Raw genomic sequence first — 41,601 nt, forward strand, 5'->3', positions numbered from 1 at the left:
ATAAAGGCTATTTGACCCAACGCAAAGCAAAATCGGCTGAACAAGGCGTACAACTCATTACCAAAGTGAGAAGAAATATGAAAAAAGCAAGTTGCATGCAGCATAAAAACACTATCTCAAACAAAGAGGGCTTATAGAAACTGTCTTTGGTTTGCTGTCTTTTCAAGCCGATATTGACCACACGCGGCATCGGTCGCCAATAGGTATGTTCGTCAACCTGTTCAGCGGACTGATTGCTTACACTTATTTTGATACCCTACCCCAAGCTAAAACTTTCCAATCCCTCTCTCAAATAAAACTTTTCAAAGACCTAATTGCATAATTCGCGTTGTTAGGAGCGATTTTCCGCTATGATGATATCATTTGTCCATTCCACTCTTTCTATCGCTTTAACTTTAAAATTTCGTTTTAAAAACTCATTTTGAATTTGATTGAATATTTCCGATTTTATTGTGCTTCTTATCGTATTGTATATTATTTTACCTTTTAACTTCACATGCTTGGTAAGTTGGCTTATAAACTGACTTTGAGTAAATGATTCGGGTATGCTGTTTCCTATAAATATATCCACAATAATTAGGTCAAATATATCGTTTGAGTTTTCAATATATGCTGATGCGTCAGCTTGAATGATTTTTACATTTTTAAATCTTTTTATATTGAAATCGTTTAACGCTATTTGTATTATTTGGGGATCTACATCAATCGCTACTATCAATGCGTCAGATTGAAACGTCTGTCTGATGGTTTGGATGACCGACCCTCCGCCAAGTCCCAAAAGCAATATTTTTCGAATGTTATCGTCAAATTCAATTTCGCGCAGTCCCGCATACAATATTCTTTCAAGCGAACCATAAGAATAATTACTGCATGTGGTATCTAAAACTATTTTGCCATTTACAAGGTTAAGCTCTAACTTTCCATTGATAGGGGAGTCATAAGTCTTCACTCGTATTGGAAAAAAGTAACTTACAAGTTGTTTCATAAAATAGACCTTTTGGTTGCTGATTATCAGTTATTTGTTTTATTTTGCACCAAGATCACACTTAAAGTTAAGTAAAAATGGCAAGTATTTTTCATAAAATGCCTTAGCCGACTGTAAGCACTTTTTTATCAATCAATTCAGAACCGACGTGGAACGAGCGCTTTCAGCAAAGAGAACAGATTCTTGAAAATTTTCAACTAAGTGCAGGCTTATATAATTACAAATTAAAACATTTAAGTGTTTGATTATCAGTATTTTAAACTCCAAAAACCCTATTGTGTACTTGGCGCGAAAGAGGCATCATGGTCAAAAAATGCCACTTGCGGCAGGGACGGAAATTGTTCCTGATACAAGGCAAGCAGGCGCTGAATCAATACGGTTTTGCCAACACCCGGCTCACCGTAGAAGTTCAGGATAACAGGCAAGCGAATTTCTTCACGGCTTGCTTCCGAATCGGTCAGCCGCGTTATACATTCGCTTGCAAATGCTATTTCTTTTGACCTACCAACGAATGCATGCATAATTGATGTCTGTTTTATCAATCATACAATACAAGGTAACCAAAGGCACACACACCTGCAAATTTTCTACGTCTGAATTACGCCTACGTTGTAGCGCTTGCGGATGGGCGCGTGGTTGGCGGCTTCTATGCCCATGCTAATGACTTTGCGGGTTTCCAGCGGGTCTATGATGCCGTCCACCCAGAGGCGTGCAGCGGCGTAGTACGGCGAGAGTTCTTCGTTGTACTTGTCGGTGATTTCTTTGAGCAGTGCGGCTTCCTGTTCGGCGGCGATTGCTTCGCCTTTGGCTTTCAGAGCGGAAACTTTGATTTGCAAAAGCGTTTTGGCTGCCGATGCGCCGCTCATTACTGCCAGTTGCGCCGTTGGCCAGGCGTAAATCAGGCGTGGGTCGTAGGCTTTGCCGCACATAGCGTAGTTGCCTGCCCCGTAAGAGTTGCCCAAAATGATGCTGAACTTCGGCACAACGGAATTGCTCATAGCGTTCACCATTTTTGCGCCGTCTTTGATGATGCCGCCGTGTTCGGCACGGCTGCCCACCATAAAGCCCGAAACATCGTGCAAAAACACCAGCGGGATACGCTTTTGGTTGCAGTTCATAATGAAGCGCGCGGCTTTGTCGGCAGCGTCGGAATAGATAACGCCGCCCATCTGCATTTCGCCCTTTTTGGTTTTGACCATTTTGCGCTGATTGGCGATGATGCCTACCGCCCAGCCGTCTATGCGCGCCAGTCCGCAAATGAGCGTCTGACCGTAGAGTTCCTTGTAAGGGCGGAATTCGGAATTGTCCACCATGCGCAGGATAATGTCCATCATGTCGTAAGGCTTGGTGCGGTCTGCCGGGAACAGTCCGTAGATTTCCTCTTGGGGCAGTTTGGGCAATGCAGGCGTTTTGCGATTGAAACCAGCTTTCGGAAAATCGCCTATTTTGTCAAAAATATCGCGAATAGCTGTCAAACAACTTTTGTCTTCAGGGAATTTATAGTCGGTAACGCCTGAAATTTCGCAATGGGTAGTGGCACCGCCCAATGTTTCGTTATCTACATTTTCACCAATGGCAGCTTTGACCAAGTAAGAGCCTGCCAGAAAAATGCTTCCGGTTTTGTCCACAATCATGGCTTCGTCGCTCATAATGGGCAGGTAAGCGCCGCCGGCTACGCAACTGCCCATGATGGCGGCAATTTGTATGATGCCTTCGGAAGACATGATGGCGTTGTTGCGGAAAATGCGCCCAAAGTGTTCTTTGTCGGGGAAAACTTCGTTTTGCAAGGGCAGGTAAACGCCTGCGCTGTCCACCAGATAAACAATCGGCAAACGGTTTTCTATCGCAATTTCCTGTGCGCGAAGGTTTTTTTTGGCGGTAATCGGAAACCATGCGCCTGCTTTCACGGTGGCATCGTTGGCGACAACAATCGCCTGCTTGCCGCTGATGTAGCCGATGCAAACGACTACGCCGCCCGAAGGACAGCCGCCGTGTTCTTCGTACATGCCCTCGCCTGCAAAAGCGCCAATTTCCAACACAGGCGCGCCTTCGTCCAACAGAAAGGCAATGCGCTCACGGGCGGTTAGTTTGCCTTGCTTGTGTTGCGCTTCTATCTTTTTCGCGCCGCCACCCAGTTTGACCTTGTCGTAGCGGGTTTTGAGCCTGAAAAGTTCCTGTTTGAGCAAATCTTCGTTCTTGTTGAATTCAATATCCATGTGTGTTGAGTGTGTTGCAAAAGGTACAGGCAAAATTGACAGATAATTGCTTAACTGCCAACAGAGCCGGTTGGTTATCAGCCTTGCATCCTCAATCAGACTTATTCAGCTTATCCAACAGAAAAACGGGCAGCATGCCTGCCAGCACAATCAGGCAGGACATGGCGGCGGACTGCTGCAATTTTTCATCGTCCGCATATTCGTAGGCTTTGGTAGCCAGCGTATCAAAATTGAAAGGTCGCAGAATGAGCGTGAGCGGCAGTTCTTTGAGAATATCCACCAGAACTAGCATCAGCGATGCCAGAATTGCGCCGCGCAGCAGTGGCACATGCACCAACAGCAACGTTTGCAGGGGGCTTTTTCCCAGAATGGCTGCTGCGCTGTCCATAGAGGGCGATATTTTCTGTAAACCTGCCTCTAAGGGATTAAAAGCCACGGCCATGAAGCGCACCAGATAGGCATAAGTCAGCGCGATGAGCGAACCAACCAGCGCCACCTGCAATGACTTTCTGACAGCCAGCAATAACGCCAGTACCCCGATGGCTACTACCGCGCCCGGCATGGCATAACCCAGATTGGCCAGCTGAATTGTCAACTGTGTCAGCCGATTTTTGCCTATGCGCCGCAGATAGGCAAGCATAAGCGCCACAGCGACAATTATCAACGCGCTTATCAATGCAACCTGCAAAGTCTGTAGTAAATATTTGCTGAAATCAGCGGTGAGCAAGCCTTGTACCCATCCGTTGTAGGCCCATGAAAGTAGTTGGGCAAAGGGAAACACAAAGCCGCCAAGCGCAGGAATCAGACAGAACAGCATAGCGCCGATTGCCAGCCAGCCGCGCAGCGGTTGGCGCGTCAGCAGGCGCTCACTTTTGCCGACCGTATAGCGCAGGTTGCTTGTCAGCCATTTTTCAGAGAGGTTGAGTACAAAAATGACCGCCAGCAGCAGCCCAGCCAGTTTCATGGCTGTATATACGCTGCCCATCGCAAACCATGCGCGGAAAATACCCGCCGTGAAAGTAGGAACGCCGTAGTACTTGACCGTGCCGTATTCGTTCAAGCATTCCATCAGCACGAGCATGGCGGCGCCGATAATGGCAGGGCGCGCCATAGGCAGAGCAACGGCAAAAAAGCGTCGCAACGGCGAAGCGCCCAATAGTTTAGCTGCCTCTAATGCACCCGCTGCCTGTCGCTGAAAATTAGTGCGCGTAACCAAATAGATATAGGGATATAAAACCAGCGACATTACCGCAATAGCGCCGCCGAGATGCATCACATCGGGGCGGAAGGGCAGGTTTTGCAGCAGGCCGCGCTCAAAAGTATATTTGTAAATATAGGCGTTGATATAGGCAGGAATCGCCAGCGGCAACACCAGCAGCCACGAAAGCAGCCGTCTGCCCGGAAATTCGCAGGCGGCTACCAACCAAGCTGAAGGGATGCCCAGCAGCAGCGTTCCGGCGAGTACGCCTACGGTCAGTCCAAGCGTATTTTTTAAATAGGTGGGCAGCAGGTACTTGTACAGATGCACCCAGTAGCTATCGGCAGGGGAAAACCACTGCCAAACCACATAGAGCGGCGGAACAGCTAACAGGGCTGCTATTGTTGCTAATAAAAGTCCCTTGCCTGTGCGGGAAACAATACTTGAAAAGATGACGCGCATCAATCAACGACTACATAGACGGGAAGAAGGTGTCTAGCTTATTGACCTCGTTTTTGAGGCGCTCCAAGCTAATCGCTCTATTAATAGCATCAATGGTCGTATCTTTCACACGCGACAAACGATCTATCTGTTGGCGCACTTTATTGTTATCGTCGCTCAGGCGGCGCGCCATTGCTTCCTGTAATACCAACACCATTTCGCGGTTATTTTTTTCCAGCAATGAGATATACTGCGAGTACAAGTATTCAAACTCTTTGTAAAGAAAAATTACCTCGCCAATGCGCTTGTTCATCTCTATTAGGTTGCCGCTGCGAATAAGTGTGCCGTAATTAATGATGCCGTTTTCTGTTGCTTCGCGCTCCAATCGGACTAAGTACTCACGTACAGAACTTGAGTTGTAGGTCAGGAAAAGCGTTGTCAGATAATCCGAAGTAGATTTGGCGCGTCGCTCAAGGTTAGGATCTATTGTGCGCCCGCTTGCCTTAATGTTCTGCACTACAAAGTCGCGCAGTTTGTTTTGCAGGTTAGCAGTCTGCACCTGATAGGTGCTAATTCCAATCGCAAAATTGCGATTCAGTTCGTTGAGGCGCGTATAATATTGTGTAAACTGCATCATCTCGTCGCGGAAGCGAGTTACATTCTCTTGCGAAATGTCGGACCGGCTCACAAAAAGCGCACTGGCAAAACTCATCAGCGAGTTGCTTACCCCCAAAATAGGCGCAGCAGGACCGGCTATAGTTTGCATCAGTGGATTCTCCAGCACCAAGCGAGCAGCCTCCATGATGCGCGGACGATCGCGGCGCGCATTGGCTGCTATGTACTGATCCATCAGCCCCAGTACTTTTTTGTTGTATGAAAAGCCCATGTTTTCGTTGGCAGGGTTGTTCAGGTCGGTCAAGATGTTTTGGTATTCTTCCAACTGATTGAGTGCTTCTAAAATATTCAAGCGTTGGTTGAGCATATCGAAGACTTCCACCGAGCTGATCAGATTGCGCTGAATAATTGCGTAGCGGTCGCGGTCGGTAATCCTCATGCGCTGGTCAAACTCTCGCACGCGAATATCCACGCTGCTCACTGCGCTGCTGAAGCTGTTGACCTGCTCTTGCATAGATTTCTGCAATTCAGCGATACGCAAACTATCGTTGCGACGTTGGGCTTGCAGGTTTTTAATCACATTTTGATTGGCATTCAACTGCTGGAACAACATTCTTACAGAGTCGGCTTGCGATTGCTGCGCACATACTTGCGGCAGCAGAAAAATACTTCCGCCTGATAGCAGAAAAATAGCATAGATGCGCCTAATAGCTTTCATATCGAAGGTGAACGGTTGATGAAGGTAAAACACGCTAAGTTACACTTTTTTGTTTTCGTCAAAGCTAAAAACAGCGCCAAATGTATAGGCATTATCGGGTTTCGGATTTGGCTTCGTAAGTTTGTGCATGTTCAATGCCGCCCCAAGAGTTTTTATCACAGGAGCAAGCGGTCTTGTAGGTAGTTATATTACCCGCCGCCTGCTTAGGGAAGGGATGCAGGTGCTTGCGCTGCGCCGTTCCGATAGCGGACTTTTGCCTGAACGGCTGGATAGACTTACATGGGTTGATGGAGATATTACAGATGTACCGCTGCTAGACGAACTGGTCGCTAATGCAGACTGGGTCATCCATGCCGCAGCGCTGGTTTCTTTCAACTCTGCAAAGCGCGACGCATTGTTCAAAATCAATGTAGAAGGTACAGCCAATCTGGTAAATGCTTGTTTACAAGCCAATGTGCAGCGTTTCTGTTTTATCAGTTCGGTAGCTGCACTCGGCGGCAAAGGCGAAGTAATCAACGAGCGCGCACAGTGGGACGATGCATACAACCATTCGGTCTATGCCCTAAGCAAACACTTGGCAGAGCGCGAAGTTTGGCGCGGTATTGCCGAAGGGTTACCTGCTTTCATTGTCAATCCGTCCGTAGTACTGGGAAAAGGTAAGCCTGATAGTCCGCTGGCACAACTCTTCCGCACGGTAGCTAAGTTGCCTTTTTACTCTTCGGGAATGATTAATCTGGTAGATGCTGCCGATGTGGCAGAGGGCATTTTGCGACTCTTACAACATAATACCATAGCAGAGCGTTTCATTTTTAACGCGGCAGGTATGAGCTACCGCGACTTCTCTGTTCAGGTAGCTGCTGCCTCCGGAAAAAGTGCGCCAAAAAGTCTGATTGCAGACCATTGGCTCAAAGCAGTAGGAACAGTAAGCGGGTGGATGGGTGGTGCTTTTAACCGGCAAACAGCTGAGGCAGCCTGCCAAAAGCGGTACTATGATGGCAGTAAACTCGTCCAAAAGGTGGGTTTACAGTATCGCCCCGTAGCAGACAGCATCCGCGAGGCTGTATCTCAAACATTGAACCTCTAACAACACAGGCAGATGTCAGATAGAAGAAAGAAAGAGTCAAAGACAGAAGACGCATTAGTGCAGCGATTCGAGCAAATGCTTGCCGAAGGAATCAGCCTGTTTTTCGACTTACACGAGTTTGAACACATCATTCGTTACTATGCCGTGCGCTTACAATGGCAAAAAGCACTGAAAGCCTACAACGCAGCCTATGCACTGTATCCCTTTTCCTCCGAGTTGGGCATAGAAAAAGTGCGCATCCTGCTTGGGCTGGGCAAATACTGGCAGGCACTCGAACTTTCGGAAAAGATAGCAATTATGCACTCCGACTCGGATGAACTTTTTGTCTTGCAGGCAGGCGCTTTTATGGGGCTTAATATGGTTACACAAGCCATCGAAAGTCTGCTGATTGCGCTGGAAAATACCGACGATAAAGAAGATATCCACTACCGCATCGCTGAGCTGTACTTGCGCTCGGGCAAGTTGCAACAGTCGGTTGAGCATCTGTTTGCCATTCTACAAATCAATCCGGACAACATCAACGCGTTGCTCGATGTAGCCGACTCGCTGGAAGCCCTGCATTGCATTCCGGAGGGGACACAATTCTTCGAAGCACGAATAGACGAAGCACCCGAAGAGTTTCGCCTGTGGCGCAATGCCGCCATCTTTGCCAACGAGACTAACAGTTTTCATAAGGCAGTAGAACTGTTCGACTACGCACTGGCACTCAACGAAGATGACAGCAGCGTTTGGTATCATCTGGGACACGCCCAAATGAACCTACAGCGCTACGAAGAGGCAGAGCAATCGTACCGCAAAGCCATCGAACTCAAAGAACAAGGCGACTTTCCCGAGCCGGAAATGTACTGCTGTCTGGCTGCCACCTACGAAAAGCGCAAAGACTATAACAAAGCTTCGGCGCTATATCGCAAAGCCGTTAGTATGGACGAGCAGTGCGCCGATGGTTGGTACGGCATCGGTATGTGTCTCATCGGCCGCGAGCGGTGGTATGAAGCCATTAATTTCCTCAAAAAATCGGTGCGGATAGACAGCGAGTGCGAAGACTATTGGCTGGCGCTTGCCAAAGCAGAAGCAAAAACGGGAAACCTTGTGTCGGCTGTAGAGGCTTATCAACATGCCAGCCATCTAAACCCCGCCAATCCGCAAACATGGATGGACTGGTCGAGCGTGTATCGCGAACAGGGTGACTACAGCCAAGCTATCAGCTTGCTCAAAAGCGGATTAGAGGAATGCCCCGCCCATGCCGATCTATATTACCGCATGTGCCTTTACTATATAGAATCGGGCCAATACAAGCAATCGTTTAGTTATTTGGAAAATGCGCTAATTTTGGACTTTGACAGGCACACCGTCCTATACGAGTGGATTGAAGATATCAATATCCAAAAAGCACTTTTCAAAATTATCAGCCAATACCAGCGCTGATATTTGTTAAAACAACTGATGGCAAATTATTTCTTGAAAGACGTTCCTGAACGTACGGTAAAACCTCGTGAAAAAGGTCTCACGATGGTGATGGATAAAGGTTTAAGCATTCGCGAAGTAGAAGATATGCTTAGCACTTCGGCAGAATTTATTGACATAGTCAAATTGGGATGGGCAACTTCTTACTGCTTCCCTAATCTTGCCGATAAACTGAAAACCTACCGCGAAGCAGGTATTCCTGTGTATTTTGGCGGTACGCTGTTTGAAGCATTTGTTGTGCGCGGTCAATTCGAAGACTATCTCCGCCTGATGGACAAATACGAACTTCCCTATGCCGAAGTATCGGATGGATCGCTAGAAATGAATCATGATGAAAAGTGTAATTATATCCGCATTTTGTCGCAGCGAGCAACTGTACTGTCGGAAGTAGGTTCAAAAGATGCTGAAAAAATCATCCCCCCCTACAAATGGATTCAGCAAATGCGCCGCGAATTGGATGCAGGTGCATGGAAAGTGATCGGTGAAGCGCGTGAAAGCGGCAACGTAGGTCTGTTCCGTTCCAGCGGCGAGGTGCGTTCAGGTCTGGTAGAGGAAATTCTGACACAAATTCCTTTTGAAAGTATCATCTGGGAAGCGCCAATGAAGTCGCAACAGGTGTGGTTCATCAAATACTTAGGTACGAACGTAAATTTAGGCAATATTGCGCCAAGCGATATTATTCCGTTAGAAACTATTCGCTTAGGTCTGCGCGGCGATACTTTCCACACTTTCCTGAACGGCAGGCAGCCGCTAATCAGTTCATCTGCCCCCGATGTGAATCATTGATAAGTTGGTTTGCGTCATACTACTAAACCCGACGGGTCTCAAAGACCTGTCGGGTTTGTGTATAAAAAAGAAGAAAACACCATGAACGAACAAGACATTCCCATACTTCGCGAGCGAGCGGTTGTAAACCCCTATTTCAAAGCGGCGAATTTAGTATTGAAACGCCTGAGTTGGGATTTAAACCCTGAATCGTGGCGTTCCCGTGCGCGGCTGGCTGCCCTGAAAGACTACTACAAGGGACAAAAGGCGGTCATTCTTTGCAACGGTCCGAGCCTGCTCAAAACCGACTTTGACGCGCTGGCGGCAAGCGGCGTTTACACCTTCGGATTGAATAAAATCAACCTGCTATTTGATAAAACCTCCTTTCGCCCTTCCTGCATTGTAGCGGTGAACCATTTAGTGATTGAACAAAACGCAGATTTTTTCAATACAACTGATATTCCCCTGTTTTTAGACAGCCACGCGCTTAAACATGTGCCGCGCCGCAACAATATTACCTATCTCAAACAAACCTACCACAAAGTCTTTGCCCGCGACGTGCGCATGAGCCTCTACTACGGGCATACCGTAACTTTCGTAGCGATTCAGTTGGCGTTTCACATGGGCTTCCAACAGGTAGCCCTGATCGGTTGCGACCATCATTTCACGCATCCGAAAGGGCTTGCTAATCAGACGGTGGTTTCAGGCAGCCACGACCCTAACCACTTTGATCCGAACTATTTTGCGGGTGGTGTCAAGTGGCAACTGCCCGACCTGTTCCAGAGCGAAGTCGCCTATCAAATGGCGCGCGAGGTATTCGAGGCTTTTGGCAGAGAAATTTACAATTGTACTGAAGGCGGCAAATTGGAAATTTACGAGCGCAAAACGCTCGTTGATTTTTTGGCAGGGGGAGATGATGAATAATTTTACACCTCGTGCTTGCTATTATGCATCACTACTTCTTTTGTCCACTCAACCTTTCTAATAAATGGCGCATTTCTGACCGCGCAATTGGTCAGTGTACAAATCGCGCATGAACTTTTGATACAAGGGTCGGTATGAATGAAAATCTCTACGCGGTTCTCCATTGCCATATTGACAATATCTTCTACCGCTTTAATTTCATCATGTGCCTGTTCGACGTTTAGATACCATGGCAGGGTCAGGTGGCAGTCTATGTGTAATCGCGGGCCGTATTTGATGATGCGCAGGTTATGTACGTCAATCCAGTTGGGGCGGCGCTCTTGCTCCAGCACGGCGATAACTTCTGTCGCCAGCGCCTCATCGGTTTCGTCCATGACTCCCGAAATGGCATGGCGAAATATCTGCCAACCATTGTGGATAATCAATCCGCCAAAAATAATCGCCATTAAACCATCTATCCATTCCCAACCTGTCAATAAAATCAAGAACAGTCCAATAATCAATCCAAGGCTGGTGTACCCGTCGCTCATCAGGTGTTCGCCGTCGGCTTGCAGCGAGGGCGAGTGCATTTTGCGCCCTTGTTGCCGCAGGTAAAAGCCCATCCCATAATTAATGCTGCCTGTAACAATAGTCAAAATGATACCAATGTCCAATGCGCTAATCGAATCGGGTTGCCAGAAGCCGTAAATCGCCTTAACAATAGTTGCGCCGCCCGCCAGCATAATTAGCACCGCCTCAAGACCGGAACTAAGGAATTCTATTTTTCCATGCCCGTAAGGATGTTCCTTGTCGCGTGGTTTGGCAGAAATGGTTACGCTATACAGCGCCACCGCACCTGCCACCACATTCACCAGCGATTCTAGCGCGTCGGTAAAAACAGCATCGGAAGAAGTCAGATAATAGGTAGCGAATTTAACAACAGCCAGCACAGAACCAATAATCAGCGCGGCGGTGAGTAGTTGCTTCTTGGAAAGTTGAGGAAACGGCATGTGCTTATTTGCGGTAAATCCCTATGTAAGGGGCGCTCAAAATTACCTACCTTTGCGCAGCATTTCATCAATTAGCAAAAAAATGCCTTTTCGCGAAACGCCGCTGCCCGGTCTGTGGATTTTTGAACCGCGCGTCTTTGAAGACGAACGCGGTTATTTCTTTGAAAGTTTTAATCAGCGGACTTTTGCCGAGCACCTTGGGCAAAACATCCACTTTGTACAGGATAATCAGTCCAAATCGGGCTATGGCGTCGTGCGTGGGCTGCATTTTCAACGCGGCGACTATGCGCAGGCAAAATTAGTGCGCGCGCTCAACGGGCGCGTCTTAGACGTGGCCTTAGACATTCGCCCCGAGTCGCCCACCTTCGGGCAACACTTTGCGCTGGAACTTTCCGCCGAAAACCGCCTGCAACTTTTCATCCCGCGCGGATTTGCGCATGGTTTTGCCGTATTGAGCCAAACGGCAGAGTTCTTCTACAAATGTGATAATTTTTATGCCCCTCAGCACGAAGGCGGCATTTCATACAACGACCCCCAACTGAATATTGATTGGCAAATACCTGTTCATCAGCAGATTGTTTCCGCCAAAGACAAGGCGCTGCCCTTGTTTTCGTCGCTTTTCAGTCAGGTTTAATTTTTGAAACATGTATCTGAATCAGAAAGTAGTAGTGGTGATGCCGGCTTACAATGCCGAAAAAACACTGGAACGAACCCTCAAAGAAATTCCTTTTGATATTGTGGATGAGTTGGTGCTGGTAGATGACGCAAGCAAAGACAGCACCACCGAACTTGCCCAAAAGTTAGGCATCCGCCACGTGATTCGCCACGAGCGCAACAAAGGCTATGGCGGCAATCAGAAAACCTGCTACAACAAAGCGCTGGAAATTGGCGCCGACATTGTCGTAATGCTGCACCCCGACTACCAATACACCCCCAAACTGATTACGGCGATGGTTTCCATCATCGGTCAGGGGTTATATCCGGTAGTGTTCGGTTCGCGGATTCTGGGCAAGGGCGCGCTCAAAGGCGGTATGCCGATGTACAAATACATTTCCAACCGCTTTCTTACGCTGGCGCAAAACCTGATGATGAATCAGAAACTGTCGGAATACCATACCGGCTACCGCGCCTATTCGCGAAAGGTGCTGGAAACAGTGCCTTACGAACGCAATTCAGATAACTTTATATTTGACAATCAGATGATTGCCCAAATATTTTATCATAACTTTGAAATAGCCGAAGTTACCTGCCCAACTAAGTACTTTGACGAAGCCTCTTCCATCAACTTGCGCAACAGCATTGAGTACGGGCTGGGCGTTTTGGGCGTATCTTTCCGCTACATGCTCGCCAAAATGGGAATTGCCAAGTGGCATATTTTGGGGAACAAGTAGGGATTTGCCCCCAGAGGACGCTGAGGTTATTGCAGAGAGCGCGAAGGTTTTATTCTCTTTGTGTCCTTTAAGCCGTAGTTCGTGTCCACAAGAACTACTATTTTTGACATAAATTAACCGCCTATTGTTGTGCGTGAGGACACGTACAACGGCGAAGTGGTTCAAACCATCTTGAAAAATGAGGGTATGGAAATTAGACAATCTAAGCCGTAGTTCGTGTCCACAAGAACTACTATTTTGACATAAAATAAACACACGTTGTTGTGCGTGAGGACACGCACAACGGCTAAGGAACAACAATAGCCTTAACTACTCATTCACCTATTGCCTATGAACTTGTTCAGCGAATTTCCTGTATTGCCCATCAGCGCCTGGGAAGAGCAAGCCAAGAAAGAACTTAAAGGCGCAGACCTTGCCGAAAAACTCAACTGGAAAACCCCTGATGGTTTTGAAATAGAAGCGTTTTTCAGCAACTTGCCCGCGCCCGCATGGGAAAGCTACCTTTCTGAAAGTCTGGTTGCGGCTACCGATGCCTTCGGCAGAAGCTGGCGCAACCGCCTGCTGATTGAGGTAGCCGACGAGCAAGCTGCCAACGCACTGGCACTGGACATGCTAAACCGCAACGTGAATGAAATCGCTTTTGCAGTGGCAGGAAAAGCCGCGCACGTGAATCTGGAAACGCTGTTGCAGGAAATTATGCTGCCTTTCTGTGCGGTCAGCTGGCAACTCAATGCCGATGAAGCGGCGGAATTTGTGCAGCGTTACTTTGCCTACGCCGCGGCAAAAGGCTATGCCTACGAAAACCTCAGCGGCAGATTAGACATCAACGACGCTTCCGATGAGTTATATTTCACCCTGACAGACGCCATACAGGGAACTTCGCTGCACGTTGCCGTAGCGGCTACCGCAGGTGAAACCATCAGCGCACGTTGGGCAACTGCGCTTGCCGCCGCTTACCGTCTGTTGAATCGCGCGCCACAGGCAGCCGCGCTGTTGCCGCATCTGGCTATCAATCACTCATTAACAAACAGCTACTTTGCCGAAATTGCAGGCATGCGCGCCTTCCGTCTGCTGTTTGCCGAAATGGCTGCCGAATGGTCGCCGGATTACAGCCCTGCCGCTTTGCACATCGCCGCTCGCACAGGTTTTGAGGTAAATGAGCGCAACCAAAAAGACCCTTACTGGAACATGATTTCCAACACCACACAGGCAATGGCGGCTATCATCGGCGGATGCAATACGCTGGAAGTTACCCCACACCAAAAAGGCATTGAACCAGTGGACAGTTTCGGGCAGCGCATCGCCATTAACGTTTCCAATATTTTGGCGGAAGAAGCCTATTTCGGCAAAAACATTGATCCTGCCGCAGGTGCGTACTATATTGAACAACTTACCGAAAAAATGCTGGAAGCCATCTGGCAACGCTTTCGGGAAATGGTGCAGTGATCAGACTATACGGCCTGCCCCTGCAATCCGCTTTGCCATGAACTTCATCAATCGTTTAGCGATTTCTTGACGGTTGGCGCTGTAGAAGCGATACTCTGCTAGCGTCAGTTGCCCTACGACTGTACCTAAAAGCGTATTTTTCAAAGCCTGATCTTTTGTCAGCGCTTGATATACGAAGTCTGTGTACTGATCAGCGGAAAGCGCCTGTAGCTTTACTTTCTGCTGCGTGATGTAGTCAGCAAATATAGCAACGAGCAAATCATGCTGCATTTTCAGCACAGGGCGCAGCGTTTCGGTCTGAAAGCGCTCAAGCTCGTTCATCTCGGCTGTCGTTTCTACAGGTAACTGTGGTCTGATACTTTGTATGCCTTGCTCTCGCGAAGGGAAATGTAAAATATTTTGATTCATAGCTGTATGGGCTGTGCCTGAGGGTTCTAAAACTAATAAGGTGCAATTTTAGTTATGTACTGAGGATTAACCGAAAATTAATGATTATGCCCGACAAACAACAATACATGGTAGATTTCACACTGCCCGCGGAGTTCAGCCCGGAGTTTACGGCATTAATTCCGGAGCAACGTACAGAGGTTAATCGTTTGATGGCAGCAGACAAGATTACGGCTTATTCTCTATCGTTGGATAGTGGCAAGTTGTGGGCGATTGTCAATGCCGATTCAGAACTGGAGGTGCTGATCATGATTAACAACCTGCCGCTGAGTCGCTTCATGGAGTCGCGCATTTCGCTGCTTACATTCCACAATGCCGTAACCAGAATACAAACGTCTTTCTCGTTGAATTAATTTTTCTATTCTTCAAATCTGCTTGCAGTACAGCATACACATCAGGCATATTGTACGGCGAGTAAATCTTGTAAAGCGTTCTCCAATTGGGGATGCTGAAAGGTGAAGCCTGCTTGTTCTATCCTATTACTGCTCACCTTATTACCACCCAGTACGATGCTGCCCATTTCGCCAAACATCAACTTAATGGCAAAGGCAGGTACATTGAGTGGTAGAATAGGGCGATGCAGGATTTTGCCTACTGCCTTTGTAAAGGTTTCATTAGTGGCAGGATTGGGCGCTACGGCATTGTAAACCCCGCTTGCTTGTGGGTTTTCCATCGCCCAGATGAACAGGCGGCAGAGGTCGTCTATGTGAATCCACGACATCCACTGTTTGCCGCTGCCAAGCGGTGCGCCTGCATACAAGCGCACAGGCTGCACTAGTTTTGGCAGTGCGCCGCCTTCGTTGCTGAGCACAATCCCGATGCGGATTTTGACTACGCGGATGCCTATTTTGGCGATTAAGTCGGTTTCAGCTTCCCAAGCCTGCACGACGCGCGCCAAAAAATCCTGTCCGACGGGGGCGTTTTCTGTGAGCAGACGATCGCCTGTATCTAATCCGTAAATTCCGATGGCGCTTGCACCGATAACTGCTTTTACGCGGTGCGGCATTTGGCGCAGGGCTTTAGTCAGCAATGCGGTAGAATGTGTGCGGCTTTCCAGAATTTCCTGCTTGCGTGCGGTTGTCCATGCTTTGTCTGCCACGCCTGCGCCTGCCAGATGAATGATATAGTCTGTTTCGGCGAGGGCTGCCGGGTCTATGTAGCCTTTGCGAACGTCCCAAATGTATTTTCTGATGCGATCGCTTGTGTCGGAGGTACGACTCAGCCAGCAAACGTCATAGCCTTTTTCAATTAGCATGTCAGTCAAGCGACGGCCTACCAGCCCGCTGCCACCGGTAATAAGCACTCGTTGCCTCATAGGATTTATTCGGAGTAAAAAACCTTGCAGAGTTAGCCCTGCAAGGTTTTTAAACGGTTGTACGGAGTTTTTGTTAGGAAAAAGTTGCTACTCTTTTCCACCGTTTGGCGCTGTTCCGTTTTCGCGGCGAGCGCGCTGCATCGGATTTTCAGCGCCTGTGGGCGCGCCGCGACCTGCTTGGCGTTGTTTGAAAATCTCAAAACGGGAAAGTTGAGTTTTTCTTGGGAAAAAGTTGTTTTCCATGTTGATGTCGGCGGTTTCTTGGAACGGGTCGAGATATATTTGCTTGATGCGCTTTTCGGTTTTGAAAACCTTGCTTACTTCTTTGTCGTTTTTGCGCCAGATTTCGGCAGGAATGCGATGCAATTCGCGGCTGCCATCTTCAAACTCAAACTCTACAATGACAGGCATGACCAGTTCGCCGTGATTTTTGAAGTCAATTTGATAAAAGAAGTTCTTACTTTCAATCATTTTCTTCTCATCATCGCCCAAAGTAGCTAAGTAGCGCTGGTAGTTTTCTTTGTCGGTTTTGGTAGCTGCAAACGGGTCGTAGCTGTTGTAGAAGTCATTTAAAGCAGGATTCATTTCGGTTGCCGTTTGTTTTATCTCTGTGCGGTTGCGGATAATGCCGATGTCTTCGCGCTCGCCGCCCATCGCTTTTGCCTTAGCAAAAGGCTTTTCAATCTCTGGATCGCCCGTAGAAGGAATGGCTTCAATCACATTTTCAATGGAAATATCGCAATAGTCGGTGGTATAGAACCAGCCACGTATGAACCAGTCCAAATCAATGCCTGAGGCATCTTCCATCGTGCGGAAGAAATCGGCAGGGGTCGGGTGCTTAAATGCCCAGCGACGTGCATACTCTTTGAAGGCATAATCAAACAACTCGCGCCCCATGATAGTTTCGCGCATAATGTTCAGACCTGTGGCAGCTTTTCCGTAAGCATTAGCGCCAAGGTTTTGCACTGATTCAGAGTTGGTCATGATAGGCTCCAACGTGTTGGGGTCTGCCTTCATATAGTCGGTGATATAGCGGGCAGGACCGCGGCGCGACGGATAGTTGCGTTCCCATTCTTGTTCGGCAAGGTATTGTAAAAAGGTATTCAGCCCTTCGTCCATCCATGTCCATTGGCGCTCGTCGGAGTTGATAATCATTGGGAAGAAGTTATGCCCAACTTCGTGGATAATTACGCTAATCATGCCGTACTTGATGCGCTCGGAATAGGTGCCGTCTTTTTCAGGGCGACCGTAGTTAAAGCAAATCATGGGGTATTCCATACCATTTTCGGCATCTACTGAAATTGCTACCGGGTAAGGATAGTCAATGGTGTATTTGGAATACACGCGCAGCGTGTGCGCTACTACTTCGGTAGAGTATTGTCCCCAAAGTGGATTGCCTTCTTTTGGATAGTAAGACATCGCCATTACGGTACGTCCGCCGATATTTACGCCCATTGCGTCCCAAATGAACTTGCGAGAGCTTGTCCATGCAAAGTCGCGCACGTTTTGCGCATAGTACACCCATGTTTTAGTGCCTGTAGCGCGGCTTTTTTCGTTGGCGGTTGCTTCTTCTTGCGTTACAATTTCAACAGGTTTTTTTGCTGTTTTTGATTGCTCCCAGCGGCGCATTTGTGCAGGAGTCAGTACCTGTGCATAGTTCTGGCATTCGCCCGTAGCGCCTACGATGTGATCGGCAGGAACGGTAATGGCTACCTTGTAGTTGCCAAAAGGCAACGTAAACTCGCCTTGCCCGAGGAACTGTTTGTGTTGCCAGCCGTTGTAATCGTCATAAACAGCCATGCGCGGAAACCACTGTGTAATGGCATAAATCCAGTTGCCGTCTTCGGGAAAGAAATCGGCTCCGCCGCGCGAACCAGCCTGCAAGGCAGGGTTTTTACGGTCGTTGATGTTGTAGTTCCAACCCACGGCGAGCTTAAAGTTTTCACCTTTGCGCAGCGGACGGGGCAGTTCTACGCGCATCATTGTTTTGACGATGGTATAAGTTAGGGTGCGATTGGTTGTCGCATCGCGCACATACTGGATTTTGTGTCCACCGTCAAAACTGCGATCAAACTGCGCGTTGAGTTGGCTGCTGCTCATGCGCTCGTCAATCTTGCCGGTAGCTGTTTTGTAGGTGTCAGATTCTTTGTCCAGAATGTTCTGGTCTAATTGTAGCCACAAATAGGTCAGCGGGTCGGGTGAGTTGTTAAAGTAGGTAATTATTTCATCGCCGCTGATGCGTTGTTTTTCATCGTCTAAGCGCACTTTGATGTCGTAGTCGGCGCGCTGCTGCCAGTAGTTATAGCCGGGCGCGCCCGAAGCTGTGCGAAATGCGTTCGGAGTAGGTAGCTCTGTACCTAATTGGGCGAATTTTTCGGCAGCGCGATTAACATAATTGGCCTTGCGGGGTGTTTGTGCAGAGGCATTCCATGCAACTGCTACCAGACAAACCGTCAGCCCTTTGATAAAGTGTCCAAATAGTCTATTCATAGATGAATGGGGGATTGTTTTTCAAAAAATCCATGTTTTCTGTATCAGTGTGATTGATATGCCTAAAACAATGCCTGACAGGATGAGATTCCAATCGCGCTGTTTCACAGACAGAAAGTTAGTCATTATGCCTGACAAGAGCAAGATAATGAATACAATAAGCAACTGACCTATTTCCAAGCCAATATTAAACGCGAATAAGGGCGCTACAATACTCTCCTCTTTGCCCAGCATACTGCGCAGGAAGTTAGAGAAACCCAGCCCGTGAATCAGCCCGAAAAGTGCTGCAGTTACGTAGCGATAGCCCATCGGCTGCTGCTTGCTATCCCGGCTGTCTGTACCTGAAAAGAAGTTGAAAATACAGGTGATAACAATTGTAATCGGGATGAGGAACTCAATCACTTCGGTCTGAAAAGACACAACTTTCAGCGTTGCTAGCGCCAGCGTAATCGAGTGTCCGATTGTAAAAGCTGTTACCAGAATCAATATTTTTTTCCAGTCTGAAAACTGATAAATCGCGCACAGGGCGGTAATGAACAAAATGTGGTCGTATGCGCCTAAGTCGGAAATGTGCCTAAAACCTTCGATAAGGTAAAGCTGAAAATCGGACATGTACTTGTTTTGGTATTGATAATCAGGGTACTTTTCACAAATGTATATGATATTCGGAATGTAGGCACAATTTATCGGGAAAAATCAGAGGAAATCGCGTATATTTGACTAATTACCGATCGTCATTATGGAAACCGTTACCTACAAATTATCGCCCGAAGAAGAAGCCTATCTTGCTAAGGAAGCGCAGGCGGAACATAAGAGCGAATACCGCGCCGGCGAAATAGTAGCAATGGCAGGTGCGCAAGAGCCGCATAACTTGATTGTGGGCAACTTGATTGGTGAACTGTACTTCTGCCTCAAACACAAGAACTGCCGTATCTACCCCAGCGATATGCTTATCCATGTTCCTGATTACGAGCGCTATCTATACGCTGATGTAACGGTGGTATGCGATACGGTCAAACTTGCCGAAGAGCGCCGCAAAGGAATAGATGTATTGCTGAATCCCAATATTGTGATTGAGGTGCTTTCGCAACGTACTGCCGTTTATGACATGACCGAAAAGTTTGAGTGCTACAAGACCATCCCCGATGTACGCCAGTATGTGCTGGTAGATTCCGAGCGCGTGTCGGTAGATACTTTCACCCGCACACCGGAAGACGACTGGCTGCTCAAATCTGCCAAAGAGATAACCAAAACCATCAAAATCGGCGAATGTGTGATTGCGTTGGAAGATATTTACAACAAAGTAGTATTCGCGCCCAAACTGACGACAGATTAATAACCCTGCGTCCAGTACCATTGAACAGCCTCGGTTAGTCCCTCCGCGAGGGTGTGTGTTGGCTGATAGCCTAAGCGCTTTTGCGCTGCCTGTATGCTTGCAAGCGAAAACGGTATGTCGCCCGGACGCGGAGGCGCATACATCGGTTTGAGGTGAGCCACGTTAGGTTGATAACGGGCTGCAAGCGATACTATGATGACATAGAGTTGATTTAAGGAAGTAGCCATGCCACAAGCGACATTATAGCATTTACCGGTAGATTCCGGCGGACTTGTCAGCGCTTTTACGTTGGCTTGAATGACATTGTCTATGTAAGTAAAATCGCGCGATTGTGTGCCATCTCCGAAAATAGTGGGTCTTTCCCCTTTTTTCAACAGATTAATAAATCGCGGAATGACGGCGGCGTACTCGCCATGCGGATTTTGCCTTCTGCCAAATACGTTGAAATAGCGCAAGCCAATACAAGGCAGCCCGTGCAGCCGCTGATAAACGCCCGCATAGAGTTCGTTGGTGTATTTGCTGACGGCATAAGGTGAAAGTAAATTGCCTATGCGCTCTTCAACTTTAGGCGACTCTTCCAAATCACCATAAACCGACGAGCTGGAGGCATAGATAAAGCGTTTCACTCCCGATTGCCGGGCAGCTTCCAGTACATTCAGAAAACCTGAAACGTTTACTTCGTTGGTGGTATGCGGGTCTTTGATAGAGCGCGGCACCGACCCCAGCGCCGCTTGATGCAGCACATAATCCGCTCCGGCAAAGGCTGCCATGCACGCAGACAAATCGCGAATATCAGCTTGTACAAAAGTAAAGTTAGGATGCTGCCCAAAATCGGCAATGTTTTGCAGCCCCCCCGTAGAAAGGTTATCTAAGCAAATGACGAAAGCGCCCATACCAAGCAGGTATTCGCACAGGTTGCTGCCGATAAAGCCAGCTCCACCTGTAACTACAATTTTTTTGCCTGTCAAGCTCATAAAGTTTGGCTAATAATTTTTACAGGCTCATAGCCTAATCGCTTGCCTGTTTCCAGCATGAAACTGTAAGCCTGTTCAAACTCATTGCGGATTTTGCCATCCAGAATCGCTTCTCTGACTTGAAGTTTAATATCGCCAACAGCTTTACCGGGCGGTAAGCCGAAAGTTTCCATTATTACCTCACCTGTAATGACAGGCTGAAAATTACGGATCTGATCGCGGGCTTCTACTTCAGCTATTTTTTGCTCCACGCGGTCAAAATTTTGCAGGTATTTTTTCACTTTCGCACCGTCTTTGGAGGTAATGTCGGCGCGGCAGAGTTTCATCAGACTGTCAATATCGTCGCCGGCTTCAAACAGCAGGCGGCGAATAGCCGAGTCTGTTACGGTTTCCTTGACCAGCGCGATGGGGCGCAAGTGTAGGCGAACGAGTTTCTGTACGAACTTCATTTTCTCGTTCATCGGCAACTTGAGGCGGCGGAAAATGTGCGGCACCATGCGCGCGCCTTTTTCTTCATGCCCGTGAAAAGTCCAGCCTTGTTTGGGATAATAGCGTTTTGTGGGTGGCTTAGCGATGTCGTGCAGGATGGCAGCCCAACGCAGCCAGAGGTCGTCCGAATAGGCGCAAAGGTTGTCCAGCACTTTGAGCGTGTGGTAAAAATTGTCCTTATGTGAATGTCCGTTCACGGTTTCCACGCCGTGCAGCGCGACCATTTCGGGGAAGAACTGATGCAATAATCCGCTGATAAACAGCAGTTTGAATCCGTAGGATGGAGTATCGGCGAGGATGATTTTATTCAACTCATCGCTGATGCGCTCCATAGAAAGAATAGCCATGCGCTCTTTGTTGCGGATAATCGCCTCAAAAGTTTCGGGCGCAATGTCAAAGTTGAGTTGGGTAGCAAAACGAATCGCCCGCATCATGCGCAGCGGGTCATCGGAAAAGGTAATGTCAGGGTCTAAGGGTGTTTTGATGATCTTGCGCCGCAAGTCGCCCTGCCCGTCAAAAGGGTCTATCAGCGTGCCGAAGTCCGCCTTGTTGAGGCTAATTGCCATTGCGTTGATGGTAAAATCGCGGCGCAGTTGATCGTCTTGCAGGGTGCCGTCTTCCACAATCGGCTTGCGGGAGTCGGCACGGTAGGATTCTTTACGCGCCCCGACAAATTCCAGCGTCATATCAGGAGCTTGCACCATGGCTGTGCCAAAGTTTTTATAAACCGCCAGACTGATTGGCTGACCATAGAGGGCTTCCAAACGCGCAGCCACGCGTTCCGCCCACTGGATACCGCTGCCCACGCAAACAAAATCTACATCGGGTTTATGGTTACGACGCAGTATAAGGTCGCGCACATAGCCGCCGACCATATAGCTGGGTACGTTGAGTTCGTGCGCAGCCTCCGCCACCTGCATAAAAACAGGGTTTTGGCGCAATATTTCGGCAAAATTCATATGCAAAAATACGAGAATTTATTAGACACGAGACCATCATAACATTTGTCGGACTATGGTGGAAAAATGGCTGCATGATGCAGGACTGTTTACCAATACCTATATTTGTATCAGAAAATCGGACAGCAATCAATGGAACAACTGAAAAAAGCCTACCAACTTGATCAGATATATAGCGCATTTCGGACGCAACCGCTCAGAATAGATGAATTAAAAGATTTTTTTGTGAATACGGATAGCGTTAGAGGTATCCTTCCTGTAACCAAACAATTAGCACGCTTACTCAACAGCGACCCTGTAGATTATCAGCACATTCTGCTGGTTGGCTACAAGGGCTGCGGCAAAAGCACAGAACTGAATCGCTTGCAGCGCGACATCAGCGACAAGTATATGGTGTTGAATTATTCCGTTTTTTCCGAATTAGACCCGCAGCACATTAACTACATAGAACTTTTTATCGTTACGCTTGAAAAATTATTTACGCTGGCGCAGGAAGAGAAACTGAACATCAGCGAGGAGTACATTAAGAGCATCGTCCACTGGACACAAACTAAGGAAATAGAAGAAATACGCAACAAATACAGCATCGAGGCTGAAGGTGAGGCAGGTGTAGATGGCATCATTGGCGTACCTTATCTGAAAAAGTTTTTTTATAAGTTCAAAATGACGGCTAAGAGCAGCCGCTCGTTGAAGGAAACGCTCAAAACCAATGTAGAGCCTAAGCTTTCTGCCCTGATTGAACATTGCAACAACCTGATATGGGAAGTAAAGCTGGCATTGCGCCAAACCCGGAACAAGGATTTGCTCATCATCGTAGAAGATTTGGATAAAATACCCGTTGAACGGGCAAACGATTTGTTTTTTAATTACGCCAGCCAGCTTACACAGTTGCAAGCTAACGTAATTTATACTTTCCCGATTACCACCTATTACAACATTCGCTTTACCTCTATCAAAAGCGTGTTTACCAGAGTGTTGGAACTGCCCATGATTAAGGTCAGGGAGAAAGATGGCAGCCCTTATGATGAAGGCAGGCAGATGATGATGGCAATTGTGGAAAAGCGCATGGATACGGCGCTGTTTGAATCGGTAGAACTGATTGAGCGGCTTATTGATAAAAGCGGCGGCTGCATACGCGATTTGTTCCGTCTGATTGCCGAGGCAAGCATGTGCGCATTGCTCACCGAAAAAGAAAAAATTACCGATACAGAATGCGCCTATGCGTTGAACCTGTTCAAAAAAGAATACGCCGCTACAATTGCCGACAACAGCGAACGCAAAATCAGCGCCAAGCAATATTTTGATACCTTGGTTGAGTTGGTAAACAGCCGCGACAAACAGCCCGACAATAGCGAAGCCGTTTTGGATTTGCGCCAAAATTTGTGTATATTGGGCTATAACGGTGAGGGCTGGTGCGACGTCCATCCGTTAGTAAAAGATATTTTGATTGAAAAAGGCAAATGGCAGCCGTAGAAACAGAGCAATTAGTTACAGCCGACGCTTATCACGTCGCCTTTGAGCGCGTGGCGTGGTTTTTAAGCCAAACGGGCGGCGGGAGCATCGCTTTTGCAGCCGCTCAATCGCAGCGTTTGATTGAACAAGTATGTCGCAGATGGCAAGAACAGCTCTGGGAGAAAGGCATAGCCGTTGCCGTGGTGCATTTGCGCCAACAAGATGACCGCCCATTTGCGGAGCAGTTGCGCCAAGCCGCAAAAGAAGCAGATGCGTTGATTGTACCTAACCTGAGTGAAGTGGTCGCTTCGGCAGCCGACCGCCTCACCGAACTAAATTTTGCCCGTGAGGAATTGATTGCCTTAGATAAACCTATTTTGTTTTGTCTGTACTCTGAACACCTGCCGCTGATTGCGCAAAAAGCGGCTGACCTCTACTCACAACGCGCGCTTACAACAACTTTCTTTGAAACGCCTGAACCCTTCGTTCCAAACGGGCAAACGCTGCAATCGTTAGAACATCACACGGAACTGCCCGACAAGGAAGCGCTGGGCATGAGAGCGGCGCTTTTGCAAAAGCAGTTGGCGCAAGCCGAAAACCTGCACATATCCAAACAAAAAATTGCCGCTGATATTGCTTTGCCGCTAGCGGAAACCTATGCTTTATTGGGCAGCTACCGAGAGGCAGAAGAATTGCAAAAAACCTACGCACCTTATTTCCCGAAAACGGTAAAAGCTTTACAAAGTCTGGCAACCATTGCGCGGCGCGCAAACCGCTACGACGAAGCGATTCAATATTATTGGCAGGCGCTCGCATGTACTAAAGAATCGTCCTTTGAGCAAGCGGATATTCAAAATGATTTAGCCGATGTTTACAGGCATCTGGGCGGCAAGGAGAATTTGCGACAAGCCCAAGACTTGCTACAAAAAGCCTACGCTACCTGCCTGACCCTGATGGGCGAGCGGCATTACTATACCCAAAAGATACTTGGTAATTTACTTGCCTTATACGTTCAGATACGCACAGGGAAATCCATAAAGCAATGCACGCAGGAGGAGATATCGGATTTAATAGCGGGCTTTGGGGCTTGGCTTGAAGGGGGAAAGCAAGAGGTGGCGCTTCGCGGGCTGTAGTTCTCACAAATCCCCTCACAAACTATACCACTTGTAAGGAATTTTTGTTCTCTTAGCGGTCGCCAGACCCCGACAGTGGCTTAACAAAATTCCTCACACCACATTCACCTCCGCCTGCAAATGCACGCCGAAGCGCTCGGCAACCGATGCCTGAATTTGTTGCGAGAGTTGCCAAATTTCCGCGCCGCTTGCGCCGCCGTAATTGACCAATACGAGCGCTTGGTCTTTGTGCGCGCCCGTGTTGCCTACGCGTTTGCCTTTCCAGCCGCATTGTTCAATCAGCCAGCCTGCCGCTACTTTCATGCGGTCGGGCTGTCCGGTCGGGTAGGCGGGCAGGTCGGGGTAGCGGGCTTTCAGTTTCTCATATTGCGCCTTCGGAATTTCGGGATTTTTAAAAAAGCTGCCTGCATTGCCCAATTGGGCAGGCTCGGGCAGTTTGCTTTGGCGGATGTGAATTACGGCGCGACTTACATCGGCAATCGTCGGCGCGGCAACGCCCATCGCCTCTAAGGTCTGCCGAATAGCGCCGTAGGAAATATTAATTTGTGGCGTTTTGCGCAAGCAAAAAGTAACCGATGTAATGATGTATTTGCCTTTTGCCTCATTTTTAAAAACGCTTTCCCGATAGCCAAAGCGGCAATCGCTGTGCGAAAATGTGTGCAGGCTGCCGTCGGCTATTGCCAGCGCCTGCAACTCGTGGAAAACGTCTTTGAGTTCTACGCCATAAGCACCGATGTTTTGCATGGGCGCGGCGCCTACCGTGCCGGGAATCAGCGAGAGGTTTTCCACCCCTGCCCAACCCTTGGCGATGCAATGTAGTACAAAGCCGTGCCAGTTTTCGCCCGCGCCTGCCCGCACGTAGTAGAAGCATTCATCTTCACTGACTAATTCAATACCTTTTAGGCTGATTTTCAGAGCAAAACCTTCAAAATCGCGGGTAAGCAACAGGTTGCTGCCGCCGCCGAGCACCAGCAGCGGCAAACCTTGAATTTCGGGTAATCGCAAAGCGTTTTGCAAGGCTGTTACGCTATCCGCTTCCATGAAATAACGGGCTGTGGCATCAACGCCAAAAGTATTGAAAGAGCGCAGCGATTGGTTGGAGAGCAGGGTATTCATAGCGCAAAGAAAACAGATTTTGCAGCTAAAAATTAACCCTCTTCGACGATTTTCTTGAACTACATTCGCAGATAGCGGATTAGACGATCGTTTTGGTTGTCATTGGCTTCAATCATAATGACAAAAACTCGGCAACTGCCTGCAAGAATGATACAAGCAGTTACCGTTTGGATGCCCATCATCGGGTAATCTTTGCCACAGAGTATTGGATCGGCAGAGTCCGGCATCAGTTGATCAGCACAGGATCAAACAGGGCAACCGCGAGTAGAGACAAAGCAAAATACCGGCAGTCAGCAACAATCGCTCGCGTCGTTGGCATGCCAAATGCGGGGTGATGCTAAATGCAAGCAGATAGATGCGGTAGGTGTCGTAGTCGGTTGTAAATAGCGATTGCTCCTCTAAAGCATGTTTGACAAGTGAACAAGGATGGAATGATGCTCTTTCTCGAGAGGCGAATACGTAAGCAAACATTTCCCGTTGAAAGCGGTTTACTTTGCTGAATAAACCCAAACGGATGATCACCATCATTGCAGGAACCAATCGGAGTGGCTCGTTGACGCTACAGATGGCAGAACTTTATCAACGACTGCTTGCAGAGCATAGTGCCGAATCCAACATTTTAGACCTTTCACAACTGCCCCACGACTTTGCTTTTTCTGCACTTTACGATAATGGCGGCAAAAATCCTGCCTTTACTGCCTGCCATCAGCCGGCTGCCAATTCTGAAAAATTGGTATTTATCATTCCTGAGTACAACGGCTCGTTTCCCGGCGTGCTGAAAACCTTTCTGGACGGGATGCCCTACCCAAGCCCTTGGAAACACCGTAAAGCAGCATTAGTCGGGCTTTCATCAGGGCCGCAGGGGGCGGCTACTGCACTGAGCCACTTCACCGATATTTTGCACTATTTGGGCATTCACGTATTGGCACACCGCGTTAAACTGCCTTTCATAGAAAAATATATGACACCCGAAAAGCCCAACATGCAAAATGAAAACTATTTGCAGCAACTGCATACTCAAATCGGTAGTTTACTGGCATTCTGATAGGTTGATGTTGCTTTGGCAGAATCAATCGGTAGTATGATCACTGCCCTGTAACACGCCTTTTACGATGTGCTTATGTAGAAAAAACTGCATGGTAGATGATTCATTTTAGTGTAAGCTACCTAATCCCACGGCTTTAAAAATTAATTTTCTGAAATTTTCTTCATCTGCCAGCAATTGTACACTAATGGGCTGGAAAAAAGCCGATAATGCCTCACCTGATTGCTCCAACAGCGGTTTGATTTTGACCATATCCTTTTCGGTACAAAGTAAGACCGCCTCATGCTGCCTGCAAAGGATAATAAGCGCCTCTACATCTTTCGCGCCATAAATGTAATGGTCGGCAAAGTGTCGGACTGCCGTTACTGTAAATCGCTTTTGCATTGCAGCTACCCATGCTTCGTGCTGCGCAATTCCCGATGCTAACACAACCCTTGCGCCCTCGTTAAGAATTTCGGCTCTGCCATGAAAAGCCTGTGGCGTATTGTATTGCACTTTAGAAAAAAAAACAGGCGTATCGGGGCGTGTATATTGGCGAATGGCAACTGTAATGCGACTGCTTTCTGCTGCTGTCATAGTTTCAGGGCATTTAGTAACAACTACGGCATCGGCGCGGTCGGCTCCGCTGCGGGGTTCGCGCAGCCTGCCACGCGGCATGACAAAATCTTCGTAGAACGGACGGCTGTATTCGGTCAGTAGCAGGTTCAATGTACGGCCTATTTTGCGGTGCTGGTAAGCGTCGTCTAACAGAATGACTTCTATTTCAGGATGCGCAAAGAGGATTTCGGGAACGGCTGCTACGCGGTCTTCGCCAACAGCAACGGTAATTTTATCGCCGAATTTGGTAAAATACTGCATCGGCTCATCGCCAATGGTGGCGGCCGTGGCGGCAGCATCGGCTAAAATAAAGCCCTTTGTTTTTCTACCATAGCCGCGACTCAACACGGCAACTTTTTTCTCGGAAAGCAGGAGCCGAATTAGGTATTCGGTCATTGGGGTTTTGCCCGTACCCCCTACAGCGAGGTTGCCCATACTGATAACAGGCAGTTCAAAACGAATTTCAGGCTTGTTGCCGATGTCGTACAAATGGTTGCGAAAGCGCATCACGCTGCCATAAAGAGCAGCAGGAAGCGCCGTAAGGAGATACCAAAGGAGATGCTTCATAAGCGATCAAAATTAAAAAAACCTGACAGGTTTTGGAAGCCTTTCAGGTTTTGGATGAAGTAGGCACATGCATTTGTTGCACCTATGGCAAAAATTAGTAGCCGAAGATTTCTTCTAAGCTCAGTTTTTTCACCTCGCCGTAGCGGCTCAGTTCGTCCAATTTGATTTTTTGTTCGGAAGCTACTACACAATACACGTATTCCTTGCCGGACAGTTTGTCGGCATGGAACTTCTTCACATCGTCAAAAGTAAATTTGTCCAATGCCTCGTAAGTAGCTTTGCGACGGTCTTCATTCAGTCCCAAATCTTTGGCAGAAAGGTAAGCGTAAATGATGTCATCGCGAGTTATGCGGTCGGTTTCGATAGACTTTTTCAAACTTTTGCGGGCGAGGTCAAACATATTTTGCGCTACAGGAATATCTCTCAACAGTTCGTTCATGCCTTCCATTGCGTCGTGGATTTTGTCTGCCTGCGTACCGATGTAGCCGGTCAGCGTGTATTTGTCATCTTTCTTAGACGGTTGTCCGTAGGTTGCAAATGTGCTGTACGCCAGCGCCTTAGCTTCGCGCAGCGATTGGAATACTACTGAACTCATGTTGCCGCCGAAGTACTCGTTGAACATCTGAATTGTCGGAGTCAGCGCAGGGTCAAAGGTTTCTGTTACACGAATCCACGAAATCTCTGCCTGTACCATGTTGTAGTCTGCAAATAATACCTGATTTTTTGTCGTAGGTATGCGGGTATAGCTCACAGCAGCAGGCAGCGCTTTGAACTGTGCAGGCAGCGGCATCAGACGAGCTACATCTGCGCTTATCTCGTTCATTGCTTTCGGTCCGTAATAGATCACTATGTGAGGGTAGTCAAGTACGGTGTGCAGAATGTCAACTAATTGCTGAGGAGTGATCGCATTGATTTCTTCGTCGCTCAACACAGAGTTGAATGGGTTTTTTTCGCCATAGATAGCATAGTTGCGCAAACCTTGCATAATCGCCTGCTTGTTTAGTTTCACATCGCTGCGAGACTTCAGGATACGAGCTTTGAGCATCTGCCATGCCTGATCGTCAGGCTTACAGTTGCGCAGTACGTGCTGTACCAGCTCCAGCGTTTTATCCATATTTTCTTGTAAGCCGCTCACAAATAGTGAAGTAGTTTCACCGCTTGCATTAACGTTGTATCTGGCTGCTAAGGCATAGAAGGCTTTGCTTAGGTCTTCGGCAGAGTACTTGTCTGTGCCGATGAACTGTAGGTACTGGAATGCGTAAGGCAACAGTTTGTTGTTCCATGAGCCCAGCCCTTCAATTCGGAATACAAGGCGATACAACTCATTGTCTGTATTTTGCGCATAGAGTAACTCTACGCGGTCAGCGATTTTGCCGCGCTTCAGGTCTTTTTCAAAATCCACAAAAACAGGTTTTACATCTGTCATCGGGATGTTGTTCACCTGCTTGAAAAAATCAGACTGTGCGTCGCGATTCAAAGAAACAGGTGTCAAAGGGGGTTTGGCAAGTTTCAGCACGTTTTTGTCTTCGCCTTTGCGCTTGTAAACAATGGCGTAGTTGTTGCCGCAATATTTATTGACAAAATCAACAATGTCTTGCTTAGTGATTTTGCTCATGTCGTCGGTTTGGCGCAGATAGGCATCCCATGTTTTGGCGTGGTCTAAACTGAACGAGCGCATGATGGTCAGTGCGCGGGCGTTGTTGTTTTCAGACTGCTGCAAATAATTCAATTTGAAGTTGTTCACAATGGCCTGAATGATTGCCTCATCAAAGTCGCCTTTTTTGAGTTTTTCCAATTCTCCTAAAATGAGGTCGCGCACTTCTTCCAGCGATTGTCCAGCCTTTGGTGTGCCGCCAAACTGCCATACGCTGTAACCGCGAGTCTGGTTAGCACCTGAGAAAGCACTTTGTACCAACTGCTTTTTATTGAGGTTCAGGTCTAACAAACCTGCGCCGCGGTTGGACATAATCTCATCGGCGACTGTGAGCAGCAATGAAGAGCGGCTGTCCAGCAAACCCGGCATACGAAAGCCCAAGATAACGTTTTCAGGTGTTGGTCCGAACACCTCGCGAACGATTGGCGCAGTGATTTCTTTTTCGGGTTCGGCTTTGTAGTCTTCTACCGGCTTGTTCTTCATCCATGCGAAGGCTTTTTCTACTTTTGGCATTACCTCTTCGGGGTTCAGGTCGCCTACCAGAATCAGCGCCATGTTATTAGGCACATAGTAAGTTTCATAGAACTTGCGGATGCGGCGTGGGTTGGGGTTTTTCAGGTGTTCCTGATCACCGAGTACAGACTTGTTCAGGTGATATTTTTCAAATAGTGCAGCATACAGGGCTTCGTTTGCTTTGCGTCCGTCGTTGTCCAGAGACATATTTTTCTCTTCGTAAACGGTTTCCAGTTCTGTGTGGAAAATGCGGAAAACAGGATTCTGGAAGCGCTCAGCCTGTACGGCTAAGTAGCGGTCTAAGGCATTGGCGGGGATGTCTTCGAGGTAGCTGGTGTACTCGTAGCCGGTAAAGGCGTTAGTACCCTGCGAACCCATGCTGGACATCAATTTGTCGTACTCGTTGGCAATTGCCAGCTTAGCAGCCTCATTGGAGATGCGGTCAATGTCGCGGTAAATGGCAGCACGCTGCGCTGTATCTGTTGTCTGACCGTATTTGTCGTACAGATCTTCAATCTGCGCAATCAACATCTTTTCTTTTTCCCAATCGGTTGTGCCAAACTTAGTTGAACCTTTGAACATCAGGTGCTCTAAGTAGTGCGCCAGACCCGTATCGGTGCGAGGATCGTTTACTGCACCGGCGCGGGTCGTCATCATGGTATAAATGCGCGGTTCGCGTTTGTTAACGCTCAGTACTACAGTCAGCCCGTTGTCTAACGTGTAGAAACGCGCGCCAAAGGGATCATTGGTTACGTAGCGATATGTGTACTTACCGGTTTTGCCGGTTTTCCATTCGTAATTTTTCGGCTGAGCATAGGCTACTATCGCCGTCAGCCACATGGAGAGGCTGATGAATAATAGTTTTTTCATGTGTTGGATGAATGAAAGTTTAAGATTAAACATGTAGGGCAATGTTAGCCCATTCTTAGCGGTTTTGCAAATTAACCTTACAAGTGCAATAGTCCCTGTAAAATAAAAAACCTGTCAGGTTTTCAGAAACCTGACAGGTTTTTTATTAACAACCGCTGCTATTTAAGCGATTATTTAACGGCCGCTTCGTATTTAGCTCCTACAACGTCCCAGTTGATAACGTTCCAGAAGGCGGCTACGAAATCAGCACGCTTGTTTTGGTACTTCAGGTAGTAAGCGTGTTCCCAAACGTCCAGCCCAACGATTGGAGTGCCTTTAATTGTTACATCGGCAATATCCATCAGTGGATTGTCTTGATTAGCAGTAGAGCCGATTTTCAACTCGCCGCCATCCACTACCAGCCACGCCCAGCCTGAACCGAAACGACCTAATGCAGCTTTTGCAAACTCTTCTTTGAAGGCTGCATATGAACCGAATTTCTTATTAATAGCTTCGGCCAGCGCGCCTTTAGGCTCACCGCCGGCATTTGGGCCAATAATTTCCCAGAAGAAAGTGTGGTTATAGTGTCCGCCACCGTTGTTTCGAACAGCCATTGAAAACTTGCTGATGTTTTTGCAAATGTCTTCGATGCTCATTTTTTCAGCTTCTGTACCGGCAATAGCAGTATTGAGGTTGTTTACATAAGCCTGATGGTGGCGGCTATAGTGAATTTCCATCGTCATTGCATCGAAATGAGGCTCTAATGCATCGTAAGCGTAGGTCAATTTAGGGAGTTCAAATGCCATCGGTTTAGAGGTTTTGTGTGAAAAACTGGTCAAAATTAAGCAAAATAAAAACGCGCTCAATATCAATCCTGTTTTGGCTGCAAATTGTTTCATACAGATCAGAGTTTTGATAATATATAACCTTAAAGGTGCAAAATGGTTGCCAAATTGGGGAGGGTTGTCGGTTTGTCTGTTCAGAACTCTAAGTAAGGTAGCAACTTTTCCAGCGTTTCGGCACTCATAATTCTGATCTTTTGCAAGTCTTCAGGGCTTTTGTAAGGTCCATGGTTGCGGCGATAATTCACTATTACTTCTGCCAGCTTATAGCCGATGTACGGATGCTTTTTGAGCGTTTCTACATCGGCAGTATTAATCGCGATTTTGCGATGCGAGTCGGGCAAAAGCTCTGCATAAGCAGCCAGCGAAGCTAAGGCATCAGGGGTAATCGCGTAGATTTCGTTGAGTTGTTCGAGGTTGTGAAAGCCGCCAAGCGCCTCGCGCCGCTTGACGATACGCGCCGCGGTTGCTGCGCCGATACCTCTTAAGGCAATGAGTTGGGTCGTATCTGCCGTATTGAGGTTAAACTTTTGAGGCTGTTTGCGGGTATAAACAGGCTCTTTGGTTGCCTCGGGCGCAGGCATACGGGTATCCGTCCTGTTTTCCGATGGCCTAATCGCATGCTCGGCTATTGCTGATGGCGTGGTTTCAGGCAGCAAAACGAACGGTTCCAATCGCTTGTAGAGCCAGTCGGGAAAACCATACACTTTGAGCAGGTCTGTCTTGACGCGAAAAGGCTGTACTTTGGTGCGGTATTTTACCATGCGTTCGGCAAGATAAGGCTTCAAACCAAGCAGCTCCCAAGCCTGTGCATCTAAATCGTTCGGGTTGAACGGCTCTATTCTGCGTTCAGCTACTACCTGCCCAATCGGGCTGCCGGCTGCGTCTTCAACTTCATTAGCTACAGGAGAAGTGGACATATTTGCCAGAATGCTGTCTAATATGGCTTCATCCTGAGCCTTGTCATACACTGTTACACTGCTCACGGAGGCAATCACATAGGGCAACGACAATATAATTGTCATTAGTAGTAAGGTTGTTACCAAACCTTTCATTTCGCGGGCAGAAAGCCCCAGCCATGCGGCTATATGCGATTTCATACGGCGAATACTGAACCTATTTTGTAGTTCTCTCATAACCAAAAAACGACGACGCGGGTTGCTGTTCTTTTGTCACCGCTTGGCTAATTGTCTGTTTCACTTTAACTATTATTAGCGACATTATGGCGATGGGTCGCCGTCTATCGCCGCCGCAAACGTAAGCATCTCGGGCTAATGAATGTCTTGCTCAGCAATCTACAAGTTGCTTTACGGAGTATTAAGCCACCTTTGAGCCGATTCAAAGTCTTGAAAAAAACGATATTGGAAAGGTATCCCGGAAAGTTCTTCAGCAGTTTGTTCGTTGGAAAGTTGCACTATCAAATCTTCCGGTTGCACAACGGCAAATTTCTTTACGCGGGCCGCTACGCAAACACTTCCCAGCGTTTCGGCTACCCATTTTTGCATATGGGGCAAGTAAGCGTAAGTACGCAAGCGATTATCGGCTAAATAGTACATCGGACGGTGAAAGCTAATTTGCTCGGCTATGTATTGCGTGATTTCTTTGATTTCTTCATCGGTTATAAAATCCACCGGACGGCTTGTAACGATTAAAGTTCGAGTATGAGGCTCAAACTCAATTTTGCAGGCGGATAAATCGGCTATCAGCACCATTTTTAAACGATTGAAAAAGTTAACTGCGTTGTTTTCATCAAAAGAGTCAAAACTTCATCTAACTGTTGGCGGAGGTTTTCCGAGGGCGGCACATTAGGCAGGCGCAAATGCGGTTCACAAATATCTAAGCGGCTCAGCACATACTTGATACCCGTTGGGTTGCCTTCTTTGTAAAGCAGTCCGTTGATATCTGCAAAGCCATACATCAGTTGGGCAGCCTTTGCAAAATTGCCCTGCAAAGCGTAGCGCGTCATCTGAGCAAATGACACAGGGAACGCATTGGCAAGCACCGAAATCACACCTTTGCCACCAATGGCAATCAGCGGGACGGTCAGCATATCGTCGCCTGAGATAAGCAAAAAGCCCGGCGGCGCATTTTTGGCGATGTAGGTATATTGTTCAAAGTCGCCTGAGGCATCTTTTGTACCGATAATGTTGGGGTGTGCAGCCAGCCGAACCGTCGTTGCGCCCGATATGTTGGATCCGGTTCTGCCCGGTACGTTGTAGAGCAACACAGGCACAGGCGAAGCATCGGCGACTGCGCAGTAGTGCTGATAAATACCCTCCTGCGAAGGCTTATTATAGTAAGGAGATACAGAAAGCACAGCCGTTACGCCATCCCAGTCTGTTTCTTTGATTTGTGCAATTAGTTCCTGCGTATGGTTTCCGCCAAGTCCCCAAACAATAGGCAGATTTTTAAAATTATTTTGTTTGACAAAAGCCAACAGTTTCTTTCGCTCTTCTTTGGAAAGTACGGGTGATTCGCCGGTAGTGCCGTTTACTACCCAGTAATCAACGCCTTCGGCAGTGAAAGCCAGCAACTTGTGCAATGCAGTCCAGTCAATCTGGCCGTCTGCATCGAAAGGTGTTACTAAGGCAACACCTGTGCCGCTCAATGGAGAAACTGTGGTTACTTCAATCATCTTGGGTTTAGTTTTGACAAATATTTTTGGTGTATTCCAACGCTAACTGTATCATCTGTTCTTCTTGTGCTCCTTTGTCTGGGATAAACATCAGTTCGAAGAAATCTTCTCTTCCTTCTTTATAACAGACTCCAACTCGACACTTTGCCGCACTGCTGGCAAGCAACAAATCGGTTACATCGGAAGGCTGTGCGCTGAAACAAAACAGAAAATCAAATTTCTTTTCTATGAATTTATTTGCTTTTTCTGATCTGATATTGCCCAGCCAGTCTATTTCGCTGCCTGTAAACACCTCATACGGAAACTGGAAAGCGCCCTGCCTTTCGCTGTCGAAGTAGGTGAGTGAGGTAACGCTTTTGCCTTCTTTTTCCAACTGGCGGATAAATGAGGCAAGCGGCTTTTCTATTGCCTGATTATCAGCATTAAACAAAATTCCGATTTGCTTTGCTTCTGCAAAAAGAGGCGCATGGCGACGCTTCTCGTGCCGAAGCACCGCTTGCAACCGCTTGCGTATAAAGTAACGTTTTAGGAAGTTCATTTTTTAATCGTCAATACAAGTTAATTAACAGCCGTGAAATTGGTAAAATAAACTTATTGACAAGGAATGCATCAGAAACCGATTTTAACAACTTCTTGTTTACCAAAGTCGGGTTGATCTTGGTTATACAGGTCGCTTAGCGTCATTGGTTGGGTAATAGTTCGTTTGTAGCCAAGCTCATCAGAAATGCGCTGGGCTTTTTCTATTGCCAGTTCTTTGAACTCATATTTGGCAATCAGGCGGCCCTTGCGCAGCAGTGCCTCGTCTATGCGCTGAATTGGCATGTTGAAGGTACAGATAATCTGGATGTTCAGACAGTCGGACAGCAAGCCGTCGGAAATATTGAGCAGCGTAGAAACGGCAGAACTCTGGCTTTGTCCCCTATCCATAATAATATTTTCAGCATCCTCGATAATCAACACCGAATTGGGGTTGTTAATCAGGATATTGATAAAATCAGGATTGGCGAGGTTTACCGCAATGTTGGGCGGAATAAACATCATATTCTTCTTCAGCAACCCGATCAGATAGCGCAGATAGGTTGTTTTTCCTGTGCCGGGTACCCCGTGCAACAGCACGATTCCTTTGTCGTTGCGGTGGTTAAGGCGCTTTATGATGTGCTGATGCACCGGAAAGAAATCATCGTTGTAGTTTCTGGTCAGATCCAGCTTGGTACGCCTGATATCCATGCTGTGTAGCTCCAGCCCCATGTTGGTAACCGTAATCAGGTTGATCTCGTGCGGGCGGCGCTGGCGCTCTTTGAGCTTGAAGGGCAGCAGTTTTTCGGAAATTTCAGTGTAGCAAGTCGCCGCCGGATGGTAGTGCATGATGCGACAATTGGCACCTTCGTTGAAGGAAACCATCGTATCGTCGTCCAGTACAAAGAAAATTTCAGCATACTCAAATTTTTTCTTGCGCCAGCGATATTCCTTTTTGAAATAGCAATTAGCAATTCGTGTGGAAAAGTTTTCTTTAAAAAATGCAATTGATTTGGCAATATCCAAACCGTTGATCATGTACAGATTGGGAAACCTGCCGAATAACTTGAAATAGAGGCGGTAGTCGTGCAGATACATTTCGTTCATTACCGCCATACTGTCGCCGTGAGGAGTATTAAGGGCTATGCGCTCCCGTTCTTCATAGTTTTCATAGGGTAAACCTGAATAAAAAGAACGCAGGAACGAGTCATTGTCCGAAGAGTGATGCATACGATCAGTTTAGATAACACAAAATTAATAAATACTGCGTTAGGATTGCTTGTCTCTTTCCATTTTTGCGGGCAGTGCGTAACTTGCAGCGTTTTGTCAAACCAAACATTTACACAGCTATATCTATGAAAGTAACCGTTGTAGGAGCGGGCAATGTAGGAGCTACTTGCGCCGACGTTCTGGCATATAAGGAAATTGCCAATGAGATTGTATTGGTAGATATCAAAGACGGTATGGCGCAAGGCAAGGCGCTGGATATCTGGCAGAAAGCCCCGATTGATCTGTACGACAGCCGCACAGTTGGCGTAACCAACGACTACAGCCGCACGGCAGATTCAGACGTTGTAGTCATCACCTCAGGTATGCCGCGCAAACCCGGTATGAGCCGCGACGACTTGATCGCTGTCAATGCCGACATCGTTACTTCTGTTACTGAAAATGTTGTCAAAAATTCACCTAACGCCATTATCATCATCGTTTCCAATCCGTTGGATGTAATGACGTATGCCTCTCATATTACTTCCCAAATGCCTCGCACCCGCGTAATGGGTATGGCAGGTATTTTGGACACAGCCCGCTACCGCGCATTCTTGGCCGAAGCACTCAACGTTTCGCCGAAAGAAATTCAGGCGATGATCCTCGGCGGACACGGCGATACGATGGTTCCCCTGCCGCGCTACACAACCGTTAGCGGTATCCCTGTAACCGAACTGATTGACAGCGAGCGCCTGAACGCAATCGTAGAGCGCACCAAAGTAGGCGGCGGCGAATTAGTAAAACTGATGGGAACTTCTGCATGGTACGCACCGGGTTCTGCTGCTGCGCAAATGGTAGAGGCTATCGTTCGCGACCAGAAGCGCATACTGCCTGTGTGCGTAAAACTGGAAGGCGAATACGGTATTGAAGATTGTTATTTGGGTGTGCCTTGCTTGTTGGGCAAGAATGGTATAGAGCGCATTATTGAATTGCAATTGAACGACGAGGAAAAACAGCTCTTAGAAGTTTCCCGCGGTCATGTGAAAGAAGTTATGAATGCCTTTGACAGAATGCGTGCTGAAAAGAAGTAATCAGCGCCTTGTTTTAAGTATAATAGAAGAGGCTGTCTTGGGAAAAGGCAGCCTCTTCTATTTTAGTTTGTTCGCAAAACGCTATTTGGGCAAGGTGCGGAAAACCCAATCCCAAAGTGGTGAAGATACGCCAAAAGCTTTGTCGTGATCTTTGTAATGATGGATACCATGATTGATCCACAGTATCTTCAGGAAATTTTTTGGAGGTGCAAACGCATGAACAGCATAATGCACAAAGAGGTAAGCCGCATAACCCGTCAGAAATCCGGGCAGAAAACCAAACATGTAATCACCCATAATGAGGTAGAAAATCAGCCCCAACAGCGAAGACACAAGTAAGCTCACCAGCGGAGGCATCGCCAAACGCGATTTATCTTTTGGATACTCGTGGTGTACTCCGTGCATGGTGTACTGGATTTTCGCTTTGCGCGGGGTATCGGGTTGCATGTGAAATACGCGACGATGCACATTGTACTCCACAAAAGAAAAGCTCAATAAACCGGCAAGAAATAGGATGATGAACTGCCAAAATACCAGATCAGTTGCTACCGTACCGTAATAGAGCAGCCCTGCCGAAATACCGATGAAAAGGCTGATAGGTACTGCAATGTGTGTGCGGCTCAATTTTTCCAAAATAGGATTCTGGAAGAGCTGCTTAGTGCCATTGTTCTTGGGCTTGGTGTAAGCGGGTACGTTCATAGATATATTGCAAGTTTTTTAAAATATTTAACGCGTTGTAAATCTGTTCTGTTACAGCAAAAACGCTGCAAAATTAGGGCTTAACTACTCAACTTGTCGCATTTTTATCAACCTTTGCCTAAATTACGAATTTATTAACACCTTACAGCAATAATTAAGTTGGGACATATGAACGAACATCAGCCACCAATAACAATTCTGTGCATCACCTGCTATTTTAAAGGTGCACAGTTCATGCGGGCTGCCAAAGCATTAGGCTGCCGCGTCATCCTGATCACAGCTAAAAAATTGGAACATAAAGAATGGCCGCGCGAAAGTATTGACGACATCTACTACGTCCCTCAGGATTCGGATAACTGGAACATGGAGGAAGTAGTACGCGGTATTGCCTACGTTTTCCGCAGCCAGAAGATAGACCGCGTAGTAGCGCTGGACGACTATGACGTAGAAAAAGCAGCCTACATCCGCGAAGAGTTTCGCATACCGGGCATGGGGCAAACGCGGGCGCGCTACTTCCGCGATAAATTAGCCATGCGCCTACAGGCAGCAGAAGAGGGTATTAATGTGCCTGCCTTCTCATCAACTTTCAATTACGAGGAACTGCGCCACTTTGCAGCAACCCATCCGGGCCCTTGGGTATTGAAGCCCCGCTCGGCAGCTTCGACAACAGGAATCAAAAAAATCAATAACATCAACGAGCTTTGGCCTGCCTTAGACAGCCTCGGCGACATGCAGTACAACTACCTGTTGGAGACATTCCTGCCCGGCGATGTTTTCCATGTGGACTCGCTGGTAGATGGCGATGCGGTTGTATTTGCACGTGCCAGCCGCTACATGAACCCGCCTATGGAGGTAGCACACGAAGGTCGCGTCTTCCGCTCGCACACGGTAGCTTTCGGCAGCAAAGACGAAAAGGAATTACTCAAGCAAAATAAGAAAGTACTCAAAGCACTCGGACTCAAACGCGGCGCCTCGCATACCGAATTCATCAAATCGGCTACCGATGGCAAATTCTATTTTCTGGAAACCTCCGCCCGTGTGGGAGGGGCAAATCTGGTTGAGATGGTAGAGGCTTCGGCAGGTATTAATCTCTGGACAGAGTGGGCCAAGATCGAGACCCGTCGCAAAGGCGAAAAATATGAGCTGCCAAAAATTGATAATCTCTATGCCGGTATTATCGTTTCGCTGGCTAAGCAGGAATGGCCGGATACGAGCCACTACAACGATCCGGAAATTGTGTGGCGCATGAATATGCCGCAACACGCAGGTTTAATCGTTCAATCAGAAAAACTAGAGCGCATTATCGAACTGTTGGAGAGTTACGCGCAGCGATTCTACCATGACTTTTTTATGGTACTTCCGCCATCAGACACTCCTACACATTAGAATAATTTTGGCAGGCAATCTGCATATAGATCGTCTGCCAAATTCCCTTTTGTTGTCTTCTTGTAGTTTTTTCCTGTTTGTACTATATTGCAAATACCAACACATAAAACCATACCTTTGGAAAAATAGTTAATGAGGTTAATTATTTTTCATTGAATATTTTGCTCGTTGTAAAAACTGATATGAAGCCACGCACTTTATTTGATAAAATATGGGATAGCCATGTGGTAGCGAGTCGTCCCGGACACCCCGATGTATTGTATATTGACAAACATTTCATCCATGAAGTAACCAGCCCGCAGGCATTTGCCGGTTTGCGCAAGCGAGGGTTGCCTGTGTTTAGAACCAATCGCACAGTTGCCACTGCCGACCACAACGTTCCTACCAAAGACCAACACCTACCCATCAAAGACGCGCTTTCGCGCATGCAAGTGGAAACGCTGACGAAAAATTGCGCTGATTTTGGTATAGAACTTTACGCTTTGGGGCATCCTTATCAGGGCATTGTGCATGTTATCGGTCCGGAATTGGGTATTACGCAGCCCGGCATGACCATCGTTTGCGGCGACAGCCACACAAGCACGCATGGCGCATTCGGAACAATTGCCTTTGGCATCGGCACAAGTGAAGTAGAGCAGGTGCTGGCAACGCAATGTATCCTGCAATACAAACCCAAACGCATGAAAATAGAAGTCAATGGCGCTTTGGGCAAAGGCGTAACTTCTAAAGACCTCATTCTTTATATCATATCTAAAATTTCGGCAAGCGGCGGCACAGGCTATTTCGTGGAATATGCCGGCAGTACCATTCGCTCCCTTAGCATGGAAGCGCGCATGACCATTTGCAACATGAGCATTGAAATGGGCGCGCGCGGCGGACTGATTGCCCCCGACCAAACTACATTTGACTACCTCAAAGGCAGAGAATTTGCCCCCAAAGGCGAGGCATGGGACAAGGCGCTTGCCTACTGGCAAACGCTTTACACCGACGAAGGAGCGGAATTTGACCGCGTGCTGACTTTTGATGCCACCGACATAGAACCGATGATTACCTACGGAACTAATCCAGGCATGGGCATCAAAGTAACTGACCGTATCCCCACCGCTGAGGAACTGGCAGACCTTTCCGAAGTTCCCTCCTTCCGCAAGTCGCTGGAGTACATGGGTTTGCGCGAAGGAAACCCTATGAAAGGCCAGCCTATAGATTATGTATTTATCGGCTCATGCACTAACTCGCGCATAGAAGACTTGCGACAAGTCGCCAACTTTGTCAAAGGCAAAAAGAAAGCCGACGGCGTAGAAGTATGGGTAATTCCCGGCTCGCAGCAGGTAAGCAGGCAGGCGCATGCCGAAGGATTGGATAAAATTTTTACCGAAGCGGGTTTTGAGTGGCGCGGAGCCGGCTGTTCGGCGTGTTTGGGTATGAATGAAGACAAGATTCCCGCAGGCAAATACTGCATTTCTACCTCTAACCGCAACTTTGAAGGCAGGCAAGGCCCTGGCGCGAGAACATTTTTGGCAAGTCCGCTCTCCGCCGCCGCCGCTGCTATCACCGGCCGCATCACCGATGTGCGGGAAATGTTGTAAATTGTCTAATAAACAGCAGCTAAGCGCAGCAAGATATGACGGAGGCTATCAAATTGTCGTTCAAATCAAAAGGCGGGCTTTCGCAAGATGAATTCATGCAATTCTGTCTGGAAAATCCCGAGCTGAAGTTTGAACGCACATCCAACGGACAAATCATCATTATGCCGAATACGGGAGGAAGAACGGGGAGAATCAACGCCCGCATCAATTACTTTCTGACAGGTTGGAACTTATCGGTCAATTTGGGCGAAACATTTGACTCATCTACTTCTTTCCGTTTGCCTAACGGCGCGGTGCGTTCGCCCGATGCGGCATGGGTAGCAAAAACTCGCTGGGAAAGTTTATCGGAACGTGAACAGCGACAATTTCCGCCGCTTTGTCCTGACTTTGTTATTGAACTGCGTTCCGAATCGGACTTGCTCAAAGAATTGCAGCAAAAAATTACGGAAGACTGGATAGGCAACGGCT

At 47.7% G+C, this 41,601-nt stretch carries 41 protein-coding genes; 17 read left to right on the forward strand and 24 right to left on the reverse strand.

From position 1 onward, the window contains the following. Positions 1-151: 151 nt before the first annotated feature. Positions 152-322 (forward strand): hypothetical protein, encoded by a 171-nt coding sequence (locus ACWIP2_RS04575; protein ID WP_448518725.1) that lies wholly within the window; start codon positions 152-154, stop codon positions 320-322. Between the two features lie 9 nt (positions 323-331). Here ACWIP2_RS04575 and ACWIP2_RS04580 read toward each other — a convergent pair whose 3' ends face one another. From ACWIP2_RS04580 to ACWIP2_RS04600, 5 genes are all read right to left on the reverse strand, one after another. Then, a complete protein-coding gene (locus ACWIP2_RS04580; protein ID WP_448518726.1) occupies positions 332-985 on the reverse strand; it encodes a fused MFS/spermidine synthase in 654 nt (217 codons plus the stop codon). Between the two features lie 272 nt (positions 986-1,257). Continuing rightward, positions 1,258-1,506, reverse strand: coding sequence for a hypothetical protein (locus ACWIP2_RS04585; RefSeq protein WP_448518727.1), 249 nt, complete (start codon positions 1,504-1,506; stop codon positions 1,258-1,260). 66 nt (positions 1,507-1,572) lie between these two features. Continuing rightward, the gene (locus ACWIP2_RS04590; protein ID WP_448518728.1) at positions 1,573-3,201 is read right to left on the reverse strand and encodes an acyl-CoA carboxylase subunit beta; all 1,629 of its coding nucleotides are present in this window, start codon (positions 3,199-3,201) and stop codon (positions 1,573-1,575) included. Positions 3,202-3,292: 91 nt separating this feature from the next. After that, entirely contained in the window at positions 3,293-4,861 is a 1,569-nt protein-coding gene (locus tag ACWIP2_RS04595; protein ID WP_448518729.1) for an ABC transporter permease, read from the reverse strand. 10 nt (positions 4,862-4,871) lie between these two features. Continuing rightward, positions 4,872-6,173: a hypothetical protein gene (locus ACWIP2_RS04600; protein WP_448518730.1), complete on the reverse strand. Its 1,302-nt coding sequence runs from the start codon at positions 6,171-6,173 to the stop codon at positions 4,872-4,874. A gap of 127 nt (positions 6,174-6,300) precedes the next feature. On the opposite strand from ACWIP2_RS04600, the gene ACWIP2_RS04605 reads away from it, so the two are divergent. The 4 genes from ACWIP2_RS04605 (at position 6,301) to ACWIP2_RS04620 (ending at position 10,410) form a co-directional block, all read left to right on the forward strand. Next, on the forward strand, positions 6,301-7,257 hold the full coding sequence (locus ACWIP2_RS04605) for an SDR family NAD(P)-dependent oxidoreductase (protein WP_448518731.1): 957 nt from the start codon (positions 6,301-6,303) through the stop codon (positions 7,255-7,257). 12 nt (positions 7,258-7,269) lie between these two features. Further along, positions 7,270-8,682, forward strand: a complete 1,413-nt coding sequence (locus tag ACWIP2_RS04610; RefSeq protein WP_448518732.1) for a tetratricopeptide repeat protein — start codon at positions 7,270-7,272, stop codon at positions 8,680-8,682. An 18-nt stretch (positions 8,683-8,700) separates the two neighbouring features. Beyond that, positions 8,701-9,507 carry a phosphosulfolactate synthase gene (locus tag ACWIP2_RS04615; RefSeq protein WP_448518733.1) on the forward strand — a complete coding sequence of 269 codons (807 nt, stop codon included), beginning with the start codon at positions 8,701-8,703 and terminating at the stop codon, positions 9,505-9,507. Between the two features lie 81 nt (positions 9,508-9,588). Then, positions 9,589-10,410: a 6-hydroxymethylpterin diphosphokinase MptE-like protein gene (locus ACWIP2_RS04620; RefSeq protein WP_448518734.1), complete on the forward strand. Its 822-nt coding sequence runs from the start codon at positions 9,589-9,591 to the stop codon at positions 10,408-10,410. A 2-nt stretch (positions 10,411-10,412) separates the two neighbouring features. Here ACWIP2_RS04620 and ACWIP2_RS04625 read toward each other — a convergent pair whose 3' ends face one another. Next, complete coding sequence (locus tag ACWIP2_RS04625; RefSeq protein ID WP_448518735.1) at positions 10,413-11,399, reverse strand: cation diffusion facilitator family transporter; 987 nt, start codon at positions 11,397-11,399, stop codon at positions 10,413-10,415. Between the two features lie 82 nt (positions 11,400-11,481). Between ACWIP2_RS04625 and rfbC the strand changes: the two genes are divergently transcribed. The 3 genes from rfbC (at position 11,482) to ACWIP2_RS04640 (ending at position 14,236) form a co-directional block, all read left to right on the forward strand. Beyond that, positions 11,482-12,033 carry a dTDP-4-dehydrorhamnose 3,5-epimerase gene (gene rfbC, locus ACWIP2_RS04630; protein WP_448518736.1) on the forward strand — a complete coding sequence of 184 codons (552 nt, stop codon included), beginning with the start codon at positions 11,482-11,484 and terminating at the stop codon, positions 12,031-12,033. 10 nt (positions 12,034-12,043) lie between these two features. Next, positions 12,044-12,790, forward strand: coding sequence for a glycosyltransferase family 2 protein (locus tag ACWIP2_RS04635; protein ID WP_448518737.1), 747 nt, complete (start codon positions 12,044-12,046; stop codon positions 12,788-12,790). Between the two features lie 330 nt (positions 12,791-13,120). Beyond that, complete coding sequence (locus ACWIP2_RS04640; protein ID WP_448518738.1) at positions 13,121-14,236, forward strand: methylmalonyl-CoA mutase family protein; 1,116 nt, start codon at positions 13,121-13,123, stop codon at positions 14,234-14,236. Here the strand turns inward: ACWIP2_RS04640 and ACWIP2_RS04645 are convergent, their stop codons facing one another. Further along, positions 14,237-14,644 carry a hypothetical protein gene (locus ACWIP2_RS04645; RefSeq protein ID WP_448518739.1) on the reverse strand — a complete coding sequence of 136 codons (408 nt, stop codon included), beginning with the start codon at positions 14,642-14,644 and terminating at the stop codon, positions 14,237-14,239. An 86-nt stretch (positions 14,645-14,730) separates the two neighbouring features. Here ACWIP2_RS04645 and ACWIP2_RS04650 point away from each other — a divergent pair, with 86 nt between their 5' ends. After that, complete coding sequence (locus ACWIP2_RS04650) at positions 14,731-15,036, forward strand: hypothetical protein (RefSeq protein WP_448518740.1); 306 nt, start codon at positions 14,731-14,733, stop codon at positions 15,034-15,036. A 41-nt stretch (positions 15,037-15,077) separates the two neighbouring features. On the opposite strand, the gene ACWIP2_RS04655 is transcribed toward ACWIP2_RS04650, so the two are convergent. From ACWIP2_RS04655 to ACWIP2_RS04665, 3 genes are all read right to left on the reverse strand, one after another. After that, on the reverse strand, positions 15,078-15,998 hold the full coding sequence (locus tag ACWIP2_RS04655) for a TIGR01777 family oxidoreductase (RefSeq protein ID WP_448518741.1): 921 nt from the start codon (positions 15,996-15,998) through the stop codon (positions 15,078-15,080). Positions 15,999-16,085: 87 nt separating this feature from the next. Continuing rightward, on the reverse strand, positions 16,086-18,488 hold the full coding sequence (locus ACWIP2_RS04660) for a M1 family metallopeptidase (RefSeq protein ID WP_448518742.1): 2,403 nt from the start codon (positions 18,486-18,488) through the stop codon (positions 16,086-16,088). Between the two features lie 21 nt (positions 18,489-18,509). Next, on the reverse strand, positions 18,510-19,100 hold the full coding sequence (locus tag ACWIP2_RS04665) for a HupE/UreJ family protein (RefSeq protein ID WP_448518743.1): 591 nt from the start codon (positions 19,098-19,100) through the stop codon (positions 18,510-18,512). 127 nt (positions 19,101-19,227) lie between these two features. On the opposite strand from ACWIP2_RS04665, the gene ACWIP2_RS04670 reads away from it, so the two are divergent. Then, positions 19,228-19,824: a Uma2 family endonuclease gene (locus ACWIP2_RS04670; protein WP_448518744.1), complete on the forward strand. Its 597-nt coding sequence runs from the start codon at positions 19,228-19,230 to the stop codon at positions 19,822-19,824. Here the strand turns inward: ACWIP2_RS04670 and ACWIP2_RS04675 are convergent. Further along, a complete protein-coding gene (locus tag ACWIP2_RS04675; protein ID WP_448518745.1) occupies positions 19,821-20,798 on the reverse strand; it encodes an SDR family oxidoreductase in 978 nt (325 codons plus the stop codon). The two genes, ACWIP2_RS04670 and ACWIP2_RS04675, sit on opposite strands and share 4 nt — an antisense overlap. Further along, entirely contained in the window at positions 20,795-22,246 is a 1,452-nt protein-coding gene (locus tag ACWIP2_RS04680) for a CCA tRNA nucleotidyltransferase (RefSeq protein ID WP_448518746.1), read from the reverse strand. The genes ACWIP2_RS04675 and ACWIP2_RS04680 overlap by 4 nt, the downstream gene beginning before the upstream one ends. 132 nt (positions 22,247-22,378) lie before the next feature. On the opposite strand from ACWIP2_RS04680, the gene ACWIP2_RS04685 reads away from it, so the two are divergent. Next, positions 22,379-23,719 carry a hypothetical protein gene (locus ACWIP2_RS04685; RefSeq protein ID WP_448518747.1) on the forward strand — a complete coding sequence of 447 codons (1,341 nt, stop codon included), beginning with the start codon at positions 22,379-22,381 and terminating at the stop codon, positions 23,717-23,719. Beyond that, the gene (locus ACWIP2_RS04690; protein WP_448518748.1) at positions 23,707-24,831 is read left to right on the forward strand and encodes a tetratricopeptide repeat protein; all 1,125 of its coding nucleotides are present in this window, start codon (positions 23,707-23,709) and stop codon (positions 24,829-24,831) included. Before ACWIP2_RS04685 ends, ACWIP2_RS04690 begins: the two co-directional genes overlap by 13 nt. A 93-nt stretch (positions 24,832-24,924) precedes the next feature. Here the strand turns inward: ACWIP2_RS04690 and murB are convergent, their stop codons facing one another. The 3 genes from murB to ACWIP2_RS04705 are packed head-to-tail and all read right to left on the reverse strand — an operon-like array spanning position 24,925 to position 26,475. Then, positions 24,925-25,947, reverse strand: a complete 1,023-nt coding sequence (murB, locus tag ACWIP2_RS04695) for a UDP-N-acetylmuramate dehydrogenase (protein WP_448518749.1) — start codon at positions 25,945-25,947, stop codon at positions 24,925-24,927. Between the two features lie 59 nt (positions 25,948-26,006). Further along, complete coding sequence (locus ACWIP2_RS04700; RefSeq protein WP_448518750.1) at positions 26,007-26,174, reverse strand: hypothetical protein; 168 nt, start codon at positions 26,172-26,174, stop codon at positions 26,007-26,009. 7 nt (positions 26,175-26,181) lie between these two features. Continuing rightward, positions 26,182-26,475: a hypothetical protein gene (locus ACWIP2_RS04705; RefSeq protein WP_448518751.1), complete on the reverse strand. Its 294-nt coding sequence runs from the start codon at positions 26,473-26,475 to the stop codon at positions 26,182-26,184. Between ACWIP2_RS04705 and ACWIP2_RS04710 the strand changes: the two genes are divergently transcribed. Continuing rightward, complete coding sequence (locus tag ACWIP2_RS04710; RefSeq protein WP_448518752.1) at positions 26,462-26,992, forward strand: NADPH-dependent FMN reductase; 531 nt, start codon at positions 26,462-26,464, stop codon at positions 26,990-26,992. The genes ACWIP2_RS04705 and ACWIP2_RS04710 overlap by 14 nt on opposite strands. A 108-nt stretch (positions 26,993-27,100) precedes the next feature. Here ACWIP2_RS04710 and lpxK read toward each other — a convergent pair whose 3' ends face one another. From lpxK to ACWIP2_RS04750, 8 genes are all read right to left on the reverse strand, one after another. Further along, positions 27,101-28,156, reverse strand: a complete 1,056-nt coding sequence (lpxK, locus tag ACWIP2_RS04715) for a tetraacyldisaccharide 4'-kinase (protein WP_448518753.1) — start codon at positions 28,154-28,156, stop codon at positions 27,101-27,103. A gap of 94 nt (positions 28,157-28,250) precedes the next feature. Continuing rightward, complete coding sequence (locus ACWIP2_RS04720; RefSeq protein WP_448518754.1) at positions 28,251-31,193, reverse strand: M16 family metallopeptidase; 2,943 nt, start codon at positions 31,191-31,193, stop codon at positions 28,251-28,253. Between the two features lie 170 nt (positions 31,194-31,363). After that, the gene (locus ACWIP2_RS04725; protein WP_448518755.1) at positions 31,364-31,978 is read right to left on the reverse strand and encodes a superoxide dismutase; all 615 of its coding nucleotides are present in this window, start codon (positions 31,976-31,978) and stop codon (positions 31,364-31,366) included. 173 nt (positions 31,979-32,151) lie between these two features. After that, positions 32,152-33,150: a ComEA family DNA-binding protein gene (locus ACWIP2_RS04730; RefSeq protein ID WP_448518756.1), complete on the reverse strand. Its 999-nt coding sequence runs from the start codon at positions 33,148-33,150 to the stop codon at positions 32,152-32,154. Positions 33,151-33,321: 171 nt separating this feature from the next. Then, on the reverse strand, positions 33,322-33,726 hold the full coding sequence (locus ACWIP2_RS04735) for an STAS/SEC14 domain-containing protein (protein WP_448518757.1): 405 nt from the start codon (positions 33,724-33,726) through the stop codon (positions 33,322-33,324). A 2-nt stretch (positions 33,727-33,728) separates the two neighbouring features. Then, the gene (gene dapA / locus ACWIP2_RS04740) at positions 33,729-34,649 is read right to left on the reverse strand and encodes a 4-hydroxy-tetrahydrodipicolinate synthase (protein ID WP_448518758.1); all 921 of its coding nucleotides are present in this window, start codon (positions 34,647-34,649) and stop codon (positions 33,729-33,731) included. A gap of 7 nt (positions 34,650-34,656) precedes the next feature. Beyond that, entirely contained in the window at positions 34,657-35,187 is a 531-nt protein-coding gene (locus ACWIP2_RS04745; RefSeq protein ID WP_448518759.1) for a DUF6913 domain-containing protein, read from the reverse strand. A 71-nt stretch (positions 35,188-35,258) separates the two neighbouring features. Beyond that, positions 35,259-36,395 carry an AAA family ATPase gene (locus ACWIP2_RS04750; protein WP_448518760.1) on the reverse strand — a complete coding sequence of 379 codons (1,137 nt, stop codon included), beginning with the start codon at positions 36,393-36,395 and terminating at the stop codon, positions 35,259-35,261. Positions 36,396-36,520: 125 nt separating this feature from the next. On the opposite strand from ACWIP2_RS04750, the gene mdh reads away from it, so the two are divergent. Continuing rightward, the gene (gene mdh / locus ACWIP2_RS04755) at positions 36,521-37,462 is read left to right on the forward strand and encodes a malate dehydrogenase (protein WP_448518761.1); all 942 of its coding nucleotides are present in this window, start codon (positions 36,521-36,523) and stop codon (positions 37,460-37,462) included. 81 nt (positions 37,463-37,543) lie between these two features. On the opposite strand, the gene ACWIP2_RS04760 is transcribed toward mdh, so the two are convergent. After that, positions 37,544-38,161 carry a sterol desaturase family protein gene (locus ACWIP2_RS04760; protein ID WP_448518762.1) on the reverse strand — a complete coding sequence of 206 codons (618 nt, stop codon included), beginning with the start codon at positions 38,159-38,161 and terminating at the stop codon, positions 37,544-37,546. A 168-nt stretch (positions 38,162-38,329) separates the two neighbouring features. Here ACWIP2_RS04760 and ACWIP2_RS04765 point away from each other — a divergent pair, with 168 nt between their 5' ends. From ACWIP2_RS04765 to ACWIP2_RS04775, 3 genes are all read left to right on the forward strand, one after another. After that, on the forward strand, positions 38,330-39,547 hold the full coding sequence (locus tag ACWIP2_RS04765; protein WP_448518763.1) for an ATP-grasp domain-containing protein: 1,218 nt from the start codon (positions 38,330-38,332) through the stop codon (positions 39,545-39,547). 182 nt (positions 39,548-39,729) lie between these two features. Beyond that, positions 39,730-41,133, forward strand: a complete 1,404-nt coding sequence (gene leuC / locus ACWIP2_RS04770; protein WP_448518764.1) for a 3-isopropylmalate dehydratase large subunit — start codon at positions 39,730-39,732, stop codon at positions 41,131-41,133. Between the two features lie 35 nt (positions 41,134-41,168). Beyond that, the coding region (locus ACWIP2_RS04775) for a Uma2 family endonuclease (RefSeq protein WP_448518765.1) at positions 41,169-41,601 on the forward strand (433 nt) is incomplete at its 3' end.

This window comes from Rhodoflexus sp. (genome assembly GCF_053489755.1).

Bases quoted from the DNA above. Each gene is read 5' to 3' on its own strand.
- ACWIP2_RS04700 (WP_448518750.1), bottom strand. From the start codon at position 26,174: ATGCCGGACTCTGCCGATCCAATACTCTGTGGCAAAGATTACCCGATG.
- ACWIP2_RS04635 (WP_448518737.1), top strand. From the start codon at position 12,044: ATGTATCTGAATCAGAAAGTAGTAGTGGTGATGCCGGCTTACAATGCC.
- ACWIP2_RS04760 (WP_448518762.1), bottom strand. From the start codon at position 38,161: ATGAACGTACCCGCTTACACCAAGCCCAAGAACAATGGCACTAAGCAG.
- ACWIP2_RS04650 (WP_448518740.1), top strand. From the start codon at position 14,731: ATGCCCGACAAACAACAATACATGGTAGATTTCACACTGCCCGCGGAG.
- ACWIP2_RS04610 (WP_448518732.1), top strand. From the start codon at position 7,270: ATGTCAGATAGAAGAAAGAAAGAGTCAAAGACAGAAGACGCATTAGTG.
- ACWIP2_RS04685 (WP_448518747.1), top strand. From the start codon at position 22,379: ATGGAACAACTGAAAAAAGCCTACCAACTTGATCAGATATATAGCGCA.
- ACWIP2_RS04655 (WP_448518741.1), bottom strand. From the start codon at position 15,998: ATGAGGCAACGAGTGCTTATTACCGGTGGCAGCGGGCTGGTAGGCCGT.
- ACWIP2_RS04680 (WP_448518746.1), bottom strand. From the start codon at position 22,246: ATGAATTTTGCCGAAATATTGCGCCAAAACCCTGTTTTTATGCAGGTG.
- ACWIP2_RS04640 (WP_448518738.1), top strand. From the start codon at position 13,121: ATGAACTTGTTCAGCGAATTTCCTGTATTGCCCATCAGCGCCTGGGAA.
- dapA (WP_448518758.1), bottom strand. From the start codon at position 34,649: ATGATTGAAGTAACCACAGTTTCTCCATTGAGCGGCACAGGTGTTGCC.
- ACWIP2_RS04585 (WP_448518727.1), bottom strand. From the start codon at position 1,506: ATGCATGCATTCGTTGGTAGGTCAAAAGAAATAGCATTTGCAAGCGAA.
- ACWIP2_RS04620 (WP_448518734.1), top strand. From the start codon at position 9,589: ATGAACGAACAAGACATTCCCATACTTCGCGAGCGAGCGGTTGTAAAC.
- ACWIP2_RS04605 (WP_448518731.1), top strand. From the start codon at position 6,301: ATGTTCAATGCCGCCCCAAGAGTTTTTATCACAGGAGCAAGCGGTCTT.
- ACWIP2_RS04765 (WP_448518763.1), top strand. From the start codon at position 38,330: ATGAACGAACATCAGCCACCAATAACAATTCTGTGCATCACCTGCTAT.
- ACWIP2_RS04725 (WP_448518755.1), bottom strand. From the start codon at position 31,978: ATGGCATTTGAACTCCCTAAATTGACCTACGCTTACGATGCATTAGAG.
- ACWIP2_RS04720 (WP_448518754.1), bottom strand. From the start codon at position 31,193: ATGAAAAAACTATTATTCATCAGCCTCTCCATGTGGCTGACGGCGATA.
- lpxK (WP_448518753.1), bottom strand. From the start codon at position 28,156: ATGAAGCATCTCCTTTGGTATCTCCTTACGGCGCTTCCTGCTGCTCTT.
- ACWIP2_RS04595 (WP_448518729.1), bottom strand. From the start codon at position 4,861: ATGCGCGTCATCTTTTCAAGTATTGTTTCCCGCACAGGCAAGGGACTT.
- ACWIP2_RS04675 (WP_448518745.1), bottom strand. From the start codon at position 20,798: ATGAGCTTGACAGGCAAAAAAATTGTAGTTACAGGTGGAGCTGGCTTT.
- ACWIP2_RS04730 (WP_448518756.1), bottom strand. From the start codon at position 33,150: ATGAGAGAACTACAAAATAGGTTCAGTATTCGCCGTATGAAATCGCAT.
- ACWIP2_RS04660 (WP_448518742.1), bottom strand. From the start codon at position 18,488: ATGAATAGACTATTTGGACACTTTATCAAAGGGCTGACGGTTTGTCTG.
- ACWIP2_RS04600 (WP_448518730.1), bottom strand. From the start codon at position 6,173: ATGAAAGCTATTAGGCGCATCTATGCTATTTTTCTGCTATCAGGCGGA.
- ACWIP2_RS04665 (WP_448518743.1), bottom strand. From the start codon at position 19,100: ATGTCCGATTTTCAGCTTTACCTTATCGAAGGTTTTAGGCACATTTCC.
- ACWIP2_RS04580 (WP_448518726.1), bottom strand. From the start codon at position 985: ATGAAACAACTTGTAAGTTACTTTTTTCCAATACGAGTGAAGACTTAT.
- ACWIP2_RS04615 (WP_448518733.1), top strand. From the start codon at position 8,701: ATGGCAAATTATTTCTTGAAAGACGTTCCTGAACGTACGGTAAAACCT.
- mdh (WP_448518761.1), top strand. From the start codon at position 36,521: ATGAAAGTAACCGTTGTAGGAGCGGGCAATGTAGGAGCTACTTGCGCC.
- ACWIP2_RS04735 (WP_448518757.1), bottom strand. From the start codon at position 33,726: ATGGTGCTGATAGCCGATTTATCCGCCTGCAAAATTGAGTTTGAGCCT.
- ACWIP2_RS04750 (WP_448518760.1), bottom strand. From the start codon at position 36,395: ATGCATCACTCTTCGGACAATGACTCGTTCCTGCGTTCTTTTTATTCA.
- ACWIP2_RS04670 (WP_448518744.1), top strand. From the start codon at position 19,228: ATGGAAACCGTTACCTACAAATTATCGCCCGAAGAAGAAGCCTATCTT.
- ACWIP2_RS04705 (WP_448518751.1), bottom strand. From the start codon at position 26,475: ATGATGGTGATCATCCGTTTGGGTTTATTCAGCAAAGTAAACCGCTTT.
- ACWIP2_RS04710 (WP_448518752.1), top strand. From the start codon at position 26,462: ATGATCACCATCATTGCAGGAACCAATCGGAGTGGCTCGTTGACGCTA.
- ACWIP2_RS04645 (WP_448518739.1), bottom strand. From the start codon at position 14,644: ATGAATCAAAATATTTTACATTTCCCTTCGCGAGAGCAAGGCATACAA.
- ACWIP2_RS04690 (WP_448518748.1), top strand. From the start codon at position 23,707: ATGGCAGCCGTAGAAACAGAGCAATTAGTTACAGCCGACGCTTATCAC.
- rfbC (WP_448518736.1), top strand. From the start codon at position 11,482: ATGCCTTTTCGCGAAACGCCGCTGCCCGGTCTGTGGATTTTTGAACCG.
- leuC (WP_448518764.1), top strand. From the start codon at position 39,730: ATGAAGCCACGCACTTTATTTGATAAAATATGGGATAGCCATGTGGTA.
- murB (WP_448518749.1), bottom strand. From the start codon at position 25,947: ATGAATACCCTGCTCTCCAACCAATCGCTGCGCTCTTTCAATACTTTT.
- ACWIP2_RS04745 (WP_448518759.1), bottom strand. From the start codon at position 35,187: ATGAACTTCCTAAAACGTTACTTTATACGCAAGCGGTTGCAAGCGGTG.
- ACWIP2_RS04625 (WP_448518735.1), bottom strand. From the start codon at position 11,399: ATGCCGTTTCCTCAACTTTCCAAGAAGCAACTACTCACCGCCGCGCTG.
- ACWIP2_RS04590 (WP_448518728.1), bottom strand. From the start codon at position 3,201: ATGGATATTGAATTCAACAAGAACGAAGATTTGCTCAAACAGGAACTT.